Genomic DNA, 55,043 nt, shown 5'->3' with positions numbered 1-55,043 from the left:
GAAGACTTCCCGTAGTTTGCCAAAAGAGTAAACGCCATGGCATTCAGAGTCCGGCACGAGACTACCGCTTGCGCAACCGGCGACAGGAACAGCGACGAGTATGAGAAAAGCTGACAGATTAGTTACTCCGTCAGCGGCGACTCGCCGCCGCTCGCCCAAGCGCGAACACCAACTCCTTGGCTCAACTCACGCCGATAAATCCGGCGCCGGAGCAACTAGGTTCTTCCTTAACGGAAAGGAAAAAGGAAAAGGTAAAAAGGAAAAAGCCGAAAGAAAATCAAGGGCCAAGCCAAATCCGCGTGAATGCGTGGTCATTCAATCTGAGAAAATCAGCGAAATCCCGGATCGAGTCCAGGACGGCGTATGCGGATAGAAAGAAACTTTCTCTACAGACTGCGGTGGTCTGGGGTCTGTCTTTCTCATCCGCGAAACTCGTCCAGAGCGTTGAAGGATCGGCGGATGAAGAACCTCTTCCCTGCACGTAATACGCCCATATATTGACAGAAAACAAAACTTTACGTTAAGCTTGATTTACGCGGCGACCTTGGGCAAATAAAAGGAAGGATCATGAAAATAAAAATTGTCGTTCATGAAGCTGAAGAAGGCGGGTACTGGGCTGAAGTGCCGTCCATACCCGGCTGCGCAACTCAGGGCGATACCTTCGAAGAGCTTCTGAAGAATCTGTATGAGGCAGTGGAGGGATGTCTATCTGTTGACCTGGAAGAGCCGAAAACCACGGGGAAAGATCGAATAATAGAAATTGCGGTATGAAGGCGATTTCCGGCAAAGAACTTTCCAGAATATTCGAACGTCATGGATGGAAGCTGCTGCCCCCGCGTCATCAAGTTAATCCTGCCCGCGATGATCGGTCCGCACGCGCGGAAGAAAGAACAGCATCCAAACCCAACATCACGGCAAAAACCCAATAAACAATTTACTCTTCAAGCCCTTCGGAAATCCCAAATGCTGCTCCCCTTCCGCGCTCACCTCAATCCTCGAAAGCTTGGGATGTTCTCAACTCCAGCTCTTGCGCTTCCCGCCCCCTTCTTCTGGCTGAACGCCTGGGGCTTTATCCTGAAATGCGCCAAATGACGCGGAACCGTGCCTCTTCTCCCGATCCCATGGCTTCTTGCCCTTCGCGAATGAATGAACACGAGAATACTCTTCTTGAATGGCAGTTGGCGCTGGGGAAACCTTGCGGTTGACGGGGAAGAAACCGCGTGATAAGATATAGAAAAATTTTTGCTCAGAAGGAATTTCCCATGCTGAAAAGTTTCTTTCAGGAAACCCCCAGCCGGGACAAAATCATTTTCTGGTTTTTCTGGTTCTTCTTTGTCGTCCCGAAGCCTGTTTTCCCCGCTGATTCCTCCCATCAGCTTGATTTGCTAAAATTGGCTGCCATATTGGCCGGCGGTTTTCTTCTTTGGCGTCTTCTCCAGATCGAGAAAGTTCTGCCGGTGAAAAGGGTGGTTATCGGTATCCAGGGCTTTGCTCTTATCGGAATCCTGTCTTTTGCGCCGGCAATGCTGCTGCTCGTCATCGTCGCCTACGCCTTCGGCGTTGACAATCCTCAATTCATGACGCCGGTTTTCTTATTGCTAATGGCGCCTGGCCTTTTCCTGGCTGGCTGCTGGCTCGGCTTCCTGATTGACAGGCCCTTTCTTCTTGGAGCGGCATACGCTCTGCTGGTGGCGCTCTTCATCTGGCGTTTCGGAATAACTCCTCTTGCCGCCTTGCTCTTTTTCATCCCGCCGCTCGCCGGCGTGTACTTCGGCAGAAAACGCCTCGCCGTCTGAACACGAAAAAGTTTCTCGCCGATGTCCCTTCGGGAAAACCCTCAAACAGGTGGAATTAATAAGCGAATTTGTTTTGTCCTCAGTTCCGATGGGAAAATTAGGGAACAGAGCCCTGACCCGAAGTGAGAAGCAGCGGGATGACTGGCGGCCAGAGGCGCACCGGCTTCGTCGATTTTCTCCGAAGCCGGTATTTTTATTTCTAAGTATTCAACAAAAAAGGAATTGCAGGAGCGGGAGAACCCCGGAGTGGGAATTGGGCGGCTCCATGGGGCCGCCCCTACGACCGAAAAAAACGGCGGGCAGGATGTTTGCGCTCCGGGCTGCCCCTACGACCATAAAACGGCGGGCAGGAGGCCTGCGCTACGAAGCGGGACGCGCATTTCGGCCGCGGAAGGGAAATAATAATTATAAAGGTCTTCTGCACATAAGGAGGGAAGACATGCATATATTATCGCCGGCGGCGGCCGTTGGTAAGCAAATAGAGCTGGCTTCTCAGACGGCTCTAAGGATGGCTGAGGCCGCAAGCGTGTTTCTTGCGTCGCTCAGTGATGCACAAAAGAAGAAAACTCAGTTCGCCGTGGATTTTGAAGATCGCCGGAACTGGACCTACCTGCCCGGCAAACGGCATGGCATCAGCCTGAGACAACTCGACAGCTTCCAGCAGAAGCTGGCGTTCGCGCTCCTGGCCTCAGGCCTGAGCGCACAGGGAAATGCGAAGGCGCTCTCGATCATGAGCCTCGAGGCGGTCCTGCGCGAGATCGAGGGCGATAGCGATTATGATCGGGACCCCGACCTGTTTTATATAGCTGTGTTTGGCTCGCCTTCGGACGATGCGCCCTGGGGCTGGCGCGTCGAGGGACATCATCTTTCAGTCAATTTCCTGGTGGTCGAGGGCAAGCGAATCGCGCCGACTCCCAATTTCTTCGGCGCCCATCCGGCGCGCGTGCCGCATGGCCGGCTCGAGGGTCTCCGCATCCTGGCGGCTGAAGAGGACCTCGCGCGGAGACTGCTCGGGGCGCTCGATACGAATCAACTGAAACGGGCCGTGATCGATATGCGCGCGCCGGCGGATATCCTGACCGGCGACAGCCCGCGCGTGCGGCTGGACGATCCGACCGGGCTCTCATACGGCGACATGACCGAAGCGCAGCAAGCACATCTAATGAATCTTGTGTCGGAATACATCCACCGGGTTCCGCGCGACGTGGCCGGGCTGCGGATGGAGCGGCTCGAAAGGGAAGGCAAGCGCTATCTCTATTTCGCGTGGGCGGGCAAGACGGAGCCGGGCGGCCCGCATTACTACAGAATCCACGGGCCGAGTTTTCTGGTCGAGTACGACAACACGCAGAACAACGCGAATCATATTCATTCTGTCTGGCGAGATATTCAGGATGACTGGGGCGAGGATCTGCTCAGGCGGCATTACGGGGAGGCGCACGGCGCGAGACAAGCGCCAAGATCTTGAAGGACAGAGATAACCATCAAGGCGTCAGGACACGAAGATGGACCCTCCCCAAACCCTCTCCCTCAGGGAGAGGGATAAGGCCGAATGAATTCGGCCCTACCAGCCTGCGGGGTGAAACGTTTAACCGGTAGGTGCGAATTCATTCGCACAGTCTTCGGAGGTGGAAAACAGGCGCGAAGGAAAGAAAGGCAAACCACCAAGACACAAAGAGGTGTGGATCCATGATCTTCCCGGTGTCTTTGTGCCTTGGTGGTTTGCCTTCCTGATTTTCGAACCTCGATCCGAGTGCGGGATCCTCGAGGCGCGTGATTTCGCTTCGCTCAGCAGAGAAGGGAAGCTTTGGATTGACGACTCGATAAATCTTCGCCTCTATTTCTTCCGGCTGGTTGTTCCCCTTTAGGCTCTGGGGACAGCCTAGCGGAGCGCAGCTTCGGGGACAGACACCATTCTACGAATTCAAAAAGACATGAATTCCGTAAATGGAGTCAGTCCCCACCGGATATCAGAACTTGAACGCACGTCCTTTCTCTGCCATTACCTTCATGACCATCTCGCCGGGTGGCAGGACGGGCAACTGTTCGGTCTCAGGGCGCGGCGCAAGCGAAATAGATTCAGAGGGGCACGTCGGAAAGCACACACCGCATCCAATGCATTTATCTTCGTCTACCCGGGCCGGGCCATCACTGAGCGAAATGGCTTTCACCGGGCATCTTTCTTCGCACGTGCCGCACTCGACGCAGGTTTCCTGATTTATCTGCGAGACGAAATTGGAGCGGGCAAACATGTTCTTCTCGCCCATGGCCAGGAGTCCGGTCAGGAAAATGCAGGCGTCGGCGCAGCAGTTGCAGATCGTATCGATTTCCGCCTGATGATTTCCGGTAACGTGCACCAAGCCTTCCTCGTTTGACTTCTTGAGGATTGCCAATGTCTCATCGACAGTAAGTTCACGCGCCATCCCGTTGGCGACCATATAACGCGCCAGACTGCCGAAGTGCAAGCAGTTTTCGGTGGAATGTTCGCATTTTCCGTCGCCGGAATATTCCCTCATGAGCCGGCACGGACAATGGGCGACTGCCTGATAGGAAGTCTCTTTCACTTTCTCGACCAGTTTCTCATAGGGAGATACCTTGCGGGTTTCGGAGAGGGATTCCTGAACCGGAATGACGCGGACGAGCGGGGTTTCGGAAAGACCGCCGATTTCATGGAAGAATGCATCGCGCGCGTATTTCCGCCACAGAACGGCGAGTTTTTCCGTTTCGGGAGTTCGCTTGCCCGGCCAGAAGGGCGTCTCGCTGAAGCCGACAACGGTGGGAAGAAGCCGGTACATCGGCTCATCTCCGCCAAGTTGCTCGAACACGATCCCCTTTTTCGCCATCCTATCGAGCATAGGTTTCAGCATTTTTTCGGCCATGCCGGTGCGATCGACAAGCGCATCAACAGTCATCGGCAGGAAAGGCAGCTTGACAGCCAGATCCGCTTCCTCCTTTGTGTAAAGGATTTTCAAAATTTCAATCAGTTCCGGCGTCTTCGGTGCGCCAATAGGCATAGAATTGAGATGTTCGGCCAGTTGATCGTACACTTCATGCTTGCTCATATCCCTTCTCCTTACCTGGAAACTTCAAGAGTGTCGTTCTCATTTCTCGATCCTGCAGCGAATGTACTTGTGTAAAGGCGTCCCAGTCAAAGGCTCGCGGTGCGCGGCGGAGATAAGCTCGTTCACGTTCACTCCCGCCTGTTCAAGCTTGCCGGTTTGTTTGTTTTTCTGTAGCATTCCGAAACCGTGCGGAATGGACAAATTGCCCGGGAAGATATCGTCCGAGACCAGAACGGGGATCGAAACCTGGGACGTGTCGGTGACAACCTTCACGGTCTCGCCGTCGGAGATTTTCAGGCGGCCGGCGTCCTCCGAGCTCATTCTCAGGTAGTTCGACGGCAGGCTCGAGGCTCGCCATTCGTGAACGCGCATCAGGCTGTTGGCCGTGTAGTTCGTGCGTTCGCCGGTCTGGAGAATGAACGGGAATTCCTTGTTTTCACTTGGTTCGATACGTTCGGGCAGTTTCAGCGATTTCAGCAGGTCCGGCACCATCGGGATATCCAGATGGATTTTGCCGTCCGATGTCTTCAAGTTATCAAGATTGTTTTCGTCTTTCGTATCGCACAAATATAAGCCTTCCGGATGCTCGAGGATCGCCTTGAACAGCTCCTCGGTATCGTCGCCCTGGCTGGTAATCACTTTGTTTTGAACCAGCGCGTCGCGATGCTTCATTGCGAACATCATTGCGAATGCTTTGACGACCGACAATACCGGCGGCAGATCGCTCTCGTTCTTCCACTGCTTCATCATTGCGAACGGAAGCAGGCCGGAGACATCGACTCCCATTTTCTCGAGGATCATCAGATGGATCTCGCACTCCTGCCGGGCGAGTTCGGGCCCGTTGCATACCGGCCGGCGAAGGTGGTAATAGATCTGCGGATACCCTTTCGCGAAGAAAGAGGCCTCATACTTCTCGAATCCGCATTTCGCGGGCAGCACGTAGTGTGCGAGCATTGCGGCCTCGCTCATGACCGGATCGATTACAACCAGCAGATCGAGCGCCTTGAACGCCTGCTCGAATTTTTTTGAGTCCGCATACGAGCGCAGCGGATTGCTGCCTTCGACGATGACGGCTCGAATGCGGCCGTCTCCAGGTGTGAGTATCTCCTCGGGGAGAGCGTTCGGCGGGAACAGGCCGCGGATAGCAGGAATACCGGCGACGCGCGTCTTCCATTTCTCCTCGCCGTCGCCTTCCGGCAAATCAAGACTCATGAAACCTTCGGGAAACGCGCAGCCGCCGGGGACGCCGACGTTGCCGGTTATGGCAAGCAGGACCCTTTCCAGATACACGTTCTCCATCATGTATATCTGATGATAGATGCCGAGGTCGATACACGTCGCCGCGCGCTTTGCCTTTGCGAATGTGCGGGCGACTTCAGAGATATCCTCGGCCTTTAGATCGCATAAACGGGCGGCCTGTTCGGGAGTCACCAGGTTGGCGATCCACTTTATCTTTTCCCATCCGGTCGTATGCTTGCGGATAAAATCGGCGTCGATCAGGTCTTCCTTCACGATGACGTTGATCAGAGCGAGCAGGAAATAGACATCGGTGCCCGGCTTGATCATGAGAAATTTGTCCGCCCTCTGCGCGGTCTCGTGCCGGCGCGGATCGACGACGATCAGCTTTCGCGCCGGGTCGTTTGCTATTTCGGTTACAACTTTTCTTGCCCGCTGTGTTCCGTGACTCATCCAGGGATTGCTTCCAATCAGAAGCAGCACATCGCAGCGGTGCTCGTCGAAATGGAAGTCGAGGTTCTCGCTGCCGAACATGTGGCCGTTGATCCAGTACTTCTGCGTGTATTCCTGCGCGAGCGCGTTATAGAGATATTTGGTGCCGAGCGCACGCATGAGAAACATCGCGAACGGCACATCCAGATGATTGGCCTGCCCGCCGCCTCCCATGAAGGCGATTGACTTGCCGCCGGTCTCGGCGATGATTTTCTTGAGTTTTTCTGCAATCTCGGCGGTGGCCGTCTCCCAATCGATTGCCTCGAATGAGCCGTCGGCGCGCCGCCTCAGCGGCGATAAAACACGCTGGTCATTGTGCTGGTAATAAGGATTGTAGAGGGACTTGTTGCAGACGTATCCCCTGCTGAAGGGGTTTTCCTTGTCGGCTCTTACCTTCACAATTTTATCGTTTTCAACCTGCACTTCGATCCCGCAATTGTTGCCGCACATGCAGCACGCCGTCGATTTCCATTGAGTATCCATAGCCTCTCCTTCATCTTTGGGACAAGAGAACGAACTTATCGCGCGATGCGCGGCAGCTTCCTGAAGACTGTGCGAATGAATTCGCACCTACCGGTCTAGAAATTTTGCATGGAGGATCATGGTTACTCCATGGGCCGCTTCTGGCCGGCGGCCTCATTCTCGGCGGCGACTCTGGAGTAGAGCTGGGCCGTGGATACGAATATCGGCTCGCGCTCGAGCCGCTCGAGCCGCAGCGCGCCCGTCGGACACGTGACCGTGCAGACGCCGCAGCCCATGCAGCGGCTCGGATCGACTTCGGCCGCGTCGGCGCCGTCCGGCACAGAGATCGCTTTGAAGAAGCAGCGGTCGACGCACGTGCCGCAGGCGGCGCATTCCTCATGAACGCGCGCCACAAAATTCGAGCGGGCAAATGCATGCGGATTGTCCCAGCGCGTGAGGCCGCGGGTGATCGAGCAGCAGCATCCGCAGCAGAAGCAGATGACTCCGTTCTCCATGCTGGCGGCGTTGTCGGTCATTACCACCAGGCCCTTTTCCCGCATATCGGCCGCATACTTCTTCGCTTCCTCACGTGTGATCAGCTTGCCTTCGCCGCGACCGACAAACAGCATCGCAGGCATTCCGATGAAAAAGCAGTGGCCGACCGGATTATTTTCTTTGCATTCGCGGATGCCGAGTCGCTCGGTCCGCGTCCGGCACGGACAGGGAACCAGCGCGATCGCGTCCATATTCGCATGATCGAGAAACATCGCCAGATCCTCGTGCGAAAGCACCTCCTGTCCGGTATCGATCGATTGTTCGACGGGAATGGCGCGGCGAAGTGGAGTTCCCGCCGCCGACGACTCGTAGAATTTATAAAAACCGTCCTTGATGAAGAAGTCCTGGTATAGTTTGCCCGCTTCGAGGGTGTCCTTGGTTACCGTTTCGCGGAACTGATGCACATTCACGACGAGGGGGACGACCGGCAACATGTATTGTCCGCCGAAGCCAAGCACTACGCCCTTCTCGACCAATCCGCTCAATATATGCTCGACCTCCTCGCCCGTCCGCCCGAGTTCGAGCGCCACTTCGTCCGCCGACTTCATGTGCGGATCGACCGACAGACGCGACGCCACAACCGCTTCCTCTGGAGTGAAGAGCAGCTCGAGGTATTTCAGGAAAGCGGGCGAAAAGTCGCCGTCTTTTTTCGGGGCGCCGTTCAGATTCATGTCGATGCGTTCCGCAAGTCTTTTGTAGGGCGACTGCTGCATGATGTCCTCCTTATTCCTCATCCGGTGGCTCTTTGAGGGCACTGTCTTTCGCAAAATCCAGAATTAGATCAGTCCTTCCATTGTTCGGCCGGTAATCTGCGCTTTCTGCATGGTCCACGAGATCATGTTTTCGGGCGGCAGATCGATCTGACTTTCGGGTTTGCGCTGGAGCGAGAGCGCGCCGCTCGGACACGTGACCACGCATACGCCGCAGCCGATGCAGCGCTCGGGGTTGACTTCAAAATATTCGCCGCGCGATTCGATGGCGCCCATCGGGCAGCGTTCATCGGCGCATACGCCGCACGCGACGCAAGTGTCCGCATCGATCTGCGCGAGATAATTCGATTTCGCCAGGAAATGCGGCGATTTCGCCATCTTGACGCCGCGCAGAATCGCGCAGCAGCACGTACAGCAGTTGCAGACGAACATATGATCGTCCTGAATGTTCCAGGAATTATGCACCAGCCCCTCTTCTTCGGCTTTCTTCAACAAATCGAGCACTTCCTGCTTCGTGGCTTTCCGGGCGCCGCGATATTCGATATCGAACGCATCAGGGGAGGGTGAGAAAGCAATGCAGTTGTTCATTGTCTTGCCGCAGCCTTTGTCGAGAAGGGTCATTTCCTTTCGGCAGATGCAGTCGGATATCGCCCACGACTGCGCCTTCTCGATCATGCTCGTTACCTTCTCGAACGGAAGAATATTCAGTTGATTCGGGATCGCCTCTTCGACCGGATACACGCGCACCTGCGACGGCGCGACCTGCCCCAGCTTTTCGGCAAGCGCTTCCTCGAGATATTGCTCGAACAGCGCGGCATATTCCTTATCGACGCGCGCAAGCTGGAACTCGTGGATTCCGACAAGAAACGGGAACGCGCTGTACATGCGATATTCTTTCGGCCCCATCCCCATGAGCTGGCCCTTCGAGGTCATCGTCTCGAGCAGGTGCCCCATTTCTTCGGGATTGCGTCCCAACCGCTCGGCCACTTGCTGGGCCGATTCGGGAATCAATTTCATTTGCGATGCGATCTCGGCCTCCTGCTCGGTGAACACTTTCTTCAGGATCTTCAACTCGACGCCGCTCTCGGTCTTTGGAAATCCCTGCGGCATTGCATCGAGATGTTCCGCTAATTTCCGGTAGCTGTCTTTGCTCATGTTACCCTCCGCTTCGTGTGACGTTCGTCCGCTTTTCACTTCATTTGAATTTTGAGCTTTAAACCTTGATTCCGCTGCCCCCCTGTTGGTAGGACCGAATTCATTCGGACGGTCTTGAAAGTGCGAATAAATTCGCACCTACCACGACAGAATTGAATCAGAAAAAGGGGCATTTGCAGCGCAATCATACATCGAGCTTCGACCCTAAGTCCTCCAACCCTTAATAACATCTCGCAGCAAGGAGACATTCCGCTCGATCACTTTCGGATCCTTGTGCGTCTTTCTCAAGAGGAACGCGCCCTGCATCTGCGCGAGAACGAATTCCGAAAGCTGCTTTGACGGCAGTGATTCCTTGAAATCGCCCTGTCGCTTCCCCTCCTCGAAACATTGCTCGACCAATTCGGCGCCGGCGTGAAAGAAGTCGCTCAATGCCTTGCGAAGCGGCTCATGGACGGCGCTCATCTCCTGAGCAAGATTCCCGAAGGGACAGCCGAGCTCGCCCTGAGGAGAAAGGCCGATAGCAAGGAGCCGGTCGAGGAATGCGTCTATCCGTTCCGGCGGTTTCAGATCGTTTTCCAGGGCCGGCCGCACGGCGAAATCGTAAAACTGCTGTATTCGCAGGGCGAGCACCTCGAAACCGAGTTCCTCTTTTGTTTTGAAATGGTAGTAAAAGTTGCTTTTGCTCACGGAGGAGGCGTCGAGGATATCTTGGATGCTGGTATTGTTAAATCCTTTGGCATGAATGAGTTTCGTCGTTTCCTCGAGTATTTTTTCTTTACTGGTCATGATCTCCTAAGGTTTTAGTACTGACCGGTTGGTACTAATATATATCACACGCTTGTGAGTCTGTCAAGAGGTTTCTTTCATACATGCCGGCTGATCCAGCCTTTTATATAAAAACTCACCATTCCATGATATACTCGTTTTCGCGGTGGCTCGACGCCTGTCACTCCAAGATCCGGGCATCGAGCAATGATTTACGTTCGGATTCATAGCAGGGTGTGAACCTTAAAATGAAAACGCATGCCTTGGATTTGAGAGACAGGCGCAAGAGTTTTGGCCGGTTGGAGGAACAGGTTTTTGATGTGCTGGTGATAGGGGCCGGAATTACCGGCTGCGGCATAGCTCGGGACGCCGCGATGCGGGGCCTGAGCGTTGCGCTGGTTGACAGGGCCGATATCGGAGCGGGCACATCGAGCCGGTCATCGAAGCTTATTCATGGCGGCCTCCGCTATCTGGCGCAAGGCGATCTGTTCGTGGTAAAGGAAGCCGCGGTTGAACGGCGTGCCGTTCGCGCAATCGCTCCTCATCTGGCTCAGACCATGCCGATGATCATTCCGCTTCGCGGCAAGACGGACCAGGCGAAGATGGTGGCGGCCATGGTTGCCTACGAGAAGCTGGGCGGCGTCGCTCCCGAGGAGGCGCATGAAGTTTGGGATCAGGCTGAATTACACGCGCGGGAGCCGCGCGTGCGTTCAGGCAAGCTGATCGGAGCCGTTGTGTATCCTGAGTATGTGACAGACGATTTCCGACTTACTCTTGCCAATGCGCGCAGCGCGGCGTCTCATGGCGCTTGCGTGGACACATACGCCAGGGTCGAGACCCTGTTGCTGGAGGGCGGAAAGGCGGCGGGGGCGATAGTCCAGGCCGCTTTGCCCGGAGAGGATGACGCGGCACGCGTGCGCGCTCGAGTTGTGGTGAATGCCGCCGGACCGTGGGTGGACGCCATTCGACGGCTCGAGGATGCGGCGGCGAAGAAGAAGCTCCAGTTGACGAAAGGAATCCACCTGGTTGTCCGGCGCGAGCGGTTGCCCCTCGACAATACGGTTATCATGGCGACGCCCGACCGGCGCTCGATCTTTGCGGTACCGAGGGATTGTTTTGTGTATATCGGTACGACTGACACTTTTTATCCTCAAGCCGAATATTGGCCCGGGATAACGAGCGAGGATTTCGACTATCTGTTGTTGCCGGCCAGCGCGATGTTCGACATTGAGCCGCTTACTGGCAATGATGTTGTTTCGGCGTGGGCGGGCTTGAGACCTCTTTTAGGCGCGGAAGGAAAGAGCCCATCCGAGATATCACGAAGACATGAGACGATGGAAGGACCCGGCGGAGTGCTGAGCGTTGCCGGCGGCAAGCTGACGAGTTATCGCTCGATGGCTGAGCGGGTAGTGAATCTGTGTGAGAAACGGCTGCAGCGAAAGTCGAATCCGCCGCCGACGGCTGAGGAGCCTCTGCCCGGCGGAGATTTCGCGGGAGGGCCGGAGAAACTGCGCTCGCAACTCGAGTCTTTGGGTTTGAATCCCGCCGACTCGGAGCGCGCGGCCCGGCTGTATGGCGCCGAGGCTCTTGAAATATCTTCGAAAGATGCCGGCCCTGCAGGCGAGGTGCGGCACGCGGTGGAATGCGAAGGCGCGTTGACTCTGGAAGACTACTGGTTCCGGCGGAGCGCTCGCGCCCGGTTCGACGTCGGCCCGCCCAGCGCACTTATTAGGGCGGCGGAGCATATGAGCGCGTTGATGGGGTGGTCGGAAGATGAGCAGATGCGGCAGATCGAGCGATGTCGAAATCTGCATGCGGAAGAGCTGAAGGCTCGTGCGGAGACAGGGAACCAATGAAGGAGCGGCAAATGCCATCATCTATTATCGAGAAACTGAAACAGGAAGTGGGCGCGGGAAAAGTTATCACCAACTCGCAGTTGCTCAACGACCGGAGGCATGATTACTGGGTGTTGAGCCAACTCGAGGACCTGCAGGATCGCGGGGCGCCGCGGCCGGCATGCATTGTTCAGCCGACTGAAACAAAAGATGTTATAAGCGTCGTCAACGCCTGCCGCGAGACCTCGACGCCGCTCGTGCCGTTTGGGCTCGGTTCGGGCGTGTGCGGCGGAATAAAGGTTGATCCCGCCACCGTTCTTCTGGATATGAGTTCCATGAATCGGGTTCTCCGGATCGACGTCGACAATCTGCTCGCAACTTTTGAGGCCGGCCTTCGAGGGGCTGACGCCGAGGCGGCGCTTGCCAAGCGGGGCTTGATGCTCGGCCATTATCCTCAGTCAATGGATGTGAGCTCGGTCGGCGGATGGGTGGCCACGCGCTCCGCGGGCCAGTTCTCGACCGCCTACGGCAACATCGAAGATATCCTGCTGGGTCTCGAAGTGGTCTTGCCGAACGGAAAAGTTTTGGAAACACGATTGACTCCGCGAGCCTCGACCGGACCCGATCTGCGCCAGTTGTTTCTCGGCAGCGAGGGAACGTTAGGCGTCATCACATCCGTCACTTTCTCCGTGCGATGGCAACCCGAGAAACGGGATTACAGCGTGTATTATTTGCCCAATATGGATGCCGGTTTTGATCTTCAACGCGCCATCATTCAGTCGGGATGGACTCCGCCGGTGATGCGGCAGTATGACACGTCGGAAGCGTGGCGCCTGTTTCCGGATCAGGCCAAAGGGGACGGCGCATTATTGTTGCTTGTGCACGAAGGGCCGGCCGCGAGAGTCGAAACTGAGAAGGCGGCATGCGCCGCGCTGGCTGCGGAGGCGCATGGCGAAGCCGGTCCTGTGGCGGCAGGCGAGAAATGGATGGCGGAGCGGAACGAGGTGCCGACCTTTGAGAGCTTCTTGAAGAAGGGCGTCATTCTGGACACGATTGAGATTGCCGCAACGTGGGATCGGATCCGTCCTATTTATCGGGATGTTGTGGCCTCGCTCAGCGAAGTTGAGAACATCCTCAATGCATCGGCTCACAGTTCCCACGCCTACCGCTCGGGCATCAACCTTTATTTTACTTTTGCGGCTCGGCCGGACGATTCGAAAGACATGGCGCGCACCTACGAAGAGTGCTGGCGGAGAACATTGGAAGCGACGGCCGCGAACGGCGGCGGAATATCGCATCACCACGGCATCGGCCGGCTGCGGCGCGATTGGATGCGGCGCGAATTGGGCGCGACGGGCGTCGAGCTTCTCCGCAGCATCAAACATGCTCTCGATCCGACGAACTTCATGAATCCGGGGGTATTGATACCGAATGAGTAAATCGGTCCTCTCAATCGACGCGGGCACCACGAGTGTCAGAAGCATGGTCGTAGGAGACGACGGCCGCGTCCTCAGCGTGTGCGCAAACCAGTTCAAGCGTAGTTTCCCGGCGGCCGGATATGTGGAGCAGGACCCGGAGGAGATGTGGTTGGTCGCTGAGAAGACGATACATCAGGCGCTTGAAAGAGTGGGCATCAGAGTGGGCGACCTCAGCGCAATCGGAATTACCGGCCAGCGCTCCACGACCATTGTCTGGGAGCGGGCCACCGGACGCCCCCTCTCCCCCGCCGTAAGCTGGCAGGATCAACGGGGCGCGGCGCGCGCCGTCGAGCTTCAGGACCTTGGATTCATTACAGCCGCTTCGGTTACTCCGGCGGCAAAAATGGAACAGATTTTAAGAGCCATTCCGGACGGTTTTGAGAGGATGCGGCGAAACGAGCTTGCGTGGGGCAACGTTGACAGTTTCCTCGCGTGGCGGCTGAGCGGCGGCGCCGTTCACATTACCGATCTGACCAATGCCGTTGCGACCGGCTACTATGATTACATGGAGAAATGGGAGTGGCAGAGCGACCTCCTGAAAATCCAGGGACTTGACATCAAGTTCTTCCCTCGCATCGTGGATTCGGCGGGACAACTTGGCTTCACCTCGCGCCGGGCTTTCGGAGCGGAGGTCATGATCGGGGCTATCATCGGCGATCAGCAGAGCGCGGCGTATGCGCAGGGGTGCCTCTCCAAGGGCGATGGAAAGATTACGTTCGGCACATCGGCCACCTGCGATGTCAATACCGGCGAAGAATTGAAAATGGCCTCGGGCTCATATCCGCTGGTTTTATGGCGGCGCGGCGAGCATCGTCCCTACTGCGTTGAAGGCATGGTGATTACCGCAGGCGCGGTCTTCAGTTGGCTGACGCAGTTGGGATTGCTCGAAAATCCGGCGCAGGCGTCGGCCGTCGCCGCAAGCGTCGCCGACAGCAACGGAGTCTTCTTTTTGCCGAGTCTCCAGGGACTCGGCACTCCGCACATTGTTCCCGAACGGCGTGGCACGTTCGGCGGGCTCTATCTGGGCGCCACAGCGGCCCACCTCGTGCGAGCGGCGATAGAGGGGGTTTCGTTTCGGGTGAAGGAAATGGTCGAGCGGATTTATCTTGATGCCGGTTTGCCGAAGCCGAGTTCTTTGAGGGTGGATGGCGGCGCCGCGGCTAACGATTTCCTGATGCAGCAACATGCTGACGTTTTCGGATTGCCGGTGGAACGAATACAGCCGCTGGAAGCCACCGCATACGGAGCCGCGCTGCTGGCAGGCGAGTCGTGCGGCCTGTGGGAACCGTGGTCAACGAGCACCCTTCGCACAACAGACCGAATCTTCGAGCCTCGCTGGAACGCCTCCCAGCGGGAAGAACGTTTTCAGCAGTGGAAGAGATCCTGCCGGTTGTAAGTCAGTTGCTCGTCCAGAGTCCGTTCACGGTCCACAGTCTACAGGTAAGACAAGAGACAAATAATAGAGGCGTGGAAGGCTGTGCGGCCGCATTCCTCCGTCGCGTTCACATTCGAGCTCAGCGGGGCTCTCACTATCGTGACGAACGCCGTGAGCGGCGCAAGGGAACGCCTCATCAGTCGTCTCTAACCAACGTTTTAGCCGTTCTCTCTATTGGGAGGATATTCGTCCCTGACTCTTTTCCGTTTCACATTTTCGGGCCAGCCCTGCGAGGTCCTGCTCGGTCAGCGGCGAAATCTCACGCAATTTCCCGTCGGAAACATAATTCACGGATATTCCTTTGCAGGAATTGCTATTTTCCAGGTTCCGGAGACTCTTGAACAGATCGTTCAATGATCCGTGGAGAATCTCTTTGTCTGCTTGAAGAAGCCAGACAATTTCCTTGTGTTTCTGGATAGCCGTTTGAATTCTGGCGTGAACCATGTTTACCTTTTCTCTGGAGGTTGCCGCCTTAGCTTCGCTTTCGGCCGAGCATCTGGCGGCGGCGACGCGCGCTTTGGAAGAAGGAGCGGCAGCCGTTGCATCTTCGGTTGGCACGGTGGTTGGTTTGACTATATCAGGCAGTGAAAGAAACAACATTTTGAAGTCGGGCATGGCTGGCGTGACAGGGGTGGTCTCTTCTTTTTTCCTTTTCGCAGGCGGCTTGTGCCGCCATTTGAAGAATCTCATAAGGCTCTCTCAAGTCTTTCCGGATGACGCCACTAATTATAGCGCGCCTCTTCCTGTTCACTGCCGAGGAGCGCCGTCACCATCTTGAGGAACGCCTTGTTCTTGAAGGGCTTTCTGAATCCTTCCAACTTGCAGGACATTTCTCTCGGGTGTTTCGTCCCCTGTTTCCAGCTCGAGCAGGTAATGAAGATAATTGGGACTGAGGCGTATTCTTTGCGGGTTCTCACCAGTTGCAAAAGCTTGATGCCGTCAACTCTCGGCATGACGACACCCAGGACCAGCAGATCATAGTGGACCTTCTTGACTTGATCCAGTGCCTCCTCGCCATCTTCCGCCGTTTGGACCAGGAATCCCGCGAATTCGAGAATCGACTGCATGAGAGTCAGGAGATCCTTGTTATCATCGGCGATGAGTATTCTTTTTCTTTCGTCCTCAAGCAACACGGCGCCACCTCCTTTGTAAGGCCGCGACTCGAACCAGAGCATCTCGGTCCGCGGCTCCCTTTTCTTGCAATCAGGTCTTCTTGCATCGTGAAGGCGAGGACAGAACATCCCATTTGCCAACCTCGCCGGGCAAGGTTAATAAAAGATATGAATGCGGCGCTGAAAAGAAGTTTTGCTGTAACTGAGAATAGAGTGGCGCTCGCCGTTAGGCGAGAAGTGGAGCATATATTTGCCTGCTCCAGGGGGAGTACTCCAGAATGAAATGCACTCTTTCAATTTGCTGCCCTTTCCTGCGTCCTGAAGGCGGCGCCGGTACGGGATGAACTGCGGAAAGTGATGGATGGCTGAAATGGAAGGTCTCTGAGACAATTCGCTTTCCTGCTTATCAATATATCACAAAAGGAACGAAAACACAATTGAGAGAACGCGGCTTACGACGCGAGCGCAAATCCAATTGATAATCCGATGGGGTCGCATCTCTGCTTTTCGCTTAGTAGCCGATGTTAAGACATTGCTTTATAATCTGGAAGCACTTCTTCATCCGGACGCCGGGAAGGCAGGCTTTTGGCCCGGAGACGTTAGGCTCGGAACAGCACGCTTTAGACTGGAGGCATTAGGCCTTAGGAAAAGGCCATTAAGGATTGTTAATCTTTGGATTTGAAGAAGAGAGAGATTCTTCGCCTTCGCTCAGAGTGACAAAGAGACGGGCGAGGGGATGAAGAGAGACTTCACGCGAAGGGCGTGATCATGGGAAGCGCGTGACAGGCATGGTCGGGCGGTTCAATATTCTTGTTTCCGGCCGTTTCGGGGTGTCATGCCCCAAACTCTGCATCGCCGGCTGGTTTTTGCGGGCTCACTTTTATGTCGGTCAGCACATTGACGCACGCGGGCTTGCCAGAGGCGAATGCGCGCTCTATCGCCGGCCTGATGTCCGACGGACGTTCCACCAATTCGCCGTGCCCGCCGAGCGCCTCGACGACCTTGTGATACTTTCGAAGCGGCAAATCACAACCCACAATGCGGTCGGCCCCGACGACTGCTTCCGCCCCATGTCTCATCATGCCCCAGCATCCGTCATTGCCGATAACGCAGACAATCGGCAGGTTATGCCGGAGAGCGGTATCGAATTCCATCGCGTTGAATCCGAAGCTGCCGTCTCCGCAAAGCACAAGCACTTTCTTCTCCGGCCTGGCCAGTTTCGCCGCGAGCCCATAGGGAAGCCCGACACCGAGGCAGCCAAAGCTGGAGGCGCCGTTGGCAAGATGCTGGGCGGGCGTGCAGGCCGGCAGCACCATGCTTCCAAAGACGGAGATATCTCCGCCATCTATGCAGACAATGGTGTCCTCATCGATGAAGTTCGTCAACTCGCGGCACAGCCTCAGAGGGTGAATCGGAATTTTATCGGATTCCATGAACGGCCGATTTCGCTCGGCGCGCTTGGCCTTCGCCTGCCGCAGGGTTTCGACCCATACGTCATATGAGCGTTGTTCAATGCCATCTGTAAGCTGGCGAAGTACGTTCTTCGCGTCACCGATGATGCCGACGTCGATTGCGCGATTATGCCCGATGACCGAGGGCTCTATGTCCACCTGGATGACCTTGAGTTCCGGCGGGAATTTTCCGTACGCCAATGTGTTATTGAGTTGAGTGCCTATGATCAAAGCGACATCCGCTTTGAACAAACCGGCCAGCGCTGAAACGCCGAAGCACAGCGGGTGTTTGTCCGATATGGCGCCCCGGCCGTTGTTGCGCGTGAAGGCGGGGATTCCGGATTTTTCGACGAATGCCTGAAGCTCTTTGTGGGCCTGAGACCACCATACTCCACTGCCGGCCACCACGAGCGGCCTCTTCGCCTGTTGGAGCAAAGCCAGCGCTTTCTCAATTTCGGCAGGGTCGCCGGCCGGGCGCGTTTGCGTTCTGTAGCGCTCAGGCATCTCCACACCGGATTCATCCACCTGATTGTAGAAGACATCGAGCGGGATCTCCAGGTAGACCGGTCCCGGCCGGCCCGCGAGACAATGACGAAAGGCCATTGCCATATATTCCGGAATGCGCTCGGTCTGGTAAACGGTACGCGAGAGCTTGGTCAGGGGCTTGATAATGTCGATCTGATTGAGGTCCTGAAGCGCTCCTGTATCATATTCGCGAATGCCGCTGTGGCCGGCCAGGCAGATAATGGGGCTATTGGCGACGGCGGCGGCGGCCACACCTGTTATCATATTCGTGAATCCCGGTCCCGCCGTGACGACACATACGCCCGGCTTTCCCGTGACCAAAGAAAAGCCTTCCGCCATGTGGGCCGCCGCCTCTTCGTGGCGGACATCCACAATTTTTATCCCGGCATCCCGGCACGCGTCATAAAGAGCGTAAATGTGTCCTCCCACCAGACTGAATATATAATCTACACCTTCGGCTTTGAGCATCCTTGCTGCGAGAATTCCACCTGAAACCATTGCCATCGATCTTTTTCCTCCTTGACCACAAATGTCTTACAAACAGATGGAACACGAATTGCTTGAATTCGACGAATTACGTGAATAGACCATATAGGAATTATCTTTGACAGCAGTGACTGCGTAATACACATAGCCTACCAAAATTGAGGTCAATGTACAATTCCCCGGGAACATGCATTGGGGTTTTTGGTGATGGCTTCACCGGTTTGGTTGCAAATCCCTTCATGCCTCATCATTGCTTCCGGTATGATCATCTTTAGCCGGGTGGCCGGATTTCCGCCAAGGACATTCACATGACAAGTGTCCCATCGTGTTGCGTCCCGCCTCACTCCCGCCAAAGACATCGGGAATGACTCGCGGAACTGGCTTTTGGGGAATTTGTCGGTCATATTTATGTGATAAGGTGAAGTTTTTGGGTGAGCCTGTGGCATTGCAATCACTGGCCAAGAATTGAAAATTGGAGGGAAATTACAAATGAAGCATAAGATGATATGCCGAATTTTACTCGTCGTTTTTGCGATGAGTTTTGCCGTGCCGGCCTTTGCACAAGAATCCGAGAGGCTGGCGCCGCTCCTGAAGGGAATGGGACGCCACCATTATCCGATATCGACGGATTCGCCCGAGGCCCAGCGGTTCTTCGACCAGGGACTGCTCCTCTCCTACGGATTCAATCATGCCGAGGCGGAGCGGTCATTCCGGGAGGCTGCGCGGCTGGACCCGGATTGCGCCATGTGTTATTGGGGAATCGCTCTTGTCCTGGGTCCAAACATCAATGCGCCGATGGCGCCGGAGGCAGTCCCGAAGGCGAATGAAGCGATTCAGAAGGCCCTTGAGCTGGCGCCTCAGGCCGCCGAAAAGGAGAGGGCTTTGATCAACGCGCTCGCGAAGCGTTACGCCGAAACTCCACCGAAGGACAGGAGTCCGCTTGACGCGGCGTACGCGGACGCCATGCGTGAGGTTGCAAAACGGTACCCGGAGGACGTCGACATCGCGTCGCTTTTTGCCGAATCACTGTTGGACCTTCACCCGTGGAACTATTGGACCAAAGAGGGGACTCCTCACCCGTGGACGCCTGAAATCCTGACGACGCTTGAGTCGGTCCTGGATCGGGCGCCCGAGCACCAGGGGGCGCTTCATTTCTATATTCACGCCACCGAGGCCTCCTCCGAGCCGCAGAAGGGGGAGGCGGCCGCCGATCGGCTGAGCAAACTGGTTCCGGGCACCAGCCATTTGGCCCACATGCCCTCACACACATACATCCGCATCGGCCGCTACCATGATGCATCGCTCGCGAACTTGCGGGCGCTATCGATGGATCAGGTCTACATCGCCGAGTGCCACGCTCAGGGGCTCTATCCGCTGGCGTATATGCCGCACAATTCGCATTTCCTCTGGTATGCCGCTACTATGAAGGGACGCAGCGCGCTTGCGACCGAGGCGGCCCGCGAGACAGCCCGTGTGGACAAGACAATGTTTCGCCACGCCGCGATGGGCCCGCTCATGCAGCACTTCTCTCTCATGCCGCTCTACAATTCCGTCCGCTTTGGCAAGTGGGATGAAATTCTGGCGGAATCGAAACCCGCGGACGACCTCCTGTATTCCGTCGGGGTATGGCATTATGCGCGGGGGATGGCTTTCATTGCGAAGGGGCAGTCGGAAAAGGCCGCCGCTGAGTTGGAGCAACTCGATACGATAGCGGCAAATCCGGTTGTAATGAAACAAAAGGTGTGGGACGTGAATACTGTCGGCTCAATTCTTGGTATCGCATCTGAAGTCCTGACCGGTGAGCTCGCGGCCACTGCCGGGGACCACGAGAGCGCCATTCAGCACCTGCAGGCGGCCGTCCGATCGGAAGATGAGCAAACCTACATCGAGCCGCCCGATTGGTATTATCCCGTAAGACAATCGCTGGGAGCGGTCCTGCTCGAGGCGGGCCGTCCGGCTGACGCAGAGCGGGTTTACCGGGAGGACCTGCGCCGGAATCCCGAGAACGGTTGGTCCTTGTATGGTCTTGCGGAAAGCCTGCGCCGCCAGGGAAAGACTGAGGATGCCGCCCGGGTCCGGGAGCGCTTCGAGCGCGCGTGGGCGTTTGCCGACGTCGAGCCTGTAGTCGGCATTTTGCGGTGATCGCGCATGTTCGGCAGGACGGGCAAGAGAAGAGCAGAACCCGCGGGGCAGGACAGGGATCGGGCAAATAAAGAAGGGTTGGATGACGCGGTCTCGAAAAAAAAGCTACGGGCCCGTCTCGATCTCCTTCCTCTGCGCGGCGGCCATGGGATTTCTGTCCATGCAGGGGACACCGAACTGGCAGAACGCGCAGCCGACCGGGTATGAGTAGGTATCCGCATCATTGACTCTGCGATGATGCGGTTTGAGGATCGGTTGGAGGCGCTCCGTCATTTCCTTCTCGATGACGCGCCCAAAAGCCCAGCACGGGAACTTGTTATGACCCGCTTCGGTTATGGCGCCATCAGCGGGGCACCGCTTCTCGCACTCCCTGCACGTCCCCTTCGCGTAATACAGGCAGTTGGCATAGGGCTCGTCGCTTCTGCGCAGAGTAACTTGGAGCGGCATGTCAGTGATGACCGAAGCGATCCTGACGTTGCAGCCGGCCTCGGTGATTAGTCCTTCGTGCAGGCTGAATGTGCCCATTCCGGCCGCGAACGCTATATGCCGCTCTGACCAGACCGAATACACGCGCATCGGATCGCTTTTTGTGATCAACTTGAACGCGGGACTGGTGATTCCGGCCACGGCGCGATAGCCGCGGCGTTCGAAGAATTCCTTCGTCTGCTTCAGCACATCTCTCATGAATTCATTCGCATAGTTCCGGCCCACGCAGTAGATTTCGGCAGGCATGGCCTCGGCTTTTCTCCCCTCCTCCCGAATGAGCCTCACATACGGGAAAACGATCGAGAGAATGCGAAGGCGCGCGGCAAGGCCGGAATCATTCGGCAGGCCGCTCGCCGTCCACATTTCGGCGGGCGTGAGATGTTCGGGCGCGACTACTTCCTTGAATTTCTCGAAGATGAGGTCATCGCCGCGAGCGACGCCGATAAGCGGCGCATCGAATATGCGATCGCCCCCGTAAGCTACCGGCAACCGGTTCAGTTGATTGGTCAAAAACAATTTTTCCAGGAACTGACATACTTCGTGATTCATCTGAATGCTTTTCCTATCCTCATGCACCACCAAAACGAACAATGGAGATTTCCGCGCGCAGTTCACGATGCCGTTTGATTTCGCGAATTGCCGCTTTCGCAGTATATAACCGAGATTAAGATCAGTCAAGGATAGGGAATGACATAGTTGATTAGAAACTGTGGCCGGAGGCTTATGCTGGTCATACTGCACGGAAAAAGCGCGGCTGATGCATCAATCAAAGACGCGATCGAGCGCGTCCGGCAACGCGGTCATTCCCTCACGGTACAGACCACGCAGGAACCCGGAGACGCTGCTCGTTTTGCGAGTGAGGCAGTAAGGAGCGGGATCGAAATTGTGGTTGCCGGCGGAGGCGACGGCCTGCTCAGCGAGGTAATCAACGGCGTTCTCACGATGGATGAATTCCCAAAGACCGCGGTCGGCGTTCTTCCGGTGGGCACTGCCAATGATTTCGCTTCAGGGTGCGGGATACCGCCGGATCCGTTCGAGGCGTTGCTCCTCTCTGCCGAAGGAATGCCGCTGATGATCGACGTGGGGAAGGCAAGCGATCGCTTTTTCATTAATACGATAACCGCGGGATTCGGGGCCGAAGTGACTGCGCGCACGCCGTCGTCGATGAAGAAAGCCGTTGGCGGCGGCGCCTACTCGATAACGGCCTTTATCACGGCGGTCCGGCTGCAACCGTACGAGGTGACGATCAGAATGCCGGAGGGCGGGACACATGAGAGCATTTTGTTATTGACAGCGGCTAACGGCCGTCAGGCGGGGGGCGGATATGAGGTCGCCCCGAAAGCCTCTATCGATGATGGACTGCTCGATGTGATGTTTGTGCGCGAGTTTCTTTTGCGAGATCTGAAAGCGGTGGCGCAGGAATTATCACATTTGGGGGAGACTGAAGGCCGGTTCGTGTATTACAAACAACTGCCTTCCCTTGATATTGAATTCCGCGAGGAATCACCCGTAAATGTTGATGGCGAGCCGCAGACTATGAGAACGCTCACAATCACGCTCCTGCACCGCCGGCTCCCGTTTCTTTTGCCGCGGGACACTCCGCTTCACCGATCGAGGTAGAAGTGCAAAGGGCGGATATTTAATTGAGGTAACTTCTGAGAGCGTGAATCCCTCCGGAGGCGCGCAGGCGCAGGATCGCCCTCTTCTCAAGCTGTGAGACGCGCTGACGCGAGAAATTCATCTGTTTTGCGATTTCTGATTGCGTATACTGTATTCCATCTTCGAGTCCATACCGCAGCTTGAGCACTTTCTGTTCGCGCGGATCGAGATCTTTGAAAAGTTCATCAATGCGTTCGCGGATCAACTTCGTGTCTATCTTTTTTTCAATTGATGAGTCCGAGGCGTCACTTTGCATCAGACTCAGGATGGTGTTCGAGTTTTCCTGATCCAGGGGCTGATCGAGAGAAATCGAGACCTTCAGCATGTTATCCATGGACCGGATGTATTCGCCGTCCATGCCGATGACTTCGGCCACTTCACTTCTGGTTGGCTGGCGTCCCAGTTTTCTCTCGAGCTTTTGATTCACCGTTGCAACTTTCCTGAGAGTGGGAATGATATTTACGGGAATCTTCACTATGCGTCCCTGGTTTGAGATCATGCGGATGATCGAAGCCAGTATCCATCGGGAAGCGTATGTGCTGAATTTGAAGCCCAAATTGGGGTCGAACCCGTCGACTGCTCTCATAAGCCCGATGTTTCCCGCCTGAATGATGTCGAGGAGCGGGAGTCCGCAGCTTGTGAATTTCTTGGCGAGCATAACGACAAGCCTCAAGTTGGCAAGAACGAGGGTCTGCTTCAACCTCAATCTGTCGGCTTCCTGATTGTTCTTGCAAGCGGATTGGAGTTCGCAGAAGAGTTTTATTGTTTCCTGCGCCGAGAGCAATGGAATTTTTGCGATATCGCGGAAATAATATTGGACCATATCTTCATTTGCAGTCCGCCTTTCCGGGACATCCTTCTCCTGCTCCGCATCAAGATACTGGTCCTCCTCGCTTTCTTCGAGCAGCATATCGGGATCAAGAACGTCAATTTGTTCGGCAATGGATTCGGGATCGTCGACGGATTGAAATTTCTCCCCGGCCGCGGAAGACAGGTGCCCCAAATTAGGGCTATCTTCCGAAACAGATCTCTTCGGGACGGCGAACTCCTTCCATGCCGCGGTTGAACGTGAACGATGCGAGGTGCGTCTTCTCTCCTGGCAGGTTGTTTTTTGCCTCGTCTTCATTTCGGTCCCTCCACTTTCCTTGATGTCTCACTGTTCATGGATTATCGCTGATGCGCGGTTGAGAATCGCAATCGTTTGGGCTAATGGCTTGACCGTGAAATTCGGAACTTCTTGTCTTGCTCTGGAAGATCGAATCCATAGCGTCGAGCAAAATCGCCTTATCGAATGGTTTTCGCAAGATATTTGCGACGCCGCTCTTTGCAGCCTTCTCGTGCATTGTGGGGTCTCCGTGCGCGGTCATGAGGAGCGTCGGTATATTCATGCCGCTGCTCGTGAGCTGTTTCTGCAAATCGATCCCGCTCATCCCGGGCAGTTGGATATCCAGGAGGAGGCAGTCGATTCCCCTGAAATGAGGGCGTTCGAGGAAGCTTTCAGCCGACGGGAAAATTTCGGTTTCGTAGCCGACCGACTTTAATAACCGGTCCAGAGCTTTTCGCACTGATGCGTCATCATCTATGACGCATATGTTTCTTGAAATCATCATGGGCCCCTTTGTTGACCGCGCCTTGAGAAGGCAAACGCGCTATGACGCGGTGCGGTTGATAAGTTCGAATAGATGATACCCCAGAGGAAGAGGTGTGTCTATTGGACTTTGGTCTAATACGAGTTGGGCTTCTGGAGGGGGAGATGCAGTTTTTCGGCCTGATGGACGAGTTCGGCAAGCGACTGCGCCTGCATTTTCTGCATAACGCGAGCGCGGTGGACCTTCACAGTTTTTTCTGTTGTAGAAAGCTCGTATGCGATCTGTTTGTTGAGCATTCCGGTGACGACCAGCCCGAAAACTTCTCGTTCGCGGGGGGTGAGAGAATCCAACCTTTTCTGGATTTCGGCCAATTCCGCGTGCTCGCGCAGGGCGGATTTATGCTTTTCAATTGCTTTGTGGACAGCGTCGAGCAGAACTTGTTCATCAAAGGGTTTTTCGAGAAAATCGACCGCTCCGGCCTTTATCGCTTTTACGCTCATCGGGATATTGCCGTGACCGGTAATGAAAATAATCGGCATCAACATCTCTTTTGCAATAAGCCTCTCCTGAAGCTCAAGTCCGCTGAGGCCGGGCATCCGTATGTCCAGAATCAGGCAGCAGGGCCCGTCGTAAGAAGCGTTCAGCAAGAAGTCCTGTGCCGTGGAGAAAGCTTCCGTCTTCAGGCCGACCGATCGCATGAGCCGCTCGAGCCCTTTCTGCACGGAAGGATCATCGTCAACTACAAATACTTTTGGCTGCGCATTCATCTATTCCTCCACCGCCACCTGAACGGTGAAACTGAAACAGGCGCCGCGATCGGGATTATTTTCGGCCCAGATCCTGCCCCCGTGTGATTCGACGATCGACCTGCTGATGGCCAGCCCCATTCCCAGCCCATTGGCTTTTGTCGTATAGAACGGCTCGAAAAGGCGCTGGGCATTCTCGGGCAGTCCGGGGCCGGAATCTGCGACCGTGACCTTGATGTTTGCCGGATCATGCAGATCGGTTCGGACAATCACTTTTCGATTATCCGGCTCCTGGCTTGCGACGACATCCGAGGCATTCAAGATGAGATTCATGAGAACCTGCTGGAGCTGCACCCGGTCTCCGCGAACCTCCGGCAAGTCCGGAGCGATCTGCATATCAAGCGTGACGCCGCGAAGCATTGCATCATTGCGAAGAAGTTCGATAACCTCCCTCGCTATCAAATTGAACTGTATCGACTCGAGTTTTCGCTCATCCTTTTTCAGCAGTGTGCGGAGTTTGTGAATGATTTCTCCCGCGCGTTTGTCATCCGTAATGATGTCGTTCAAAATCTCGCGAAGTTCCTTGATATCCGGCGTTTCCTCCGCAAGAAACCGTTGCGCAGCCTGCGCATTCATCAGGATCGCCGTTAGCGGCTGATTCAGTTCATGGGCCAGAGAGGCCGATAATTCACCCAGAGTGACCACCCGCGCGACGTGCGAGAGTTCAGCTCTGAGTCCACGCGCGTGTTCTTCATTTTGTTCGCGGATAAGCGCGGTCGCGAAGATTTCGCCCACAAGCTTCAGCCGCTGTATCAGATCGGCTGGCCACTCTCGATATTTCAAGTAACAGACGAACAAGACGGCCCCCAGAATCGAGCCGCCGACCTGCAGCGGAATACAAATGATGGATTTGAATCCTCTTGTTTCGCAGAAGCGCCTTTCAGCCTTCGCCTGTTCCGGCAGATCGTCGGGCAAGCGTCCATAAGCCTGAAGAAGTCCCCGGCGCAGTTGGTCGCTCAACCAGGGCAGGCGATCGCTCACCACGAATCCGTTCAATGACGAGACGCCCGCAACCCCCCAGAAATGGGTGACAATGATCTTTCCCTCCACGTATTGCAGCACGGCGCCGAGGTCCAGGTCCATCAGCCTGACGATTCCCTGAAGTCCGTGTTCGAGTTCCTCGGTAACCTTTTCCACCGGTAAATTGATGAAGCCGGCGGAAAACTCCGACAGAAAATGCTCGAACCGCAGCCTTTCCTGGAGGGCCTGTTCGGCATGCTTCGCCTGGGTCACATCCTGAACAGTCCCAATCATCCGGTTGGGTTCGCCCTGCTGATTAAAGAAAACTTCGGCCTGCTCATGAACGATGCGGATGCTCCCATCGGGGCGGATAATGCGGTGATCTATGCTGTAAGGCTGCTGCCGGCGCAGGGCTTCATCGACGCACCGATTCACAAAATCCCGGTCTTGCGGGTGCACACGATCCAGGAACGCCTCGTAGGTGGCTCCGAATTGCTGCGGGGTCAATCCGAAAATCCTGTAGATCTCGTCGGACCACAGTAGCTCGTTATGCTCGATATCCCAGTCCCAATTTCCGAGGTGGGCGATGCGCTGGGCCTCCGCGAGGCTGCGCAGGGTTTTTTCCAGGACTTTCTGGTGGTGCTTCCGCTCGGTGATATCTTGAACAAGCACAAAGAATCCGCGCACCTTGCCATCCATCAGGTCTGGGACGTAGTTGCAGTATACTTCTCGGCGATCGCCCTTCTCATACATTATCGAAGTTTCGAAATCCACCTGCCGGCCCGACAGAACTGCATTAATATGTGGAAGTACGGCCTCGTAGCCGGCTTCCCCGATTACTTCCTTCACATGTTTTCCATATACTTCCGAGCGCGAGTATCCGAACCACGTTTCGTAGCACTTGTTGTTGAATCGATATCGCAGGTTCGAATCCACATAGGAGACGAGTACCGGCAATGAATCCGCTAAAAGTCGAAATTGTTCGATGATCCGGAATCGTGCCGCTTGCGCTGTATCATCAGCGCTTTGATCGGCAAGTTGACGCTTTAAGTCGGCGACCTGCCTCCCAAGGGATTCCACATCCGCGAGAAGCTCGTTTTTTGTCTTTCCTGAGCTAGCCATCTGAGGAGGAGAAGCCTCTCTTTTGACACAATTTTCGAATAATCGCAACCGCGGGCGCAACGAACTGGGTCCCTGCGTCGAGTATCCAACCGCAGGAAAGGAATTTGTTTTTGAACGCGGATATTTTTTGCGCCGCCCCCGCGCTCGCCTGCACGAGTTATATTAGATCTGAAAGGTAATCATATTATCATAAATTGCACAAGATTCTCCACTGTCCGCCGGGTCGGTGATTGACTTCATCCAGCGCGAACGATATGATGAGTGGCAAAATATTGGAAGCGAATATCGTCTCTAGCCTGTACGGGAGGAAGGGATTGATGAACGCGATATTGATCATCCTCGACACGTTGCGCCAGGATCACGTCGGGTGTTACGGAAACAACTGGATCAAGACCCCGCATCTCGATGCGCTCGCGCGGGAGAGCGTGCGTTTCACAAATATGTATCCCGAGTCGCTGCCGACACTTCCGTGTCGGCGCAGCATCTATACCGGCCGCCGCGTGTTCCCATTCGTGAACCATTCGCCGCAGAAGGGTGATTTCGTCGGTCTCTCCCCCGGCTGGGGTCCAATCGAGGAAGACAGAGAGACGCTGGCTGAAACCCTCCAGATGTACCGGTACCGGACGTGCTTGATCAGCGACGTCTATCATCAGTTCAAGCCCTCAAAAAATTTCCACCGTGGCTTCGACCAGTGGACGTGGATTCGGGGCCAGGAATCTGATTCATACCTGTCCGGCCCCCTGCCGTCCAAAGACCTGATCTTGCACCACACACCCGAGAACATTCTGTACGCATGGCAGCTCGAGATGGCGCTGGAGAAATACCTGACGAACATTCAGTATCGCAAGCGTGAAGAAGATTACTTTGCGCCGCAGGTATTTGGGGCGGCGATGGATTGGTTGGACGCAAATCGCGACGCAAAAAATTTCTTTCTCACTATCGAGAGTTTCGACCCCCACGAACCGTGGGACCCGCCGCTTCACTACCGGCGGTTGTATGATGATGAAGAGGTTCCCGGGCTGCGCGAGGTGATCTTTTCATTGTACGGATCGGTCAATCAGTTGACAGCACGCGAATTGAAGCGGATGCGCGCCAATTATGCCGGCGAAGTCACCATGGTCGATCTGTGGCTGGGAAAGTTCATCGCCAAGGTAAGAGAACTGCGATTGCTGGAGAAAACGCTGATCGTGGTGGTAAGCGATCACGGCCACTGTCTGGGTGAACACGGAATTGTCTCGAAACAGGGATATCCGATGAGCCGCGAAGTCGCCGATCTGGTGATGATGATCCGGTACCCGGATGGGACCGCCGGCGGAAGAGTCTGCAATGCTTTGTGTTATCAGCATGATATACCTGCCACAATTTTAAAGGCTCTCGATCTCTCGCCGCCCGACGAGATGGAGGGAAAAGACCTGCGACCGGCAATTGTGGAAGGAAAGCAGTTATACGATCACGCCACGACCGGCTGGGGGCCGTTCGTCATGGTCCGCGATCACGATTACTGGTATAACGCCTACCTCTGGGGGGAGCGCCCCATGCTGTTCGACCTGCGTGCGGACCCCCACCTTGCGAACAACCTTGCGGACCGAAAGAAGGATGTGGTAAAACGAATGTCCGAGCGCGCACTCGAGGATGCCGGCGGCATGATTCCCGAGCATCTGCGCGTCGCCGCGGATATGAACATACCCGGATGCACGCCGCTCGAAGCCCAGTTGGAATAATTGTGGATCAACGTTTTGATCGGAAAGATGTTAGTCGCATAATCAGCATGAAAATCAGCCGCAAAAAGTTCGAAGAGATCGTGGCCGAAGCCCTCGATGAGCTGCCCGGCGAGATAGCCGAGGCGATGACCAATGTCTTTGTGGTCGTGGAGGAATGGCCTTCGCGCGACCTGCTCGATGAGATGGGACTGCAAAATCGATATGAGCTCCTGGGGGTTTATGAGGGCATCCCCCTTTTACAAAGGACCACCTCTTACAGCGCGCTTCCCGACCGGATAGTGCTCTTTCAGGCTCCCATTCAATCAAGTTGCTCATCTGATCGCGAGCTGCGCGAAGAGATAAAGAAAGTAGTCGTGCACGAAGTGGCGCATCATTTCGGCATATCCGACCGAAGGCTTCGCCAATTAGGCTATTAGCCCGGTGTTGGCGCACTCGGCGAAGTATGATAAGATTGAAAAGTTCATTTCGGTACGGGTTTGGGGGTAACTCATGAAACAGATTCAGTTGGGGAAAACCGGCCTCAGGGTCTCCGCGCTGGGCTTTGGCGGCATCCCGATCATCAGGCTCGACATGGTTGAAGCCGTCGAGGTAGTGCGTCATTGTTATAAGAGCGGGATAACGTTTTTCGATACCGCGAATGTTTATGGCGACAGCGAGAAGAAAATTGGAGAGGCGCTCGAGGGTGTTCGAGAGAACGTGGTATTGGCCACAAAAACGCTCGCGCGCGACGCCGAGACCGCTGCGGAACACATCTCATACAGCCTGGAAAACCTGCGGACGGATTGTATTGATCTGTACCAACTTCATAATATTGCAAATGATGAAACACTTGAGAACGTGATGGCGCCGGGCGGCGCGTATGAGGCGCTGACCGGGGCGCGCGCCGACGGAAAGATCCGCCACATCGGCCTCAGCTCGCACAATATCTCGACCGCAATCAAAGCCTGCCGCAGCGGCCACTTCGACACGCTGCAGTTCCCGTTCAATTTCATCGAACGCGACCCAGCAGACGAGCTGTTCAAGGTGGCCGCCGGAATGCAAATGGGGATCATCGGCATGAAACCGCTCGGCGGCGGCCTGCTCGAGCGGGCGGATTTATGTTTCAAATTCCTGCAGCAATATCCGAATGTGGTGCCCATCCCCGGCATCCAGGCGAAAGCGGAACTTGACGAGATCATTGAGCTTTATCGAAACCCGAAACCCCTAAACGAAGAGGACAACAAGCAGATCGAGCGAATCCGGGCCGAAGTGGGGATCAAGTTCTGCCACCGCTGTGAATACTGCATGCCCTGCGAGAAGGGGGTTCTGATTCCGAGCGTATTCAGTTTCAAGTCCATGTATCGGCGACTGGCGCCGGGCGCCGCCATCGCCATGGCGCAGGCTGCAATGGAAAGCGTCGAGAATTGTGTCGAATGCGGGGAATGCGTGGAGAAATGTCCTTACGACTTGCCGATCCCCGACCTGCTCAAGGAGAATCTGGCGCTCTATCATGAGTATGTGAAGCGGCAGGAATGAGGAATGAAGCGTAATGAAACTGGGGGAAAGCGTATGAAGTATCTGGTTGCCGGAGGCTCAGGATATATCGGATCTGCTGTTGTCCGCGAACTGCTGTCGGGAAACAAAAACAAGGTGAAGGTGCTCGTAAGGCCGACAGATGATTTGCGCAATCTCGATGGGCTCGACGTAGAACTCGTCCATGGTGATATCACTGATTATCACTCGGTGCTTGCGGCCCTTGACGGCTGCGATCGCGCGTTCCACCTTGCAGCCATTTACGCCATCTGGCTACCGGACCCCCGGCTGATGTATTGGGTAAACGTGCAGGGGACCCGGACCGTTCTCGAAGCGTGCCGGCAAAAGAAGATCAAGAAGGTAGTCTACACCAGCTCGGTGGCCGCTCTCGGAGCACATGGAAAAGACCGCCCAGCCACTGAATCGGTCCAGTTCAACCTCTGGCACACGAAGGATCATTACTACATTTCCAAATATCGGGCCGAGCAGGTGGCGCTTGATTTCTTCCGCCGCGGTCTGCCGGTCGTGATCGTGAATCCGACGAATCCGTGCGGCCCGCGCGACATAGCTCCAACGCCGAACGGACAGCTCATCATTAATATTATCAAGGGAAAACTGCCGGGATATGTCGACGGAGGCATTAATGTTTCCGATATCGATGACACTGCAAAGGGACACGTGCTGGCGATGGAGAAAGGAAAGCCGGGCGAAAAGTATGTCCTTGGCAATACCAATGTTTCGGTAAAAGAATACTTCGATTTGATCGCTCAAATAGGCGGCGGAAAATCGCCTTCCATCAGGATTCCCCGCTCGGTTGCGGTAAGCTCCGGTTATCTGTATGAACTCCTGTCCGCTGTCACGAAGAAACCGCCGGTGACGACTTCCGCATGGGTCCGCGTCGGCAGTGAATATTCCTTCTGGGACAGTTCAAAGGCTGTGCGCGAGCTCGGCATGCCGCAGACCCCGATTCGCGATAGCATCGGCCGCGCCATCGCGTGGTTCAGGGCAAATGGGAAATTGTAGCAGTACGCGGGGACGATCTCTCAGCCGGGTGCGGCCGCGCATTTCATGAATCCACAAAAAATTTCGCTCTCCACGATGTTCATACTCGGCGCCGGATGGTTCGGCTCAAATTTCTTTTGGGCCTTCTACGGCGGCCCCATGCCGCTTTTTCTGAAGAATTTTTCCGAATCGAAATTTTCCATTTCACTGGTGCTCGGTTTTGCCGGCCTGGCAAGCTGCATTATGCCGCCCATAGTCGGCCACGTAAGCGATCGCACCTGGACCCGGTTTGGCCGCCGAAAGCCTTTCGTGGTGTTTGGTGTCTCCGGCGTTTTGCTTTGCCTGTTTGTCATCCCTCATCTGCAAACATTTGCATCAGTGGCTGTTCTGTCCGCTATCCTGTATCTCGTAATAGCCTGTGCCGAGACGCCGCTGTTTTCCCTCCTGCCAGATATCACGCCGGTAGAGCAGCGGAGCACAACGAGCGGGATCGTGCATCTATTGGGGAGCGTGGGGTTGATCATTTTTTTTGCGATCAGTTCGCGTCTATGGGATGTTCATCCAGTTGCAGTTTTTCGCATGGTTGGAATCGTCACCTTTACCGCCATGCTTACGGTGGTTCTGTTGATAAAGGAGCCGGCTACTATAGAGTCGACCCAGAAGCAGACTTCCGGCATAAGTTCATATCTTTCGGGTATAATTCAGGAGACTGAGGCAATGAAGTATTACAGCGCGCAGTTCTTCTGGTGGCTCGGCTTTTATATGGTTTCGACTTTTATTACCTTGTTTGCGGTGGAAGAACTGGGCGTAACTGAAGGCGATTCGATGTTTCTCCCCATGGCGCTTACCGTTGTGACGACCCTTTCCATGTATCCGCTGGGAGTCCTTGGCGACCATGTTGGACGAAAAAAACTATTGACTGCAATGATTGCTCTTTGGGGCGTTCTCGGATTGTTTATCGGATTTTCGAGAACATTGCCTCAGGCAGTTATCCTGGTCGGCTTGACGGGCTTGCCCTTTGCCACCGTTCTCGGGGTCGGCTACGCCTATATGCTCGATTTGATTCCCCCTGAAAGAACAGCGGAATTTGTCGGCTTCAGCATTTTCAGTATTTCGCTGCCGATGGTTTTGGGGGCGATTCTGGCGGGAACATTTATTGACATCTTCGGCTTTCGCCTGCTTTTCCCCATTGGGTCGCTGGCCATGTTCGTTGGCCTGATCATCCTGCAGTTCACCTCGCCGCGCGCCGCCTTGCTTACTCCTCAAGAGCGGCCGGATTGATGCACGATTCGGATTGTCGGGAGGACTCGAAAGAGTCGAAGAGGAGGGATGGGCTGAGTCTCGCTTTGAGCAGGTGGTCTCGCAGGCGCCATGACGGGATACGGTGCAGGATGATTTTCTTCAAGAGATCAGTCATTTCAGGATGCCCGAACACGGTCGCCCCAATCAGTTTGTCGCCGGAATAAAACAATCTGATCCCGCGCCGGTTCTTGACGCTGCTGACAACGCGCACTCCGCGTACACGATCTGCCGAATGATTTTGGCCGAGACTGACCAGGTTCAGGCCGAACAGTTGAAGCGTGTTGTGCCAGACGGCGCCCTCATAGGCAACGCGCCTTCCGGCCATGTTCGCCCCGGCGATGCCGCCTTGCTGCAGCGCATTCATCCACAACGGCATGAATTCTGTTTTTCCTGTAGCGGCATTGAACGTTTCAATTGCATCGCCGGCTCCGTAGATATTCTCGGCGCTCGTGCGCAGAAATCGGTCCACTTTGATTCCTTTTCCTGTTCTCAGCCCGGCCACCTTCGCGATTTCTTTATTCGACGCCATCCCCGGACAGAAGATCGCCATTTCGCAGGCCAGCGAATATCCGGAATAGGTGACCAGATGAGTTATGCGCCGGCTCCTGGCAGAGATGATGAACTCCCTGAAACGTTCCGCCAGAACAAGCTTGAGCCCGTTCTCGCGGCACACCCTCGCCACCGGAGTCTGAGATTCAGCGTCCAGAACGCGCGAAAGGATTCGCGATTCCTTCTCTACGATAGAGACATCGATTCCCCTGCGGTCGAGTGCGGAGGCAATTTTCAGGCCGACCAGACCCGCCCCGATAACCGCCGCCGTCTTCACCTTTTTCTTGCGAATGAATTCATCTATTAACAAGGCGTCCGTCAGATTTCTCAGGATGAAGACGCCTCTCGCGTTCAAGAGGGGGGAGCGAGGCAGAACCGTCCGCGCGCCTGTGGCGAGCAGCAACCTGTCGAAATTGTAGCGCCTCCGGCCGGTGGAAAGGGTGGAACTCCTGCAATCCACATCCTCGACCGCTTCGCCGAGGTGAAGCTCAAGCTGGTTCCTATGATAAAAATCATCCCTCCTCAACCGCAGCGACTCGGCGTCTCTCTCGAGCGCCAGCAGTTCGGGGAGAAGATACCGTGCATAGGGGGGAGAGTTCTCGGCGGAAAAGAGCAGTATCTTTCCTTCAGGGTCAAGCTTCCTGATTGTCTCGGCCGCCGTAAGACCGGCTATGCCCGTACCGATGATGAGATAGCGCAATGGCGTCCCCTGTCAAATTGCAGGTGCACGAAAAGAATTATCCATTCGCCAAGGTAAAACAATTATATCACAAAAGTAAGGAGGCGATAGTAGGAAGGGAAGAAAATCTTATTCAAAAAAATGAAACGCCGCCGATCTCATTTCCACTACTGTTGAAGCCCTGTCGCTGATACGCAAGGCAACCCGTTGAATCTCTGCTTTCAATGAAGAGACATTCACATAGAGGGGGACTGTATAGGTATGCGGCATCCCATCGTTTTTTACATCGAACACAACCGATTTTCTGCCGTCGTACCGCAGATCCTCTTCCGTCACCCAGAATACCTGCCCCCTCAGAGGAAGGCCGTCTGCATGTCTCGCGGAAAACTGCACCTGAACGTACTTCAACGATCGGCCGCCTATGAATGGACTTTTAAAGAATGAGTCTTTCCCGGTTGTCACAAACATCGAGCTACCTGCTCCGGTCGGTGACAGCGGGTGAATATCCTGCGCAGCTTCCCACCGCGAGGAATCCGAGTACTTCGAAAAGTCCCACATGATCGGGGTTTTTTCAAGTCGCGGCTCCTTCAGCGTCTTGCCAGCTTGAACGAATCTTTTTTTCAAGTGATCCCACTCGAAGACGTAATAAGAAGCGCCGTTGGCTTCAATCATCAGCTCATCCGCATGCTCTACGAGCGGGGGCACTTCCGGAGTGATACGGCTTTCGAGATAAAATTCATTTTTGCCGGAGCGGCTGGCCATCGCGCACGCCTGGGGCAGGCCGGTGAAGAAAACGTCGATCCCAGTTACGAGTTCCGGCACGTTTTTGAAATATACCCTGGCCGGCTCCTCGAGGACGGGGTCTACATCCTCCCGAAAACTTGCCTGCACATCTCTCGCTGTTGCCCACGCGGGCTTCCAGAAGACGCCGCTCTGGTGGATCGTGTTGAGGGAGTACAGCCCGATCATGAGACCCGGCAAGACGCACCGAAGCATCTTGCTTCTTCCCGGGCGCCCCGCCACCATCTCTGCGATCAGCAGGCAAAAACCGATCGAGGGCAGGTAATTGAAGCGCTGCCAGTAAAGGTGGCGATCGAGGAATCCCAGTGTGGGGACGGCCGTAAGAAAGAACCAGGCGGCGGCGAAGAGCATGGTATTCCTGGATTCGCGCCGGTTCTTATACGCCAGAAAGGATAGTATGCCGAACGCGATCACGACCACCGGCAGTATTCGCTCAATAAAGGGTGTTCGCTGGTGTGGAAGCGTCATATTCTCGAGCAATGTCCAGACATTCAACAGTCTCCTTGGGTCGAGAAAAGAAAGAAGGCCATTCCCGGCGGTGTGGTAATCCCACAGGAAGATCCTTCTGGCCACCAGGTATCCGGCAAAAAGCGCCACGAAAGGAAGAACCAACTTCACTGTCGGCTTGAGTGGCAGATCCCCATCCTTGCTCGGGCGCGTCCACAACAGAACCGCGGCCAGGAGGAGCGGCAATATGATAGCCGTTTCCTTCGAGAGAATCGCGAGAACTCCCGAAAAAAGGGAGAGAAGGTAGAAAGATGATTTCTTGCTGCTCAAGAACCTGAGAAACAGCAACAGAGAAGAAAGGAGAAAGAAAGCGCAGGCGACATCAAAGAATCCCGAGATCCACTGCACCGCTTCCAGGTGCCCCGTAAAAACCGCGAATATGCATGCGGTGATCATCGCCACATTTTCCTCGAACAGCTTCCGAAGCAAGAGATACAGAAGAACAGAAGCAGCGGAATGCAAAAAGAGAATGCTCAAATGGTAGTAAGCGGATTCCAGCGCGAACAGCTTGTACAGCGCGAGCCAGAGCACGAGTGGAACGGGCCGGAAACCACTCGCGAGAAGCAACGTATTGTGGTAAATGTGAAAGATTCCGAACGATGCAAGATTTTTCGCAGACACCGTGAAGCTGCCTGCCTTCTCAAGGAAAATAAAGTCGTCCCCGAGAAACTGTCCGGAACCGATCTTATTCCAAAAAATAAGAAACGAGAGAAGGATGATCAGCAGGATAGAGGCTGTTGTTTTAAATTGTGTAGCCCGCGATACTTCTTGATTTTCGACCTGAATGAGACCTGTCGGAGGTAGCGCATCATATTTTGTGATTTCCAGATCCATCAGCGAAATTATAGCACATCCCTTCGCAGCAAATCATGAGAGAGATGAGAAGACACAGAGGAGACGGAAAGGAGGTGCGCCGCCCAAAATTCTCCGAAACCCTTTATCTCACGGTGGCCAGGGCGGTAAAAGCAGCGATATAGATAAAAGCTGCCATAACAATGACGGCGTTAAAGCCCAAGCTCATGGACAGGATTACTGTCAGGATGGAGCCAACGACGGTACAGCAGCCATTTACCGCCCACGCCCATGGGATGATCGATGGGTTCTTGAGGTTCACAAGTCGGATCCCATAAGCGAACGGGACCCCCAGCAGCAGGCAAATCGGCGCCAGGACACCGGCCGTAATAACAATCCGCGCCGGAAGAGAAAGGTGAATCAATGAAGAAACCAGTTGTGGAGACAGGACGACGAAAAGAACGAGAAGCGCCACAAGTCCCGCAGGGACCAGCCACACTTTTTTATCCGGCGGCTGAAAGAGTTTGGCTGAAAGAAGGCTTCCGAGTCCGGTAAAGATCAGCATGGAGAAAAGGGTCACCGTAATCGAGTAAATCGGGTGGCCCAGGAAGAGCGCCAGTTTCTGCATTGCTACAATCTCGACGGCAATAAATCCCAAACCCAGCCCCGCAAAAAAGATGAGGAACTGTTTCATCCACGTGCGCTCGATGCCTTTCCGCGCAAACACCAACAGCGGCGCCAGAATGAACAGCGCGCTCAGCAATGAGCTCAGCAGGAGCTGCAAAAGAATGAAGTTCGGGTTTACCCAGAAGAGCGTGTCGGGTCTCCACTGGTAATCATCAAACCTGAATGGATTCGGCCATCTCGAAAAGAAGAAGAAATAAGGGCTATCGTCGGTCGTCGGGGAAATGTTTGGCTTGCAGTTCGCAATGAAGCCCTCTTTATCGGGCGTTCGGATAAATGTCTCCGCCATCGTACCCAGTACGCGCCGGGGCAGATAAACCGGCTCAAATCCGTTTTCCTCAGCGAATGCAGCCAGCCGCCCGACCTCTTCGTCTGAAAAAGTGCCTTTCTTCAAGAGCGTGCACATCAGGTGGTTGTTTTTTATGCAAGCGATCGATTGATCAAGGCCGATGACGCCCGTTCTCTCGAACGAGGCGTTAATGTTGGAAATCAGGCGCAGCGATTCCGAAGGCCCTGCAAACCGGATGATCTGCAGAATGCCGTTCTCCGCGAGGTGCGCATACATGTTCTCGATAGCCTGGCGCGTGTAGAGGTAGTCCTCCGCCATCACATACGAACCGGAAGTCAATGCGGTCCACGTGTCAATCCCGCTCAGTTGGATAACGTCGTACTCGTTCGGCTCTCGCATCAAGGCGCTGCGGCCCTCGGAACAGACGAGGGTAATATTCGGATCCTGGGTCAGGACGCGCGTATACTCCGGCAGAATTTTCTGATGGATCTCGAGCGTCGGTTTGTTCAGCTCGATCCCCTTTATGTAGCTCGCATCATGGATCTTTGCAGCCCAAACGTCGTTTCCCCCGCCCACGCCGATAATGAAAACTCGCGGGCGCTCCTTCACCTGGAAGACGGTCGAATACATCGAACGCCGGATAATCTCAAGGGCCTCAGGATTATCCGAAAAATTCATGATAAAGGTGGCCGCGCTCCCATCCTGTGTGATGATCTTGGTGTCAGGTGGATTGGGAAGACGGCCCCTGCCGTCCTTTCCGCACCAGAACGGAAGCGGATTGTAGTTTACCGGCAGCAGATCGATCCTGCTGTTGCTGCCCCATTTCGTGTAATCAGGATAACGGGGCACCTCCATGCGCATTTTATCGGTAAAATCCAATATGTCCTTCCCGGGAACCGGAAATTGCTTGTCGAGTCTGGGCAGCAGGGCGGCACCCAGCGCCAACAGTAAGATACCCGCCCCGATTGCCGCCCTTTTTCCCCGAGCGGGGAAGGCGACTATTGCGCTGATTACCACAAGCAAACAAAGGAAAACGAAACTGCCGCCGGCGCCGAATCTCGACAGGAGGAACGGGAGAATCAGGCAACCCAGCCCCGCTCCCGCCAGATCGGCGAAATAGATCGCATTCACCCGTTCAGCATTGAAGGTGATAATCATGCCGATGATCGTGCCGGCGAAGAAGAATGGCGGAATAGCAGCCAGATTAAAGATCGAGAACCTGAGCAGGTCGGAGAAATCCGACAGGTTAAGCTGGTTCGGGATGTGAAATCTCAAGAGGAAAACGTACGTGGATATGAGCGAAATGATATAGAGAATTGAGAACAAGCTGATCCAAAAACGCTGGCGCTCCCTCCAAGCGTCCTGATAATATGCTATTAATGTCCCGCTGGCGCCGATCCCGAGGAGGCAGTTGCTGATGATGAGGAATCCGAAATGGAAAAACAGACGGAGCGCCGAAATTCGCATCAAGAGAAGCTCATACATGAGCATCGAACATGATATGAATCCGATTACGATGAACGCGAATAGATAATCCCCTTTTCGTGATGACACTCTCGAACAGCCCTCCTCAAAAAACAAAAAAAGAAACTCCTAAAGTTTTTAAAGTATACCTTAATCAAAAAATGCCTGTCAAGATGGCTGCTTTGTGGGATTTTCCGGTTCTCATTGAATGTTGTTGCAGGACATGAATCCGATAAGATATACTCTCCTTACCCTGTTGCACAGTAAACAGTGATTGATAAATCATTACAACTCCCTCGGGAGGAATCCATGCGAAAATGGCAGATTGCTCTTATTGGAATATTTGTTCTTGCTCTGATCGCCGGCTTCATCTACCGCGAGTCTCTGATCCTCCGGATCACCGGAATGCGCCCATTCGTAAAGGATCGATTCGGCGGTTGGCTCTCGGCCGGAGCCGATGAGCGGGAACTGGATACTGCGTTGCGGCGGATTCACGATCCGAGAGGATCGGGACCAGGCTCATGGGTATACGAATTGAGTCGGCCCGCCAACAGCCATGAGTTGACTGCGCGAGTGGCCGAGATGAATAACAACCTGGCCGCTGCCGCATCCGAATATCAGAAGGCGGCTGTCTATTATTTCATCGCCCGGTTCCCTTTCGTCTCATCTCCCGCCAAAGCGGAAGCCTATCGAAAGCATATCGACTGTTACCTGCAGGCGGCGCAATCATTTGATCCGCCCCTCGAGATCGTGAGAATTCCGTTCGAAAACAAAGAGATAATCGGATATCTGCGGGTTCCGGAAATTGACATGCCGCCGCTGGTGGTTCTGACCGGTGGGGTCGACACCTGGAAAAGCGACATGGAGCCTCAGATAAATGCAATGCTTTCGGAAGGACTGGCGGTATTTGCCTTCGATATGCCGGGGACGGGCGAGAGTCAATGGCCGCTTGAACCGACTTCGGATAGAGTGTACAGCCGGGTCATCGAGTATTTCAAGGATCACCCGGCCGTTGACGGTGAACAGATCGGGGTTTATCTGCAAAGCTTCGCCGGATTGTTTGCGGTAAAACTCGCGCTCGTTGATCCCAATGTGAAAGCAGCCGTCAATATCGGGGGCCCCATTCACCTTGCGTTCACACGCGAACACATCCGGAAAGTGCCTGATGTGATGATCGCAACCATAGCGCACGCGATGCGGACAGAGCTCGAGAATAACCTGGACAGGCAGGTGGAGGTCTCTGAACCGATGTCGCTGAAACAGCAGGGTCTCCTGAAGACGCCTGAACGGCAGGCGGCGCTTTTGAGCATCAATGGCGATCTGGATCCGCTCGTCCCGATCGAAGACCTGTACATCATCTCCCGCGCCGGCATTCAGCAGGAGGAATGGGTGTACAAAGGCGACGGCCATTGCGCCCATGACAGCATGGTTGAATACGTGCCCAAGGCGGCGGCATGGCTGAAAACGCGCCTCACCCAACAGGAGGATTCAGTATCCGCGGACTGGGCCGTCGGTCATATTGAAAATCAGCCATAATGGGGGGTTTTTCCACTGACTCGAAGGAAAAATGATTTTGATTTCAGCCCTGCAATATGATATTATACGTGTCACCCCATTCGGTTTGGAAGAAGATATCTCTTGGTGTTTGATGCGTTCAGATCGAGCTGCTGTCAAGTATGAGGTAACATAAAATCAAGGAGTCCGGCTTATGCGTACGAAAGAACAGTACATTGCGGGTCTAAAGAAAATGCGCCGAAACATTTATGTGAACGGCCAGAGGATCGACCGCGACGACGAGTTGCAGATGGATTGCCTCAACACCATTGGGGTTACATTCGATTATGCCAATAATCCGGAATATGAAGACCTGTGCACAGCCACCTCGCATCTCACCGGCAAGAAGATCAACCGGTTCTGCCATGTTCATCATAGCAAGGAAGACCTGCACAAAAAGCAGGATATGACCCGCATGCTCTGCAGGGTGGTCGGCGGGTGTATTCAGCGCTGCATGGGCATTGACGGCTCCAATGCCATTTACAATGTCTCGTACGAGGCTGATAAGGGGAACAACGGCGCCACCGAATATCATGAGAATTTCAAGAAATGGCTCAAGCGCTTTCAGGAAGAAGACTTGGTCGGTTGCTGCGCGCAGACGGACGTGAAGGGACACCGGATGAAACGGCCCAGTGAGCAGGAAGACCCGGATCTGTACCTGCGGGTGGTCGAGAAGAAGAAGGACGGCGTTGTGGTCCGCGGCTGCAAAGTCCATAATTCAGAGGCTTCCGTGGCCGATGAAATTTTGGTGGTTCCCACCCGCGCCCTCAAACCCGAAGAAAAAGATTGGGCGATCGCATTCGCGCTGCCCGGCGATTGGGAAGGCATCAAGCAGGTGGTAAGCATCCACAACCTTCGCAAACGGGAGCATTTCCCTCGTGGATTCACCCCCGGCGCAACCGATTCCTACACCATATTCGATAACGTATTCGTTCCGTGGGACCGCGTGTTCCTGTGCGGCGAAACGATTCACGGCGGCGCCTGCGCTCTGCTGTTCGCGCTGTTCCATCGCCACAGCTACTCCGGCTGCAAGCCGGCCATCGGCGACCTGCTGCTCGGAACGGCCGCGCTGATTGCGGAATACAACGGCATCCACAAAGCCTCGCACGTGCGCGCGAAACTTGCCGAATTCATCATGGTAACCGAACTCGGGTACGCGGCCGGCTTCACGGCGTCTGAGCTTGGCGGAAAGGAATTGTTCGTTCCCACCATGGGCAAGATGCCGTACGGCCCCGGCAGCTACATTCCGGATAGCATCTACGCCAACGTTGGACGCTGCCTCACCGGTGAGGCCGTTTTCCACGAGAGCGAGATGCTGTGCGATCTCGCAGGCGGTATCCCGGCCACGTTCCCGTACGAAGGCGATTTTGTCAATCCGGAAACCAAGGATCTGCTGAACAAGTACATCATGAGGAATCCGGACATTTCCGCCGAAAACGCGGCGCAATTGTGGCGCTATGTCGGCGACCTGCTCGTATCGGCCAGCGCCGGCGTCCACGCGTTCGGCAGTTATCACGGCGGCGGCTCTCCCATCATGGAGCAGATTGCCATTACCTCGCAATACGACATCAATACGCGCAAGGAGATGGTCAAACGCCTCGCGGGAATCAAGGACTAAAGATACATCTGCTAATATGTAGCGGCACGGCATGCCATGCCCTTTGGCCAAAGATGAGGAAATCTGATGAGCTATACGCAGATCCTGTTTGAGACCGGCGGACGGGTGGCGACTATTACCTTTAACCGCCCGGAGCGGCTCAATGCATTCACCTACACGCTTGCCGGTGAAATGGTGGACGCTCTCAAGAAAGTTGACGCGAACGACGACCTGCGGGTAACCGTCGTCACCGGTGCGGGAAGAGGTTTCTGCGCGGGAATGGATTTGGCCGCAGGCGGGACTACATTCAATCCCGGGGCTCAACAGAAAAGCGGGCGCGAAAGGATGGACCTGTCCGTGAGCGACCTTCTGCCTTCGCTCCTCAACTTGAAGAAGCCGATCATCGTCGCGGTGAATGGCCCGGCAGTAGGCGTGGGCCTGACGATGATACTCCCGATGGATATCCGGATCGCGGCTGAAAGCGCTCGCTTCGGCATGGTGTTCGTCCGTCGCGGAGTCGTCCCGGAACTTGCAAGCCCCTGGTTCCTTCCACGGATAATCGGCGTAAGCAAAGCGGCTGAATTGATGTACACCGGCCGAATCATAGGCGCAAAAGAAGCGCTGGAATGCGGGCTGGTCAGCAAAGTCGTGCCGGATGCGGAATTAATGAATGCCGCGCAGTCGATGGCGAACGAGATCGCCGCCAATACTGCTCCGGTCAGCGTCGCTCTTACGAGACACATGCTCTGGAAGTTCCTTGCGGAAAGCGATCTGAACAGGGTCGAGGAAATCAATCATGCGTACTTCGCGTGGACCGGTGCCCAACCCGACTGTCAGGAAGGGATCATGTCGTTCCTCGAGAAGAGGCCGCCTGATTGGAAAATGAAGGTCAGCAAGGACATGCCGGAGTTTTTCCCGCTGTCATGATGGACGGGAGATAATAGATAAGAAGCATGGGCATAGGGAAAACATTGTAAAGGAGTTAAACGATGGGTGAAGCTGTCATTGCAGGATATCTGAGAACGGCTCAATCGAGGTCGCGGCCCAATGACCCGGCGCGTGATTGGTTCGGGCAAGTCAGGGCTGACAGGATGGTTGCGGAAGTCGCCACCGAAATTATCAAAAGGACCGGCATTGACCCAAAGGAAATTGACAACTGCGTCACCGGCTCCGCCATGGGGGTGAACGAGCAGTGGACGTATGGCGGCAGGATGCCCGTATTCCTCGCCAATCTGCCGGAGACGCTTGCCGCCCGCTTCGTCGATCAGCAGTGCGGTTCCGCCATGGCCGCCGTTCAGATCGGCGCGATGGAAATCATGTGCGGCTATTCCGACGTGGTGCTTTGTCTCGGCATGGAGCACATGAGCCGGGTCCCGATGGACATGGTCGCCCGCGGTAGCGATGCGATCAGGCCGAATATGGACCTGATGGGCGATGAAAAGTATGCGCATTGGGATATGATGACGACGATGAATATGGGCCTGACCGCCGAAAAGCTGGCGCGGCAGGCAGGCATCACTAAAGAGGAAATGGATAAGTGGGCCAAGCGCAGCCATGAACTGGCCGCGAAAGGGCAAAAAGAAGGCTTCTTCGACGGCGAGATCCTGCCGTTCGAGGCCGAGCAGGCTGACGGTTCGAAACTGCTTGTCAAAAAAGATCAGGCCGTTCGCGCCGATACAACGCTCGAAGGTCTCGCCGGCTTGAAGCCCGCTTTCCGGCCCGACGGCATCATCACCGCCGGCAATTCTTCCCCCCTGAATGCGGCGGCCACCGGCATGATTCTGATGTCAAAGGAAACGGCGAAAAAGAAGGGCATCAAGCCGCTGGCGAAGATCGTTTCCATGGGGTGGGCCGGCGTAGACCCCACCATCATGGGCGCAGGCCCGGTACCGGCCAGCAAAAAGGCGCTCGCAAAGGCCGGCCTCAAAGCCAGTGACATTGACTACTGGGAAATCAACGAGGCCTTCTGCGTTGTCGCCCTCAATTGCATCAAGGAATTGGGAATCGACCCCAATAAAGTCAACGTGATGGGCGGCGGAACCGCCATCGGGCATCCGCTGGGCGCCACCGGCATCCGGCTGCTCGGGACCCTCGCCCGCATCCTTCAGAAGAATAACGCCCGCTATGGCCTCGCAAATGCGTGCGTCGGCGGCGGCCAAGGCATTGCCACTATCATTGAAAGAGAAAAATAACAGATAGTCGGTATCAGCTTGAGATGAGGGCCGAAGCTTATTGCTTCGGCCCTTTTTCTTCTCCAGTGGAGGTTTGAAATCGGAAGAGTTTTTGAATTGTAATTCCCAGTTAGGGCGACTATACTGATTTCATATTGCGTTACCGCCGTCGTTGTATTTTTTCTTCACGCTTGAAGGGACGTCTTATGTTGCCGAGAGAGAGATTCCTGGCTGCACTCGATCTGAGAGAACCCGACCGAGTCCCGCACTTCGAGAATGCATATAACGAGTCCAGCATCATTGGGATTGCGAAACATTTTACAGACAAGCTGCCACCGGTCAAACCTGCCGCCGATATGTCGCCGGAGGAGCTCATGATGATATCTGACGCGTTCGCGCACTTCATTGAAGAACTTGACATCGACGGGGTATTTGCGCGTGCGTTCGAGCGCGGAGAAGATCTGGGCGATGGATATTTCAAGGACGCCTGGGGCATTACGTTCAAACGGAACCCGCACGGATTGGGATTTCCCATGGATGGACCGATCAAATCGATGACCGACCTGAAAGCCTACAGGCCGCCCGCGGTCGATCCTGATATTGATTTCATCATGCTGAACACGCTGAAAGCGAGGTTCGGAGACAAGAGAGCGATCGTTTTTTGTTCCAATGACTGTTTTGTCACCGGCTGGGAATTGCGTGGAGGCCTCGAGCATCTGCTCGTAGACTATCTGGAAAATGCCGAGCTGGCGCATGGCATCGCTCGTATTTCCACCGATTACTACAAGGAATTATTTGCCGCAGCACTTGACGCGGGCGCCGATGCAGTGTTATTCGGAAGCGATCTCGCGTTCAACTCGAATACGCTGATGTCTCCGGCGCAGTTTGATGAATTCATCGCGCCTTATCTCAGCGAGCTCGTCGATGTCGTTCATCGAAGAGGTTCGAAAGCTATCAAGCATTCGGACGGTAATGTCTGGCCGATTCTTGACAGGCTCGTCCACATAGGCTTCGACGGCATTCACCCGATCCAGCCCCAATGCATGGAACTGAAGGAAGTCAAAGATCATTGCGGCGAAAAGGTGTGCCTCATCGGCAACATCGACTGCATCGAGCTTCTGCCTTCCGGCACGGAAGAAGAAGTGCAAGCCGCCGTCAAGCAGGCTATCAAGGCCGCGGCTCCGGGCGGCGGCTATATCCTCAGCTCTTCAAATTCCATTCATCCCGGATGCAAGCCGGAAAACTATATCGCCATGGTGAAGGCCACTCATCAATACGGGAGCTACCCCATCTCCCTGGAATAAAGGAAGAGCAATACCTGCCTCATTTCAACTGGCTGAATTCCACCTGGCTCAACGCATTTCTTGCCTTGACCAATCTCTTGTAATACCCCTTGATCTTGTCCGTTTTTCCCGCACGGATCGCTTTCAGAAGGTCTCCTTCGAGTTCCGCAACCTCAAGACGCTGGTAGTAATCCAGCGATTCCTTGAAATGCGCCATGACAATCTTGCCCGTCAAGATGGGGTGATTATTCGTCACATTCGCATCCGGGAACCTGGTGCCGTGTTCCAGTTCCACTTCCAATCCTGCGCGAAAATCCTCAAGAGCTATCTTCATCTTCCCAGGATTGACGCGAGCCAAAATGGCGCGAGCCTCTTTTGGCTGTACCTTGAGCTGTTTCAACTTCGTCCAGTCGCGTATCCCCAGTTCCTTGCAGACTCTCCTGACTTCTTCAACGGTTACATATTCGGGAACCTTCATCGCTAGCCCTCCTTCGCTTGCCGGTGCTTGTTCGAGTGAGCGCCCCCCGGCGATTGAGATTACCTGAAATTCCCCTAGAAAATCAACTGTTGAGCGGACATATCCCCTTCTTCCTCAAGGATTCCCGGGGAGCCGACCGCTCTGGCGGTCAAGCTTCGGCCTTCTCCGGCGCCGCAAATACGCCCCGAATCAATTTGCCTTGGGCGCGCCTGTGCCGCAATAGATAATTTGATATAATGTTTTACCTTCTCCATAAAGATACGCCCACTTCAGTTCGTTCAGGAGGACGTCATGATGTTCGATCTGCTCATTCAAAATGTTCAGGTGCTCGATGGCCTCGGAAAGAAAGAGTTCCACTCCGACATCGCCGTGAAAGGCGATGAGATAGCCGAAATCGGCAACCTTGCCGGGGCGGAGGCGAAGCGCGTGCTCAACGGCAAGGGACTGCACATCTCCCCCGGCTTCATCGATGTTCACACCCATTCCGAGTTCCTCTATCCGCTCAACCCGAATGCCGAAAGCAAGGTCCACCAGGGAGTGACCACTGAAATCATCGGCCACTGCGGAATATCGGCGGCGCCCATGTTCGGCGACGCGAGGCGGGAAGCCGAATCGTTGACCAAGATGATCGGCATCGACATCTCCTGGAGCAATTTTTCCGAATATACCCGGCAGCTTCACGAGCGCGGGATCGCGCTCAACGTGATTCATCTGCTTGGTCATGGCGCTCTTCGCGACGCCGTAATGGGACGAACCGATCGCGAACCGACTGACGATGAAATCCGGCGGATGCAGACCGAAATCGATCGCGCCTTCGAACAGGGCGCGTGGGGAATGTCAACCGGTCTGATCTATCCACCCGGCATCTATTCGACTACAAAGGAGCTCATCGAGCTGAACAAGGCTGTCGCTCGCAACGGCGGCATTTACTCCACTCACGTGCGGGGCGAAGGTGCGACTTTACTCAAAGCCTTCGGCGAAGCGATCGAAATCGGTGAATGCGCCGGTGTGCCGGTCCAGATCAGTCACATCAAGGCTGCCGGGAAAAACCACTGGCCGCTCGGCCCGAAGGCGCTTGAAAAAATGCAAAAGGCGCTGGAGATGGGAATGGACATCGCGGCCGATATGTATCCTTACACTGCCGGTCATACCGAGCTATCCGCGCTGCTGCCCTACTGGATGCATAATGAAGGCAATCAGAAACTGCTCGAACGGCTTCGGGATCCGGCGGTGCGCGATCGCATAAAAACCGAGATGATGCGGGGCGGTGAAGAGTTCAGCCCGGAAAACCTGAACGGCGGCTACGACGGCCTCTTCATCGGCCTGAGCCTTGGACATCCGGAATATCAGGGGAAGACAGTCAAGAAGATTTCCGAGGAATTGAAGAAGGATCCCGCCGATACCATTATGGACATTATCCTTGAGTGCAACTGCGTCGCTTTTGTGAACATCATGGACCAGTCCGAGGACAACGTCCGCATGTTCATTCAGCACCCGAAGGTGATGATCGGCTCCGACGCCTCCGCGATGGCGCCGTACGGGATGCTCGGCATGGTGGTCCCCCATCCGCGCACCTATGGAACGTTCCCGCGCGTGCTCGCCAGGTATGTCCGGCAGGAAAAAATCCTCTCGCTGCCCGAAGCGATTCGCAAAATGACCTCGCTCCCGGCGGCGCGCTGGGGCATCAGCGACAGAGGCGTTATCGGACGTGGGAAGAAGGCGGACCTCGTGGTTTTTGATGCAGGCACGATCGAGGATCGGGCCACATACGAGAACCCGAACCAGTATCCGGTCGGGATACGGGCGGTCGTCGTGAACGGAAAAATCGTGGTCGAGAACGACGAGCATACCGGCGAACTGCCGGGACGGGTATTGACGCGATAGGGTTATCAGCTCGCTTTCGCGTCGCATGCACAAGAAGGGCGGGCCCGCGCCCTGCGGTAGCGATAGACATCCGGCCGCGACCGGATATTCGGCGTTCGCGCATCCGACCGCGGCCGTATATTTTTCGTACCGTCGCCGTGGCCTTTCAACTCATGGCCATGCAAGTCTTGCTGGCACAGGCTTTCGGCCTCAGGATTCTATTGTATTCCACGGTAGGTGCGAATTCATTCGCACAGTTTCTCCAGGTGAATTGAGGTATTGAAATCAACTGCCCCTGCCGTTTATAATGGGGCAGCCACCCCTGCTTCTTTTCGGGAGAACGCATGCAAAAGAACGTCATCATTATTGGCGCCGGATTCGGCGGTTTATCCGTAGGCGCGTTATTGGCAAAGTGCGGCATTCCCGTCACTATTTTCGAATCCGACTCTGAAATCGGAGGTCGCGCCAAATGCATCGAGAAGGACGGTTATATCATCGATCTGGGGTTGCATGCCAACCGCTTCGGACATCAAGGCCCCGCCGCGCGCGTTCTTGATATGGTCGGGGAATCCATCGAGTTCGCGAGGAAAAAGGACAGGACCTCATACGTTTATCAGGACGGCAGGCTGATCAAGCGGCCGAATGGTGTTGAAGACTTCATGCAGACCGAACTCGTGCCGGACGAGAGCCGGCCCGCCCTCTTGCAAACCATCTTTGAAATGATTGGCGAAGACCCGTCTCGATGGTACGACAAGACCCTCCTCGAGTTTGTCGAGCGTCATACTCAGGACGAGCACGTGAAACGTTTCTTCCGCCTGCTCGGATTCACCATAATCGCCCCCGATATCGAGAGTGCTTCGGCGGGCGAGGTCATGGATTTCGTGAAGAATGCGCAAATAGCGGAAGAACCTTTGGCTGAGCCTGTCGGCGGCGTAAAGCAGATCACCGATAAGTTGAGATACGTGATTGAGCGAAACGGCGGCGAGATCAAGACGGGCATGCCTGTTTCCGGAATAGAAATTCAAAAGGAAAGGGCGATCGGCGTGACGGCCCGCGGTCGTCTGTACCTCGGTGACGCCGTAGTCTTCACTCCGCCGGTCCAGCACCTGTTCAATTGCGTTTCAACCGAACCATTCCCCCAGGAGTTCATAGATTATGCCTGGTCGCTTGAGCCCACTTCCGGCGTCAGCATCGATTTCGGCCTGAGAAAACCTGTGAGCGATATGGAAGGCAACATCATCTGCCTCGATCCCGTCGTGCTTGGGAGCTTTCCCTCAAATTACGACATTTCGCTCGCGCCGCGCGGAAAACAGCTTTCCACGTGGCTCATGGTTGTCCCGCGCGAGCAGGCCAAAAAAGGACCGACGCTGAAAAATGCGCTTGACTTGTTGCGCGAATTCATCCGAAATCTCTATCCCGATTTCTTCGAGTACGTCGAGTGGGAGCGCCCGCTTGCTTATGTGATTCTTGATGGAACTCTGCTGAAAGTGGGCCAGACGCGTGTTGACCGTCACGATATCAGGTCGCCGTATGTGCCAAACCTGTTCTTCGTCGGCGACACCGCGAAAGGAGACGGCTGCAGCGGAGACATTGCATTCGATTCGGCCATCAAAGCGGCGCCGATGATCAGAGATCACTTGAAACAATAAGCCTGCGGGCCATACATATCGCCCGTGAATAAAGCAATTTATTTGCAGGGGCATCGGTACGCAACGAAAATTAATCTGGATGGTTTGGCAATACATTTGTAAGGCACGGCGGGCCGTGCCCGTTTGTGAACGATCGACAAGAGGAGCGAGCGATGCGAAAGATTCTCAGGGTCAACATGACCGATTTATCCATCAGAGCTGAAGAACTGCCGCAGGAATACCTGGATCTCGGAGGAAGAGGCCTCACTTCTTCCATAATAAATAGGGAAGTGCCGCCGACCTGCTTTCCGCTCGGTGCGCACAACAAAATGGTCATTGCTCCGGGTTACCTCTCCGGCACCGGCACGCCGTGCTCCGGCCGGCTTTCCATCGGCGCCAAAAGCCCGCTCACCGGCGGCATCAAGGAAAGCAACGTCGGAGGAATGGCGTCTCAGAAATTGGCGCGTCTCGGGATCGCGGCCATCGTCATCGAGGGACAGCCGAAAGAGGACGGCCTTCATGTGCTGAGCATATCCAAAGATGCGGCGCGTCTCGAACAAGCCGGCGATCTTGCGGGAAAAGGCAATTATGCGGTGTGCGAGAGCGTTCGCCGAAACCATGGTGAAAAGGTGGCCAGTCTCTCGATTGGACAGGCGGGCGAAATGCTGCTGCATGGCTCGAGCGTCGCGTCAAGTGATATGGAAGGAATGCCGAATCGCCATGCCGGCCGCGGCGGCATGGGCGCCGTGATGGGTTCAAAAGGACTCAAAGCCATCGTTATCGATGACGCCGGCACGGCGCCGGTTCAGCCGAAGCAGAAAGCAGAATATAACGCGGTCACCCGCGAGTTCACGAAATCGATGCGCGAGGCCAAGGGATTCCTCGAACAATTGCGCACCTGCGGAACACCCGGCGGCATTCCCAATTTCAACGCTTTCGGCACGCTGCCCACCCGCAATTTCTCGGCGGGCGCCTACGAGTACGCCGAGCAGATTCAGGGATTGGCTATCATAGAAATCGCGAAGAGCCGCGGCGCAAAGATGCATTCCTGTTCGCCAAGCTGCCCGGTAAGGTGCTCGATTGTCTATCACGATCAGAATCATCAGTTCCTGGTGAGTGGATTGGAATATGAGACGGTTGCGCTGCTGGGTTCAAACCTCCTCGTTCACGATCTGGATGCGATCGCGCTGATGAACCGTCTGCTCAACGATGTCGGCCTCGATACGATTGAAACGGGCGCAGCTATCGGAGTGGCCATGGAGGCGGGGTATCTCAGGTTCGGCGACAGCGAGAGCGCAATCGAGCTGATCCAGGAGGTCGCGCAGGGAACAATTCGGGGCCGCATGATTGGGAGCGGAGCGGTTGTCACGGGCAAAATGCTGGGTGTCAAGAAGGTCCCCGCCGTCAAGGGGCAGGCGATTCCCGCGCACCATCCGCAGGGCAACAAGATCGCGGGCGTCACCTACTGCACCAGCCCGATGGGCGCCGACCATACGGCCGGCATCATTTACGACAACACCGTCCACAATCCGGAAGGGAAGGTGGAAAAATCGCTCGCGGTCCAGATCCAGATGGGATTCATCGACACGCTCGGCATGTGCATGTTTTCGCGCGCATGCCCGAATTATAATGATTATCTGGTGAAGACGCTTACGGCGTTTAACGGCGCTCCGTTCACGGAGGAGAATCTTCTCGATCTCGGGCGGCGGACGTTGCGCGCCGAGCACGACTTCAACCGGCGCGCCGGGTTTACCTCATCGCATGACCGCCTGCCGGAATTCATGACCGAGGTCAGAATCAAGCCGCACGACCTCGTCTTCGACGTGCCGTATGAGGAAGTGGATACGCTGAAGGGAAAGCTGCTGGATTGATACGGTGGGCGTAAAGATACTTTTACGCTTCACGCTTATTGTTCCGCAAAACAGCTTCTCCATCTGCAGAGGTCTTTTCCCGCAACTGATCATTTTCTCTCCCGGTGTTCGCTTTCCTGGATTCCTGCTTTTGCAGGAATGACGGGAAGAGGGCGGTCTCCTTGTTGTGTCAACTATACCCGCTCCTGACAGCTTTTTAGGAGACAGCTTCGGGCCTCTTCGCCAAGGTTCGCTTTCCTGGATTCTGCTTCCGGATCGGGGTCCGGGACAGATCCCGCAGGAATGACGGAGAGGAAGACGCTGTGCCCTTGCCATGTCAAGCATTCCAGCTACTGGATGCGTTTTAATGCGAGAACATCGGTTTCACTGCCCGCGACCAATGCTCCTTTCCTGATTCCCACTTTCTCTTTAATCATTCTTCCTTTTTTATTTCGTCACTCCCATTTCTTTTATTCCGTCATCCCTGCCTTTTTCTTTTCGTCATTCCTGCGAAAGCAGGAATCCAGGGTCTGCGCATCTAGTGAATCACGTCCTGATAAAGATCCCTCCAGTGCGGATTGCTCTCTTCAATCAGCTGCAATTTCCACCGCCGCTTCCACCGCTTGATTTGCTCTTCTCTCTCAATCGCTTCTCGTATATCTTCAAACTGGTCATAGTAAACCAGGTCATGAACACAGTATCGCTTTGTAAAACCTTCCACGAGATTAGCCTTATGTTGATATACTCTCTTCACAAGTTCATTCGTCACACCAATATAAAGAGTACCGTTCTTGCCGCTTGCCAATATGTAAACGTAGGAAGGCTTCATAAGACTGATATATGCTTTATCTTCCCGCTGCCGCTGGCCAAAAAGGGAGTAGGAACCTGTCGGCCGGTTGTTCGCTTTCCTGGATTCCTGCTTTCGCAGGAATGACGGGAAATGGGTGCCTCACTTCTGCTATATCAAGTTTCCCCGCTGATGCCGACCCGGAATCTTTTGATCGTCCTTGTTTTCTTTTTTCGTTCCTGCTCTTTCTTCTCGGAACTCCCGCCTTCTCTTGCTAGTATTCCTGCTTTTCCTTTTTCTTCATTCCTGCTTTTTCTTTTTCGTCATTCCTGCGGAAGCAGGAATCCAGGGTCTGCGCCTCTCAGTGATCCCACACGCAGCAAACCGTCTGCGCATGCCTCTGGCTTCCCTACGCCTTCTTCCTGCTTCCGTAATCCTCAAACGGGTTGTCGCGCTCTCTTACCGCCTGACGGAAGCCCGCCTCCTGCGCGCGCTTGACGAAATCGAGCCCCTCCTGCGTGTGGCGCGCGATGCCGTCGAAGAGCGTCCCGAGCATCCGGCTCGACGCCAATCCCATATTCTCCACCGTCTGATTCGCCAACAGCTTCAGCATGATGAGCTGGTTCAAAGGCAGCCGCGCCATCCGCCTCGCCAGCGCAAACGCGTGCTCTTGCAATTCTTCCGCCGGAGCGACTTCCAGAATCAATCCGATCTCGGCCGCCTTTTTCGCAGGAATCTCGTCGCCGGTCAAAAGATAACGCTTCGTCTGTTCGAGCCCCATGCGATACACCCACATCGCCGTCGTCGGCGTGCCCCATACCCGCGCCGGCGGATACCCGAAGATTGCGTTATCGGCCGCAATTATGATATCGGCGCACAGCACCATATCCGTCCCGCCGCCGATGCACCAGCCCTGCACCGCGGCAATGGTCGGCTTCTTCGCATACCACAGCTTCATGTAGGTGTCGACGAAGGTCGACATCACCTGGTAATCGGCGACTGAATTCCACACCCGCTTCGCGGTCGACGATACGACGGCTCCGGTCGCGGCCTCTTCCGCCTGCGATGCCGTTGACCAGTCCAGCCCGTAACCCGCGCAGAATGCAGGTCCCTCGGCGCGAAGAAGAATGACGCGCACTTCGGGGTCGGCGTCGGCCTCGTCGATCGCGCGCGATAGCTCGTCGCGAAATTGAAACGTGATCGTGTTGTACTCGCGCGCCCGGCAAAACACAATCGAACGCACGCCCTCGGCTGTCTCCAGACGCATGGTTTCCATGCAGTTCCTCCTTTCGTGATCATGAGATTGTATCACAGGCAGGGTTTCCGACTCGCGCTGGCGACACAGCGCCTCTCCGTGAATGGCTCCGAACGAAAATTGCGGGGAGCGTTGCAATGTAAACGCCCCCCGAAGGAAGGAGAAAAATCGGCCAAGACCCGATTCTAAAGGCGTGATTCGTTGTCTGCGCCTCTTGTCTAAGAGGAAGACATTTACTTTTTGCTCATTTTCGCGAAGAATTCCTCCGCGCGCTCGCTCATTTGTTCCGGCGTGATATCCTCTATATGAGTCGCCAGCGACCACGAATGTCCAAACGGATCGCTGACCATTCCGTACCGGTCTCCCCAGAACATGTTCTCGGGCGGCATCGTCACCTTCGCCCCCGCCGCCTTCGCCCGCTCAAATGCGGCGTCAACATCTTCAACGTATATATGCACCATGCAGCTTGCATGTTCCTCGTGCTCTTTGTGTTTCCCCTCGTGTTCTTCTCCATGATATTTTTCATGATGTTCCTCGTGGCTTGATTCATCACAACTCTGGCCCAACATGAAGAACGAGTCGCCGATCTTGAGTTCGGCATGCATCACGCCGGCTCCGCCGGGACCCGCCAGGCGCGAGATTTCTTCGGCCGCAAAAGCGTCTTTGTAAAACTCAATGGCTTTTTCAACATCGCTGACCGTAAGGTGGGGTGTAAGGGAATGAAACCCTTCCGGCTTCCAATTTGTTTTCTTTGCTTCCATTTTATATCATCCTTTCGAGGAGAGCCGTGCAGAGAAAACCTTGCGCCTGCACATCAGCTCCCGAACTGTTGTTAATTCTATCCACTTCATTATTATCTCTACTAAATTATGGCTTTTTCCCGCCGCTCCTTCTAATTTGCACATATTGGTTCAGAACACCGGTGATTCAGGTCGGCACAGCGCAGTAAAGCCGCAACCAAAATCACGACAGAAATTCACTGCTGTCCAATGTGAGAATGACATGTCAGAAGTTAAGAACGCACGATTTTCAAGGTTCCGCTGTCTGCCTGAAAATGAGGTTTGTTTGATGTACAGATTCAAGAAGAAACATCTCAAACAGGAGGCAACAGAGGTAACGGAGGAAAAGATATTCTCTGTGCTCTGTTTCCTCTGTTACCTCCTGTTGAGGAATCTTTTTTTCTTCTTTCTTGTGTAGCTCCGTTGGGCCCGCGGGATGCGGAAGTATCTCATGTTCCGCTTTTGGAAAATTATTGTGGACAAGAGTGCTTTCATTCCTTGAACCTTTGTGAAAGCTATGTTGGTCAGGAGTTTTCTTCTTACGCAACTTCCTGTTTGAGGCATCCTTGATATTATTGGCCTTCCCGGAATCGTCCGTTAACATAAAGTTAATCAAAAAAAGTGCTTGACAAAAGAAGACTGGAGCGAATAGACTTCAGCGAAAATGTATTCTTTTGCTGCAACCCGAGAGGGACAAACATAGACGGCAGTATCCCGTGAGGGGGACATTCCGATGCCCTCTCATATAAGGGGAATCGCGGCGACGAGCAGTATCTATACGATCTATGACTTTGATAATCTTGACCGCCTCGACGATTACCAGTTTTCGAACGGCAGCCTGTTCGATTACGAATATAACGACGCCAATCTCATCGATACGATCAGTCTGCCCGGCAACAAATCGTACGAATACGTCTATGACGATATGTACCGCCTGACGAATGAATATTCCATTGACAACGGCTCACCCGTCTATACGAACAATTATGGCTATGACCTTGCCGACAATCGCACCAGCCTGGCCAACGGCAGCCTGGACACCTGCGAGATCAATGCGCTGAATCAGGTGACGGCCATCTACCGGCTGGGCAATCCGATTGCCGAATTCGCTTATGATCTGAATGGGAACCTCACGAGTCGAACCACCGCCGCGGGAACCACCGCGATGGAATACGACTAC

Annotated in this window: 47 protein-coding genes; 25 read left to right on the top strand and 22 right to left on the bottom strand. The window is 55.0% G+C overall.

All coding sequences use genetic code 11. The features are described 5' to 3' along the window. Positions 1-100 precede the first annotated feature (100 nt). The 6 genes from C4520_14065 to C4520_14040 all read left to right on the top strand — a co-directional run bounded on the left by C4520_14065 (position 101) and on the right by C4520_14040 (position 3,661). Positions 101-373: a hypothetical protein gene (locus tag C4520_14065; protein RJP18716.1), complete on the top strand. Its 273-nt coding sequence runs from the start codon at positions 101-103 to the stop codon at positions 371-373. A 194-nt stretch (positions 374-567) separates the two neighbouring features. Beyond that, positions 568-771, top strand: a complete 204-nt coding sequence (locus C4520_14060) for a type II toxin-antitoxin system HicB family antitoxin (protein ID RJP18715.1) — start codon at positions 568-570, stop codon at positions 769-771. 42 nt (positions 772-813) lie between these two features. Then, complete coding sequence (locus C4520_14055; protein ID RJP18714.1) at positions 814-1,092, top strand: hypothetical protein; 279 nt, start codon at positions 814-816, stop codon at positions 1,090-1,092. Positions 1,093-1,262: 170 nt separating this feature from the next. Then, on the top strand, positions 1,263-1,796 hold the full coding sequence (locus C4520_14050) for a hypothetical protein (GenBank protein ID RJP18713.1): 534 nt from the start codon (positions 1,263-1,265) through the stop codon (positions 1,794-1,796). Between the two features lie 88 nt (positions 1,797-1,884). After that, positions 1,885-3,261, top strand: coding sequence for a DUF3500 domain-containing protein (locus C4520_14045; protein RJP18712.1), 1,377 nt, complete (start codon positions 1,885-1,887; stop codon positions 3,259-3,261). A gap of 211 nt (positions 3,262-3,472) precedes the next feature. Then, positions 3,473-3,661 carry a hypothetical protein gene (locus C4520_14040; protein RJP18711.1) on the top strand — a complete coding sequence of 63 codons (189 nt, stop codon included), beginning with the start codon at positions 3,473-3,475 and terminating at the stop codon, positions 3,659-3,661. 102 nt (positions 3,662-3,763) lie between these two features. Here C4520_14040 and C4520_14035 read toward each other — a convergent pair whose 3' ends face one another. From C4520_14035 to C4520_14015, 5 genes are all read right to left on the bottom strand, one after another. After that, a complete protein-coding gene (locus C4520_14035) occupies positions 3,764-4,855 on the bottom strand; it encodes a (4Fe-4S)-binding protein (protein RJP18710.1) in 1,092 nt (363 codons plus the stop codon). Positions 4,856-4,894: 39 nt separating this feature from the next. Continuing rightward, positions 4,895-7,066 carry a hypothetical protein gene (locus C4520_14030; protein ID RJP18709.1) on the bottom strand — a complete coding sequence of 724 codons (2,172 nt, stop codon included), beginning with the start codon at positions 7,064-7,066 and terminating at the stop codon, positions 4,895-4,897. Positions 7,067-7,188: 122 nt separating this feature from the next. Then, positions 7,189-8,334, bottom strand: a complete 1,146-nt coding sequence (locus tag C4520_14025) for a 4Fe-4S dicluster domain-containing protein (GenBank protein RJP18708.1) — start codon at positions 8,332-8,334, stop codon at positions 7,189-7,191. 42 nt (positions 8,335-8,376) lie between these two features. Then, positions 8,377-9,465 (bottom strand): 4Fe-4S dicluster domain-containing protein, encoded by a 1,089-nt coding sequence (locus C4520_14020; protein ID RJP18707.1) that lies wholly within the window; start codon positions 9,463-9,465, stop codon positions 8,377-8,379. A gap of 204 nt (positions 9,466-9,669) precedes the next feature. Continuing rightward, entirely contained in the window at positions 9,670-10,251 is a 582-nt protein-coding gene (locus tag C4520_14015) for a TetR/AcrR family transcriptional regulator (GenBank protein RJP18706.1), read from the bottom strand. 227 nt (positions 10,252-10,478) lie between these two features. Between C4520_14015 and C4520_14010 the strand changes: the two genes are divergently transcribed. Genes C4520_14010 through C4520_14000 form a run of 3 tightly spaced genes read left to right on the top strand, consistent with a single transcriptional unit; the run spans position 10,479 to position 14,939 of the window. Beyond that, positions 10,479-12,086 (top strand): glycerol-3-phosphate dehydrogenase/oxidase, encoded by a 1,608-nt coding sequence (locus C4520_14010; protein RJP18705.1) that lies wholly within the window; start codon positions 10,479-10,481, stop codon positions 12,084-12,086. Next, the gene (locus C4520_14005; protein RJP18704.1) at positions 12,029-13,504 is read left to right on the top strand and encodes an FAD-binding oxidoreductase; all 1,476 of its coding nucleotides are present in this window, start codon (positions 12,029-12,031) and stop codon (positions 13,502-13,504) included. The genes C4520_14010 and C4520_14005 overlap by 58 nt, the downstream gene beginning before the upstream one ends. Beyond that, complete coding sequence (locus C4520_14000; GenBank protein ID RJP18703.1) at positions 13,497-14,939, top strand: glycerol kinase; 1,443 nt, start codon at positions 13,497-13,499, stop codon at positions 14,937-14,939. Before C4520_14005 ends, C4520_14000 begins: the two co-directional genes overlap by 8 nt. A gap of 210 nt (positions 14,940-15,149) precedes the next feature. Here the strand turns inward: C4520_14000 and C4520_13995 are convergent, their stop codons facing one another. From C4520_13995 to C4520_13980, 4 genes are all read right to left on the bottom strand, one after another. Continuing rightward, positions 15,150-15,668: a hypothetical protein gene (locus C4520_13995; GenBank protein RJP18702.1), complete on the bottom strand. Its 519-nt coding sequence runs from the start codon at positions 15,666-15,668 to the stop codon at positions 15,150-15,152. 32 nt (positions 15,669-15,700) lie between these two features. Continuing rightward, on the bottom strand, positions 15,701-16,219 hold the full coding sequence (locus C4520_13990; protein ID RJP18701.1) for a response regulator: 519 nt from the start codon (positions 16,217-16,219) through the stop codon (positions 15,701-15,703). Positions 16,220-16,246: 27 nt separating this feature from the next. Next, the gene (locus C4520_13985; GenBank protein ID RJP18700.1) at positions 16,247-16,480 is read right to left on the bottom strand and encodes a hypothetical protein; all 234 of its coding nucleotides are present in this window, start codon (positions 16,478-16,480) and stop codon (positions 16,247-16,249) included. Positions 16,481-16,923: 443 nt separating this feature from the next. Next, complete coding sequence (locus C4520_13980; protein RJP18699.1) at positions 16,924-18,570, bottom strand: thiamine pyrophosphate-binding protein; 1,647 nt, start codon at positions 18,568-18,570, stop codon at positions 16,924-16,926. A gap of 471 nt (positions 18,571-19,041) precedes the next feature. On the opposite strand from C4520_13980, the gene C4520_13975 reads away from it, so the two are divergent. Further along, complete coding sequence (locus C4520_13975) at positions 19,042-20,694, top strand: hypothetical protein (protein RJP18698.1); 1,653 nt, start codon at positions 19,042-19,044, stop codon at positions 20,692-20,694. Positions 20,695-20,799: 105 nt separating this feature from the next. On the opposite strand, the gene C4520_13970 is transcribed toward C4520_13975, so the two are convergent. Then, a complete protein-coding gene (locus C4520_13970) occupies positions 20,800-21,771 on the bottom strand; it encodes a hypothetical protein (protein RJP18697.1) in 972 nt (323 codons plus the stop codon). A gap of 132 nt (positions 21,772-21,903) precedes the next feature. On the opposite strand from C4520_13970, the gene yegS reads away from it, so the two are divergent. Further along, entirely contained in the window at positions 21,904-22,800 is an 897-nt protein-coding gene (yegS, locus tag C4520_13965; GenBank protein ID RJP18696.1) for a lipid kinase YegS, read from the top strand. A 19-nt stretch (positions 22,801-22,819) separates the two neighbouring features. Here yegS and C4520_13960 read toward each other — a convergent pair whose 3' ends face one another. From C4520_13960 to C4520_13945, 4 genes are all read right to left on the bottom strand, one after another. Further along, positions 22,820-23,965 carry an RNA polymerase sigma factor RpoD/SigA gene (locus tag C4520_13960; GenBank protein ID RJP18695.1) on the bottom strand — a complete coding sequence of 382 codons (1,146 nt, stop codon included), beginning with the start codon at positions 23,963-23,965 and terminating at the stop codon, positions 22,820-22,822. A 34-nt stretch (positions 23,966-23,999) separates the two neighbouring features. Further along, a complete protein-coding gene (locus tag C4520_13955) occupies positions 24,000-24,449 on the bottom strand; it encodes a response regulator (protein ID RJP18694.1) in 450 nt (149 codons plus the stop codon). 113 nt (positions 24,450-24,562) lie between these two features. Then, a complete protein-coding gene (locus tag C4520_13950; protein RJP18693.1) occupies positions 24,563-25,195 on the bottom strand; it encodes a DNA-binding response regulator in 633 nt (210 codons plus the stop codon). Continuing rightward, entirely contained in the window at positions 25,196-27,316 is a 2,121-nt protein-coding gene (locus tag C4520_13945) for a PAS domain S-box protein (protein RJP18692.1), read from the bottom strand. 254 nt (positions 27,317-27,570) lie between these two features. On the opposite strand from C4520_13945, the gene C4520_13940 reads away from it, so the two are divergent. The 5 genes from C4520_13940 to C4520_13920 all read left to right on the top strand — a co-directional run bounded on the left by C4520_13940 (position 27,571) and on the right by C4520_13920 (position 32,832). Then, positions 27,571-29,037 (top strand): sulfatase, encoded by a 1,467-nt coding sequence (locus C4520_13940; GenBank protein RJP18691.1) that lies wholly within the window; start codon positions 27,571-27,573, stop codon positions 29,035-29,037. Between the two features lie 47 nt (positions 29,038-29,084). Further along, positions 29,085-29,453, top strand: coding sequence for a metallopeptidase family protein (locus C4520_13935; GenBank protein ID RJP18690.1), 369 nt, complete (start codon positions 29,085-29,087; stop codon positions 29,451-29,453). Between the two features lie 73 nt (positions 29,454-29,526). After that, positions 29,527-30,552 (top strand): aldo/keto reductase, encoded by a 1,026-nt coding sequence (locus C4520_13930; GenBank protein ID RJP18689.1) that lies wholly within the window; start codon positions 29,527-29,529, stop codon positions 30,550-30,552. Positions 30,553-30,585: 33 nt separating this feature from the next. Further along, the gene (locus tag C4520_13925) at positions 30,586-31,572 is read left to right on the top strand and encodes an NAD-dependent epimerase/dehydratase family protein (protein RJP18688.1); all 987 of its coding nucleotides are present in this window, start codon (positions 30,586-30,588) and stop codon (positions 31,570-31,572) included. Positions 31,573-31,617: 45 nt separating this feature from the next. Further along, positions 31,618-32,832, top strand: coding sequence for an MFS transporter (locus C4520_13920; protein RJP18687.1), 1,215 nt, complete (start codon positions 31,618-31,620; stop codon positions 32,830-32,832). Here the strand turns inward: C4520_13920 and C4520_13915 are convergent. From C4520_13915 to C4520_13905, 3 genes are all read right to left on the bottom strand, one after another. Beyond that, on the bottom strand, positions 32,807-34,102 hold the full coding sequence (locus C4520_13915) for a hypothetical protein (protein ID RJP18686.1): 1,296 nt from the start codon (positions 34,100-34,102) through the stop codon (positions 32,807-32,809). The genes C4520_13920 and C4520_13915 overlap by 26 nt on opposite strands. A 108-nt stretch (positions 34,103-34,210) precedes the next feature. Next, positions 34,211-36,223 carry a hypothetical protein gene (locus C4520_13910; protein RJP18685.1) on the bottom strand — a complete coding sequence of 671 codons (2,013 nt, stop codon included), beginning with the start codon at positions 36,221-36,223 and terminating at the stop codon, positions 34,211-34,213. 103 nt (positions 36,224-36,326) lie between these two features. Beyond that, positions 36,327-38,708, bottom strand: a complete 2,382-nt coding sequence (locus C4520_13905) for a hypothetical protein (protein RJP18684.1) — start codon at positions 38,706-38,708, stop codon at positions 36,327-36,329. A gap of 219 nt (positions 38,709-38,927) precedes the next feature. Between C4520_13905 and C4520_13900 the strand changes: the two genes are divergently transcribed. From C4520_13900 to C4520_13880, 5 genes are all read left to right on the top strand, one after another. Next, the gene (locus C4520_13900; protein RJP18683.1) at positions 38,928-40,154 is read left to right on the top strand and encodes an alpha/beta hydrolase; all 1,227 of its coding nucleotides are present in this window, start codon (positions 38,928-38,930) and stop codon (positions 40,152-40,154) included. Between the two features lie 172 nt (positions 40,155-40,326). Continuing rightward, positions 40,327-41,790, top strand: coding sequence for an aromatic ring hydroxylase (locus C4520_13895; protein RJP18682.1), 1,464 nt, complete (start codon positions 40,327-40,329; stop codon positions 41,788-41,790). Between the two features lie 66 nt (positions 41,791-41,856). Next, positions 41,857-42,696 carry an enoyl-CoA hydratase gene (locus C4520_13890; protein RJP18681.1) on the top strand — a complete coding sequence of 280 codons (840 nt, stop codon included), beginning with the start codon at positions 41,857-41,859 and terminating at the stop codon, positions 42,694-42,696. 62 nt (positions 42,697-42,758) lie between these two features. After that, positions 42,759-43,961, top strand: coding sequence for an acetyl-CoA C-acetyltransferase (locus C4520_13885; GenBank protein RJP18680.1), 1,203 nt, complete (start codon positions 42,759-42,761; stop codon positions 43,959-43,961). A gap of 185 nt (positions 43,962-44,146) precedes the next feature. Then, positions 44,147-45,244 (top strand): hypothetical protein, encoded by a 1,098-nt coding sequence (locus C4520_13880; protein ID RJP18679.1) that lies wholly within the window; start codon positions 44,147-44,149, stop codon positions 45,242-45,244. Positions 45,245-45,263: 19 nt separating this feature from the next. Here the strand turns inward: C4520_13880 and C4520_13875 are convergent, their stop codons facing one another. Together C4520_13875 and C4520_13870 are read right to left on the bottom strand one after the other, a co-directional pair. Further along, entirely contained in the window at positions 45,264-45,701 is a 438-nt protein-coding gene (locus C4520_13875; protein ID RJP18678.1) for a hypothetical protein, read from the bottom strand. Positions 45,702-45,775: 74 nt separating this feature from the next. Next, the gene (locus C4520_13870; GenBank protein RJP18677.1) at positions 45,776-45,955 is read right to left on the bottom strand and encodes a hypothetical protein; all 180 of its coding nucleotides are present in this window, start codon (positions 45,953-45,955) and stop codon (positions 45,776-45,778) included. 37 nt (positions 45,956-45,992) lie between these two features. Between C4520_13870 and C4520_13865 the strand changes: the two genes are divergently transcribed. From C4520_13865 to C4520_13855, 3 genes are all read left to right on the top strand, one after another. Continuing rightward, a complete protein-coding gene (locus tag C4520_13865) occupies positions 45,993-47,585 on the top strand; it encodes a D-aminoacylase (protein ID RJP18676.1) in 1,593 nt (530 codons plus the stop codon). 323 nt (positions 47,586-47,908) lie between these two features. Continuing rightward, complete coding sequence (locus C4520_13860) at positions 47,909-49,213, top strand: NAD(P)/FAD-dependent oxidoreductase (protein ID RJP18675.1); 1,305 nt, start codon at positions 47,909-47,911, stop codon at positions 49,211-49,213. 152 nt (positions 49,214-49,365) lie between these two features. Beyond that, positions 49,366-51,063, top strand: a complete 1,698-nt coding sequence (locus C4520_13855) for an aldehyde ferredoxin oxidoreductase (protein ID RJP18674.1) — start codon at positions 49,366-49,368, stop codon at positions 51,061-51,063. A 517-nt stretch (positions 51,064-51,580) separates the two neighbouring features. Here C4520_13855 and C4520_13850 read toward each other — a convergent pair. The 3 genes from C4520_13850 to C4520_13840 all read right to left on the bottom strand — a co-directional run bounded on the left by C4520_13850 (position 51,581) and on the right by C4520_13840 (position 53,845). Beyond that, positions 51,581-51,871: a GIY-YIG nuclease family protein gene (locus tag C4520_13850; protein ID RJP18673.1), complete on the bottom strand. Its 291-nt coding sequence runs from the start codon at positions 51,869-51,871 to the stop codon at positions 51,581-51,583. Between the two features lie 367 nt (positions 51,872-52,238). Further along, complete coding sequence (locus tag C4520_13845) at positions 52,239-53,105, bottom strand: enoyl-CoA hydratase (GenBank protein RJP18672.1); 867 nt, start codon at positions 53,103-53,105, stop codon at positions 52,239-52,241. Between the two features lie 212 nt (positions 53,106-53,317). Next, complete coding sequence (locus C4520_13840) at positions 53,318-53,845, bottom strand: VOC family protein (GenBank protein ID RJP18671.1); 528 nt, start codon at positions 53,843-53,845, stop codon at positions 53,318-53,320. A 751-nt stretch (positions 53,846-54,596) separates the two neighbouring features. On the opposite strand from C4520_13840, the gene C4520_13835 reads away from it, so the two are divergent. Next, positions 54,597-55,043, top strand: a 447-nt coding sequence (locus C4520_13835) for a hypothetical protein (protein ID RJP18670.1), incomplete at its 3' end; no start/stop codon positions are given.

The sequence above is a fragment of the Candidatus Abyssobacteria bacterium SURF_5 genome, assembly GCA_003598085.1.
In the GTDB taxonomy this organism is placed as follows: Bacteria; Abyssobacteria; SURF-5; order SURF-5; family SURF-5; genus SURF-5.
The sequence above is the reverse complement of the archived record's forward strand: the minus strand, read 5'-3'. Positions and strand labels throughout refer to the sequence as shown.

Coding starts and splice junctions, on each gene's coding strand:
- C4520_14065 (RJP18716.1), top strand. CDS start 101: ATGAGAAAAGCTGACAGATTAGTTACTCCGTCAGCGGCGACTCGCCGC.
- C4520_14060 (RJP18715.1), top strand. CDS start 568: ATGAAAATAAAAATTGTCGTTCATGAAGCTGAAGAAGGCGGGTACTGG.
- C4520_14055 (RJP18714.1), top strand. CDS start 814: ATGGATGGAAGCTGCTGCCCCCGCGTCATCAAGTTAATCCTGCCCGCG.
- C4520_14050 (RJP18713.1), top strand. CDS start 1,263: ATGCTGAAAAGTTTCTTTCAGGAAACCCCCAGCCGGGACAAAATCATT.
- C4520_14045 (RJP18712.1), top strand. CDS start 1,885: ATGGGAAAATTAGGGAACAGAGCCCTGACCCGAAGTGAGAAGCAGCGG.
- C4520_14035 (RJP18710.1), bottom strand. CDS start 4,855: ATGAGCAAGCATGAAGTGTACGATCAACTGGCCGAACATCTCAATTCT.
- C4520_14030 (RJP18709.1), bottom strand. CDS start 7,066: ATGGATACTCAATGGAAATCGACGGCGTGCTGCATGTGCGGCAACAAT.
- C4520_14025 (RJP18708.1), bottom strand. CDS start 8,334: ATGAGGAATAAGGAGGACATCATGCAGCAGTCGCCCTACAAAAGACTT.
- C4520_14020 (RJP18707.1), bottom strand. CDS start 9,465: ATGAGCAAAGACAGCTACCGGAAATTAGCGGAACATCTCGATGCAATG.
- C4520_14015 (RJP18706.1), bottom strand. CDS start 10,251: ATGACCAGTAAAGAAAAAATACTCGAGGAAACGACGAAACTCATTCAT.
- C4520_14010 (RJP18705.1), top strand. CDS start 10,479: ATGAAAACGCATGCCTTGGATTTGAGAGACAGGCGCAAGAGTTTTGGC.
- C4520_14005 (RJP18704.1), top strand. CDS start 12,029: ATGTCGAAATCTGCATGCGGAAGAGCTGAAGGCTCGTGCGGAGACAGG.
- C4520_14000 (RJP18703.1), top strand. CDS start 13,497: ATGAGTAAATCGGTCCTCTCAATCGACGCGGGCACCACGAGTGTCAGA.
- C4520_13995 (RJP18702.1), bottom strand. CDS start 15,668: ATGAGATTCTTCAAATGGCGGCACAAGCCGCCTGCGAAAAGGAAAAAA.
- C4520_13990 (RJP18701.1), bottom strand. CDS start 16,219: ATGTTCTGTCCTCGCCTTCACGATGCAAGAAGACCTGATTGCAAGAAA.
- C4520_13980 (RJP18699.1), bottom strand. CDS start 18,570: ATGGCAATGGTTTCAGGTGGAATTCTCGCAGCAAGGATGCTCAAAGCC.
- C4520_13975 (RJP18698.1), top strand. CDS start 19,042: ATGAAGCATAAGATGATATGCCGAATTTTACTCGTCGTTTTTGCGATG.
- yegS (RJP18696.1), top strand. CDS start 21,904: ATGCTGGTCATACTGCACGGAAAAAGCGCGGCTGATGCATCAATCAAA.
- C4520_13960 (RJP18695.1), bottom strand. CDS start 23,965: ATGAAGACGAGGCAAAAAACAACCTGCCAGGAGAGAAGACGCACCTCG.
- C4520_13955 (RJP18694.1), bottom strand. CDS start 24,449: ATGATGATTTCAAGAAACATATGCGTCATAGATGATGACGCATCAGTG.
- C4520_13950 (RJP18693.1), bottom strand. CDS start 25,195: ATGAATGCGCAGCCAAAAGTATTTGTAGTTGACGATGATCCTTCCGTG.
- C4520_13945 (RJP18692.1), bottom strand. CDS start 27,316: ATGGCTAGCTCAGGAAAGACAAAAAACGAGCTTCTCGCGGATGTGGAA.
- C4520_13940 (RJP18691.1), top strand. CDS start 27,571: ATGATGAGTGGCAAAATATTGGAAGCGAATATCGTCTCTAGCCTGTAC.
- C4520_13935 (RJP18690.1), top strand. CDS start 29,085: ATGAAAATCAGCCGCAAAAAGTTCGAAGAGATCGTGGCCGAAGCCCTC.
- C4520_13930 (RJP18689.1), top strand. CDS start 29,527: ATGAAACAGATTCAGTTGGGGAAAACCGGCCTCAGGGTCTCCGCGCTG.
- C4520_13925 (RJP18688.1), top strand. CDS start 30,586: ATGAAGTATCTGGTTGCCGGAGGCTCAGGATATATCGGATCTGCTGTT.
- C4520_13920 (RJP18687.1), top strand. CDS start 31,618: ATGAATCCACAAAAAATTTCGCTCTCCACGATGTTCATACTCGGCGCC.
- C4520_13910 (RJP18685.1), bottom strand. CDS start 36,223: ATGGATCTGGAAATCACAAAATATGATGCGCTACCTCCGACAGGTCTC.
- C4520_13900 (RJP18683.1), top strand. CDS start 38,928: ATGCGAAAATGGCAGATTGCTCTTATTGGAATATTTGTTCTTGCTCTG.
- C4520_13895 (RJP18682.1), top strand. CDS start 40,327: ATGCGTACGAAAGAACAGTACATTGCGGGTCTAAAGAAAATGCGCCGA.
- C4520_13890 (RJP18681.1), top strand. CDS start 41,857: ATGAGCTATACGCAGATCCTGTTTGAGACCGGCGGACGGGTGGCGACT.
- C4520_13885 (RJP18680.1), top strand. CDS start 42,759: ATGGGTGAAGCTGTCATTGCAGGATATCTGAGAACGGCTCAATCGAGG.
- C4520_13880 (RJP18679.1), top strand. CDS start 44,147: ATGTTGCCGAGAGAGAGATTCCTGGCTGCACTCGATCTGAGAGAACCC.
- C4520_13875 (RJP18678.1), bottom strand. CDS start 45,701: ATGAAGGTTCCCGAATATGTAACCGTTGAAGAAGTCAGGAGAGTCTGC.
- C4520_13870 (RJP18677.1), bottom strand. CDS start 45,955: ATGGAGAAGGTAAAACATTATATCAAATTATCTATTGCGGCACAGGCG.
- C4520_13865 (RJP18676.1), top strand. CDS start 45,993: ATGATGTTCGATCTGCTCATTCAAAATGTTCAGGTGCTCGATGGCCTC.
- C4520_13860 (RJP18675.1), top strand. CDS start 47,909: ATGCAAAAGAACGTCATCATTATTGGCGCCGGATTCGGCGGTTTATCC.
- C4520_13855 (RJP18674.1), top strand. CDS start 49,366: ATGCGAAAGATTCTCAGGGTCAACATGACCGATTTATCCATCAGAGCT.
- C4520_13850 (RJP18673.1), bottom strand. CDS start 51,871: ATGAAGCCTTCCTACGTTTACATATTGGCAAGCGGCAAGAACGGTACT.
- C4520_13845 (RJP18672.1), bottom strand. CDS start 53,105: ATGGAAACCATGCGTCTGGAGACAGCCGAGGGCGTGCGTTCGATTGTG.
- C4520_13840 (RJP18671.1), bottom strand. CDS start 53,845: ATGGAAGCAAAGAAAACAAATTGGAAGCCGGAAGGGTTTCATTCCCTT.